This window comes from Lactobacillus kitasatonis DSM 16761 = JCM 1039, from assembly GCF_000615285.1.
GTDB classification, from domain to species: domain Bacteria; phylum Bacillota; class Bacilli; order Lactobacillales; family Lactobacillaceae; genus Lactobacillus; species Lactobacillus kitasatonis.
The window spans coordinates 115,343-173,013 of record NZ_BALU01000002.1 but is presented as its reverse complement, the minus strand read 5'-3'; the positions used below and the strand labels follow the sequence as shown (position 1 = coordinate 173,013).

Annotated in this window: 52 protein-coding genes, 2 tRNA genes, 1 other RNA gene and 10 pseudogenes (2 of these 65 running past the window's edge); 54 read left to right on the top strand and 11 right to left on the bottom strand. The window is 37.0% G+C overall.

Translation table 11 applies throughout. The features are described from left to right. From JCM1039_RS02110 to JCM1039_RS02070, 9 genes are all read left to right on the top strand, one after another. On the top strand, window positions 1–21 hold the 3' end of the coding sequence (locus tag JCM1039_RS02110; protein WP_025014459.1) for an ABC transporter permease. It extends 795 nt beyond the left edge of the window; 21 of the gene's 816 nt are visible here — the last part of the coding sequence; its start codon lies beyond the left edge, outside the window; its stop codon occupies window positions 19–21. Next, window positions 18–1,091, top strand: a complete 1,074-nt coding sequence (locus JCM1039_RS02105) for an ABC transporter substrate-binding protein (RefSeq protein ID WP_025014458.1) — start codon at window positions 18–20, stop codon at window positions 1,089–1,091. Before JCM1039_RS02110 ends, JCM1039_RS02105 begins: the two co-directional genes overlap by 4 nt. 38 nt (window positions 1,092–1,129) lie before the next feature. Then, window positions 1,130–1,972, top strand: coding sequence for a diadenylate cyclase CdaA (gene cdaA / locus JCM1039_RS02100; RefSeq protein WP_025014457.1), 843 nt, complete (start codon window positions 1,130–1,132; stop codon window positions 1,970–1,972). Further along, window positions 1,969–2,928: a CdaR family protein gene (locus tag JCM1039_RS02095; RefSeq protein WP_025014456.1), complete on the top strand. Its 960-nt coding sequence runs from the start codon at window positions 1,969–1,971 to the stop codon at window positions 2,926–2,928. The genes cdaA and JCM1039_RS02095 overlap by 4 nt, the downstream gene beginning before the upstream one ends. 28 nt (window positions 2,929–2,956) lie before the next feature. Beyond that, complete coding sequence (gene glmM / locus JCM1039_RS02090) at window positions 2,957–4,312, top strand: phosphoglucosamine mutase (RefSeq protein WP_025014455.1); 1,356 nt, start codon at window positions 2,957–2,959, stop codon at window positions 4,310–4,312. A 97-nt stretch (window positions 4,313–4,409) separates the two neighbouring features. Continuing rightward, complete coding sequence (locus JCM1039_RS02085) at window positions 4,410–5,225, top strand: Cof-type HAD-IIB family hydrolase (RefSeq protein ID WP_025014454.1); 816 nt, start codon at window positions 4,410–4,412, stop codon at window positions 5,223–5,225. 9 nt (window positions 5,226–5,234) lie between these two features. Continuing rightward, the gene (locus JCM1039_RS02080; RefSeq protein WP_025014453.1) at window positions 5,235–6,041 is read left to right on the top strand and encodes a Cof-type HAD-IIB family hydrolase; all 807 of its coding nucleotides are present in this window, start codon (window positions 5,235–5,237) and stop codon (window positions 6,039–6,041) included. Window positions 6,042–6,061: 20 nt separating this feature from the next. Continuing rightward, on the top strand, window positions 6,062–6,784 hold the full coding sequence (locus JCM1039_RS02075; RefSeq protein ID WP_025014452.1) for a hypothetical protein: 723 nt from the start codon (window positions 6,062–6,064) through the stop codon (window positions 6,782–6,784). Further along, window positions 6,781–7,248, top strand: coding sequence for a low molecular weight protein-tyrosine-phosphatase (locus JCM1039_RS02070; protein ID WP_025014451.1), 468 nt, complete (start codon window positions 6,781–6,783; stop codon window positions 7,246–7,248). Before JCM1039_RS02075 ends, JCM1039_RS02070 begins: the two co-directional genes overlap by 4 nt. A 23-nt stretch (window positions 7,249–7,271) precedes the next feature. On the opposite strand, the gene JCM1039_RS02065 is transcribed toward JCM1039_RS02070, so the two are convergent. After that, a complete protein-coding gene (locus JCM1039_RS02065) occupies window positions 7,272–8,405 on the bottom strand; it encodes a glycerate kinase family protein (RefSeq protein WP_025014450.1) in 1,134 nt (377 codons plus the stop codon). Between the two features lie 220 nt (window positions 8,406–8,625). Here JCM1039_RS02065 and JCM1039_RS10305 point away from each other — a divergent pair. From JCM1039_RS10305 to JCM1039_RS10300, 4 genes and pseudogenes are all read left to right on the top strand, one after another. After that, window positions 8,626–9,465 (top strand): annotated as a pseudogene (locus JCM1039_RS10305) (PRD domain-containing protein). Window positions 9,466–9,591: 126 nt separating this feature from the next. Next, entirely contained in the window at window positions 9,592–11,583 is a 1,992-nt protein-coding gene (locus JCM1039_RS02055; protein ID WP_025014449.1) for a beta-glucoside-specific PTS transporter subunit IIABC, read from the top strand. A gap of 82 nt (window positions 11,584–11,665) precedes the next feature. Next, window positions 11,666–13,141, top strand: coding sequence for a glycoside hydrolase family 1 protein (locus JCM1039_RS02050; RefSeq protein WP_025014448.1), 1,476 nt, complete (start codon window positions 11,666–11,668; stop codon window positions 13,139–13,141). Window positions 13,142–13,281: 140 nt separating this feature from the next. Continuing rightward, window positions 13,282–14,228, top strand: a pseudogene (locus JCM1039_RS10300) (alpha/beta hydrolase). Window positions 14,229–14,279: 51 nt separating this feature from the next. Here the strand turns inward: JCM1039_RS10300 and JCM1039_RS10295 are convergent. Continuing rightward, window positions 14,280–15,904 (bottom strand): annotated as a pseudogene (locus JCM1039_RS10295) (APC family permease). Between the two features lie 384 nt (window positions 15,905–16,288). On the opposite strand from JCM1039_RS10295, the gene JCM1039_RS11850 reads away from it, so the two are divergent. The 18 genes and pseudogenes from JCM1039_RS11850 to JCM1039_RS01955 all read left to right on the top strand — a co-directional run bounded on the left by JCM1039_RS11850 (window position 16,289) and on the right by JCM1039_RS01955 (window position 30,163). Further along, entirely contained in the window at window positions 16,289–16,444 is a 156-nt protein-coding gene (locus JCM1039_RS11850; protein ID WP_081775129.1) for a type Z 30S ribosomal protein S14, read from the top strand. A gap of 161 nt (window positions 16,445–16,605) precedes the next feature. After that, complete coding sequence (locus JCM1039_RS02030; RefSeq protein WP_025014447.1) at window positions 16,606–17,127, top strand: VanZ family protein; 522 nt, start codon at window positions 16,606–16,608, stop codon at window positions 17,125–17,127. Window positions 17,128–17,211: 84 nt separating this feature from the next. Further along, the gene (locus JCM1039_RS02025) at window positions 17,212–17,940 is read left to right on the top strand and encodes a YebC/PmpR family DNA-binding transcriptional regulator (protein ID WP_025014446.1); all 729 of its coding nucleotides are present in this window, start codon (window positions 17,212–17,214) and stop codon (window positions 17,938–17,940) included. 186 nt (window positions 17,941–18,126) lie between these two features. Then, the gene (comGA, locus tag JCM1039_RS02020) at window positions 18,127–19,101 is read left to right on the top strand and encodes a competence type IV pilus ATPase ComGA (RefSeq protein ID WP_025014445.1); all 975 of its coding nucleotides are present in this window, start codon (window positions 18,127–18,129) and stop codon (window positions 19,099–19,101) included. Beyond that, a pseudogene (locus tag JCM1039_RS10290) lies at window positions 19,070–20,070 on the top strand (type II secretion system F family protein). The gene comGA and the pseudogene JCM1039_RS10290 overlap by 32 nt, the downstream one beginning before the upstream one ends. A 10-nt stretch (window positions 20,071–20,080) precedes the next feature. Then, window positions 20,081–20,419 (top strand): competence type IV pilus major pilin ComGC, encoded by a 339-nt coding sequence (comGC, locus tag JCM1039_RS02010; protein ID WP_025014444.1) that lies wholly within the window; start codon window positions 20,081–20,083, stop codon window positions 20,417–20,419. Further along, window positions 20,400–20,819 carry a hypothetical protein gene (locus tag JCM1039_RS02005; protein WP_025014443.1) on the top strand — a complete coding sequence of 140 codons (420 nt, stop codon included), beginning with the start codon at window positions 20,400–20,402 and terminating at the stop codon, window positions 20,817–20,819. Before comGC ends, JCM1039_RS02005 begins: the two co-directional genes overlap by 20 nt. Next, the gene (locus tag JCM1039_RS02000) at window positions 20,816–21,085 is read left to right on the top strand and encodes a type II secretion system protein (RefSeq protein WP_025014442.1); all 270 of its coding nucleotides are present in this window, start codon (window positions 20,816–20,818) and stop codon (window positions 21,083–21,085) included. Before JCM1039_RS02005 ends, JCM1039_RS02000 begins: the two co-directional genes overlap by 4 nt. Next, the gene (locus JCM1039_RS01995) at window positions 21,075–21,599 is read left to right on the top strand and encodes a ComGF family competence protein (protein WP_034532881.1); all 525 of its coding nucleotides are present in this window, start codon (window positions 21,075–21,077) and stop codon (window positions 21,597–21,599) included. The genes JCM1039_RS02000 and JCM1039_RS01995 overlap by 11 nt, the downstream gene beginning before the upstream one ends. 172 nt (window positions 21,600–21,771) lie before the next feature. Further along, on the top strand, window positions 21,772–22,773 hold the full coding sequence (locus JCM1039_RS01990) for a class I SAM-dependent methyltransferase (RefSeq protein ID WP_025014440.1): 1,002 nt from the start codon (window positions 21,772–21,774) through the stop codon (window positions 22,771–22,773). Window positions 22,774–22,818: 45 nt separating this feature from the next. Continuing rightward, complete coding sequence (locus JCM1039_RS01985; protein ID WP_025014439.1) at window positions 22,819–24,003, top strand: acetate/propionate family kinase; 1,185 nt, start codon at window positions 22,819–22,821, stop codon at window positions 24,001–24,003. A gap of 51 nt (window positions 24,004–24,054) precedes the next feature. Further along, window positions 24,055–24,421, top strand: a transfer-messenger RNA (tmRNA) gene (ssrA, locus tag JCM1039_RS11845). 172 nt (window positions 24,422–24,593) lie between these two features. Beyond that, window positions 24,594–25,333: pseudogene (locus tag JCM1039_RS10285) on the top strand (DUF3737 family protein). 7 nt (window positions 25,334–25,340) lie between these two features. Next, window positions 25,341–26,504, top strand: a complete 1,164-nt coding sequence (locus JCM1039_RS01975; RefSeq protein ID WP_025014438.1) for a MalY/PatB family protein — start codon at window positions 25,341–25,343, stop codon at window positions 26,502–26,504. A gap of 92 nt (window positions 26,505–26,596) precedes the next feature. After that, on the top strand, window positions 26,597–27,562 hold the full coding sequence (gene manA / locus JCM1039_RS01970; RefSeq protein ID WP_025014437.1) for a mannose-6-phosphate isomerase, class I: 966 nt from the start codon (window positions 26,597–26,599) through the stop codon (window positions 27,560–27,562). A 35-nt stretch (window positions 27,563–27,597) separates the two neighbouring features. Further along, complete coding sequence (locus tag JCM1039_RS01965; protein ID WP_025014436.1) at window positions 27,598–27,990, top strand: SdpI family protein; 393 nt, start codon at window positions 27,598–27,600, stop codon at window positions 27,988–27,990. Further along, entirely contained in the window at window positions 27,990–28,712 is a 723-nt protein-coding gene (locus JCM1039_RS01960; RefSeq protein WP_025014435.1) for a response regulator transcription factor, read from the top strand. Before JCM1039_RS01965 ends, JCM1039_RS01960 begins: the two co-directional genes overlap by 1 nt. Next, complete coding sequence (locus tag JCM1039_RS01955) at window positions 28,712–30,163, top strand: sensor histidine kinase (RefSeq protein WP_025014434.1); 1,452 nt, start codon at window positions 28,712–28,714, stop codon at window positions 30,161–30,163. Before JCM1039_RS01960 ends, JCM1039_RS01955 begins: the two co-directional genes overlap by 1 nt. A gap of 34 nt (window positions 30,164–30,197) precedes the next feature. On the opposite strand, the gene JCM1039_RS01950 is transcribed toward JCM1039_RS01955, so the two are convergent. Next, entirely contained in the window at window positions 30,198–32,378 is a 2,181-nt protein-coding gene (locus tag JCM1039_RS01950) for an LTA synthase family protein (protein ID WP_025014433.1), read from the bottom strand. Between the two features lie 143 nt (window positions 32,379–32,521). Here JCM1039_RS01950 and JCM1039_RS01945 point away from each other — a divergent pair, with 143 nt between their 5' ends. From JCM1039_RS01945 to JCM1039_RS10280, 3 genes and pseudogenes are all read left to right on the top strand, one after another. Next, window positions 32,522–33,124 (top strand): VanZ family protein, encoded by a 603-nt coding sequence (locus JCM1039_RS01945; RefSeq protein WP_025014432.1) that lies wholly within the window; start codon window positions 32,522–32,524, stop codon window positions 33,122–33,124. An 87-nt stretch (window positions 33,125–33,211) separates the two neighbouring features. Beyond that, window positions 33,212–34,549: a glucose-6-phosphate isomerase gene (locus JCM1039_RS01940; protein ID WP_025014431.1), complete on the top strand. Its 1,338-nt coding sequence runs from the start codon at window positions 33,212–33,214 to the stop codon at window positions 34,547–34,549. Window positions 34,550–34,672: 123 nt separating this feature from the next. Further along, window positions 34,673–36,052: pseudogene (locus JCM1039_RS10280) on the top strand (MFS transporter). Between the two features lie 94 nt (window positions 36,053–36,146). On the opposite strand, the gene JCM1039_RS01930 reads toward JCM1039_RS10280, so the two are convergent. Then, window positions 36,147–37,160, bottom strand: coding sequence for a serine hydrolase domain-containing protein (locus JCM1039_RS01930; RefSeq protein ID WP_025014430.1), 1,014 nt, complete (start codon window positions 37,158–37,160; stop codon window positions 36,147–36,149). Between the two features lie 88 nt (window positions 37,161–37,248). On the opposite strand from JCM1039_RS01930, the gene JCM1039_RS01925 reads away from it, so the two are divergent. Next, window positions 37,249–37,320: transfer RNA gene (locus JCM1039_RS01925), tRNA-Glu, on the top strand. 6 nt (window positions 37,321–37,326) lie between these two features. Next, window positions 37,327–37,399 (top strand) — tRNA-Gln (locus JCM1039_RS01920). A gap of 88 nt (window positions 37,400–37,487) precedes the next feature. On the opposite strand, the gene JCM1039_RS01915 is transcribed toward JCM1039_RS01920, so the two are convergent. Beyond that, window positions 37,488–38,840 carry a Mur ligase family protein gene (locus tag JCM1039_RS01915; RefSeq protein ID WP_025014429.1) on the bottom strand — a complete coding sequence of 451 codons (1,353 nt, stop codon included), beginning with the start codon at window positions 38,838–38,840 and terminating at the stop codon, window positions 37,488–37,490. Window positions 38,841–38,976: 136 nt separating this feature from the next. Between JCM1039_RS01915 and JCM1039_RS01910 the strand changes: the two genes are divergently transcribed. From JCM1039_RS01910 to JCM1039_RS01830, 18 genes and pseudogenes are all read left to right on the top strand, one after another. Then, window positions 38,977–39,576, top strand: coding sequence for a thymidine kinase (locus tag JCM1039_RS01910; protein ID WP_025014428.1), 600 nt, complete (start codon window positions 38,977–38,979; stop codon window positions 39,574–39,576). A gap of 17 nt (window positions 39,577–39,593) precedes the next feature. Continuing rightward, window positions 39,594–40,681 (top strand): annotated as a pseudogene (prfA, locus tag JCM1039_RS10275) (peptide chain release factor 1). Then, on the top strand, window positions 40,674–41,519 hold the full coding sequence (gene prmC / locus JCM1039_RS01900; protein WP_025014427.1) for a peptide chain release factor N(5)-glutamine methyltransferase: 846 nt from the start codon (window positions 40,674–40,676) through the stop codon (window positions 41,517–41,519). The pseudogene prfA and the gene prmC overlap by 8 nt, the downstream one beginning before the upstream one ends. Window positions 41,520–41,521: 2 nt before the next feature. Next, a complete protein-coding gene (locus tag JCM1039_RS01895; RefSeq protein ID WP_025014426.1) occupies window positions 41,522–42,523 on the top strand; it encodes an L-threonylcarbamoyladenylate synthase in 1,002 nt (333 codons plus the stop codon). Window positions 42,524–42,610: 87 nt separating this feature from the next. Continuing rightward, window positions 42,611–43,240, top strand: a complete 630-nt coding sequence (gene upp / locus JCM1039_RS01890; RefSeq protein WP_013437582.1) for a uracil phosphoribosyltransferase — start codon at window positions 42,611–42,613, stop codon at window positions 43,238–43,240. A 123-nt stretch (window positions 43,241–43,363) separates the two neighbouring features. Next, window positions 43,364–44,077, top strand: coding sequence for a F0F1 ATP synthase subunit A (gene atpB, locus JCM1039_RS01885; protein ID WP_025014425.1), 714 nt, complete (start codon window positions 43,364–43,366; stop codon window positions 44,075–44,077). A 20-nt stretch (window positions 44,078–44,097) separates the two neighbouring features. Then, a complete protein-coding gene (gene atpE / locus JCM1039_RS01880; RefSeq protein WP_013437584.1) occupies window positions 44,098–44,322 on the top strand; it encodes a F0F1 ATP synthase subunit C in 225 nt (74 codons plus the stop codon). A 50-nt stretch (window positions 44,323–44,372) separates the two neighbouring features. Then, the gene (gene atpF, locus JCM1039_RS01875) at window positions 44,373–44,882 is read left to right on the top strand and encodes a F0F1 ATP synthase subunit B (RefSeq protein ID WP_025014424.1); all 510 of its coding nucleotides are present in this window, start codon (window positions 44,373–44,375) and stop codon (window positions 44,880–44,882) included. After that, window positions 44,882–45,429 (top strand): annotated as a pseudogene (atpH, locus tag JCM1039_RS10270) (ATP synthase F1 subunit delta). Before atpF ends, atpH begins: the two are co-directional and overlap by 1 nt. A gap of 14 nt (window positions 45,430–45,443) precedes the next feature. Next, a complete protein-coding gene (gene atpA, locus JCM1039_RS01865; protein WP_013437587.1) occupies window positions 45,444–46,955 on the top strand; it encodes a F0F1 ATP synthase subunit alpha in 1,512 nt (503 codons plus the stop codon). 10 nt (window positions 46,956–46,965) lie between these two features. Beyond that, complete coding sequence (locus tag JCM1039_RS01860) at window positions 46,966–47,928, top strand: F0F1 ATP synthase subunit gamma (protein ID WP_025014423.1); 963 nt, start codon at window positions 46,966–46,968, stop codon at window positions 47,926–47,928. 22 nt (window positions 47,929–47,950) lie between these two features. Beyond that, a pseudogene (gene atpD, locus JCM1039_RS10265) lies at window positions 47,951–49,389 on the top strand (F0F1 ATP synthase subunit beta). Window positions 49,390–49,400: 11 nt separating this feature from the next. Then, complete coding sequence (locus tag JCM1039_RS01850; RefSeq protein ID WP_025014422.1) at window positions 49,401–49,841, top strand: F0F1 ATP synthase subunit epsilon; 441 nt, start codon at window positions 49,401–49,403, stop codon at window positions 49,839–49,841. A 60-nt stretch (window positions 49,842–49,901) separates the two neighbouring features. Then, on the top strand, window positions 49,902–50,132 hold the full coding sequence (locus tag JCM1039_RS01845; protein WP_025014421.1) for a DUF1146 domain-containing protein: 231 nt from the start codon (window positions 49,902–49,904) through the stop codon (window positions 50,130–50,132). An 83-nt stretch (window positions 50,133–50,215) separates the two neighbouring features. Beyond that, window positions 50,216–51,205 carry a rod shape-determining protein gene (locus JCM1039_RS01840; protein WP_025014420.1) on the top strand — a complete coding sequence of 330 codons (990 nt, stop codon included), beginning with the start codon at window positions 50,216–50,218 and terminating at the stop codon, window positions 51,203–51,205. Between the two features lie 13 nt (window positions 51,206–51,218). Beyond that, window positions 51,219–51,512, top strand: a complete 294-nt coding sequence (gene yidD, locus JCM1039_RS10260) for a membrane protein insertion efficiency factor YidD (RefSeq protein WP_034532880.1) — start codon at window positions 51,219–51,221, stop codon at window positions 51,510–51,512. 8 nt (window positions 51,513–51,520) lie between these two features. Beyond that, complete coding sequence (locus JCM1039_RS01835; protein ID WP_025014419.1) at window positions 51,521–51,748, top strand: DUF2969 domain-containing protein; 228 nt, start codon at window positions 51,521–51,523, stop codon at window positions 51,746–51,748. Window positions 51,749–51,769: 21 nt separating this feature from the next. Further along, window positions 51,770–52,963: an FtsW/RodA/SpoVE family cell cycle protein gene (locus tag JCM1039_RS01830; protein WP_025014418.1), complete on the top strand. Its 1,194-nt coding sequence runs from the start codon at window positions 51,770–51,772 to the stop codon at window positions 52,961–52,963. Window positions 52,964–53,020: 57 nt separating this feature from the next. Here the strand turns inward: JCM1039_RS01830 and JCM1039_RS12955 are convergent. The 6 genes and pseudogenes from JCM1039_RS12955 to rpsD form a co-directional block, all read right to left on the bottom strand. Next, a pseudogene (locus tag JCM1039_RS12955) lies at window positions 53,021–53,943 on the bottom strand (glycoside hydrolase family 3 protein). Between the two features lie 350 nt (window positions 53,944–54,293). After that, a complete protein-coding gene (locus JCM1039_RS01820) occupies window positions 54,294–54,758 on the bottom strand; it encodes a universal stress protein (RefSeq protein WP_025014417.1) in 465 nt (154 codons plus the stop codon). A gap of 60 nt (window positions 54,759–54,818) precedes the next feature. Further along, the gene (locus JCM1039_RS01815) at window positions 54,819–55,100 is read right to left on the bottom strand and encodes a hypothetical protein (RefSeq protein WP_025014416.1); all 282 of its coding nucleotides are present in this window, start codon (window positions 55,098–55,100) and stop codon (window positions 54,819–54,821) included. A 319-nt stretch (window positions 55,101–55,419) separates the two neighbouring features. After that, window positions 55,420–56,727: a replication-associated recombination protein A gene (locus JCM1039_RS01810; protein ID WP_025014415.1), complete on the bottom strand. Its 1,308-nt coding sequence runs from the start codon at window positions 56,725–56,727 to the stop codon at window positions 55,420–55,422. Beyond that, window positions 56,727–57,197: a YueI family protein gene (locus JCM1039_RS01805; RefSeq protein ID WP_025014414.1), complete on the bottom strand. Its 471-nt coding sequence runs from the start codon at window positions 57,195–57,197 to the stop codon at window positions 56,727–56,729. The genes JCM1039_RS01810 and JCM1039_RS01805 overlap by 1 nt, the downstream gene beginning before the upstream one ends. An 89-nt stretch (window positions 57,198–57,286) precedes the next feature. Beyond that, a protein-coding gene (gene rpsD, locus JCM1039_RS01800; protein WP_025014413.1) for a 30S ribosomal protein S4 crosses the window boundary here: on the bottom strand, window positions 57,287–57,671 show its 3' portion. Its footprint extends 227 nt past the window's final position; only the last 385 of its 612 coding nucleotides appear in the window; its start codon lies off the right edge, out of view — the gene reads right to left on this strand; it ends in the stop codon at window positions 57,287–57,289.

Here is a 57,671-nt window from a genome sequence, read left to right as displayed (position 1 = left end):
ATAGGAGGATTGGTTAAATGAAAAAGATTTTCATTGCAATCATTTCAATTCTCTTAGTTTGTTTAGGTCTTGCTGGACTTGCTAACCATCTAGAAAAACCAACTGCTGAGGGTAAGAAACAAAGCTTGATCATTTATAACTGGGGTGATTATCTAGATCCTAAGTTGATTAAAAAATTTGAAAAGCAATCAGGCTATCACGTAGTTTATGAAACGTTTGATTCAAACGAAGCTATGTATACCAAGATCAAGCAGGGTGGCACTGCATATGATTTAACTATTCCGTCTGAATATATGGTTACCAAAATGCGTAAGGCACATTTGCTTGATCGATTGAATAAGCAAAAAATCCCTAATATGAAATATATTGGCAAGAGTTTTTTGCATAAGTCATTTGATGCGGAAAATGATTACTCAGTTCCTTATTTCTGGGGGACATTGGGCATCGTCTATAACGATAAATTTGTTAAAAAAGGCGCAATTAAAAACTGGAATGACCTTTGGTCAAAGAAATATCATCATCAAATCTTGTTAGTTGATTCGGCTAGGGATGCAATGGGGATGTCATTAGTATCATTAGGTTATTCAATGAACACGACCAGCAGCATGAAATTGCATTTAGCGCAAACTAAATTAGATGGTCTCGGTCCAAATATTAAGGCGATTATCTCAGATGAAATGAGAATGTATATGATTCAAAATGAAGCAGCTATTGGCGTTACCTGGTCAGGTGAAGCATACGAAATGATGGAAAGTAATTCTCATTTGCACTATGTAGTGCCAAAGGAAGGCTCAAACTTGTGGTTTGATAACTTTGTTGTACCTAAAACTGCTAAAAATAAGAAAGCAGCATTCGAGTTTATTAACTTCATGCTAGAACCTAAAAATGCAGCACAAAATGCACGATATGTTGGCTATGCCACACCAAATGTAGCTGCACAAAAGTTGTTGCCTAAATATATTAGAGAAGATCGTCAATTTTATCCTGATCAAACCACTTTACGGCATTTACAAGTCTTTAAAGATTTAGGTCCAAAAAAGACACAAGAATATAATGATTTATTTTTGGAATTTAAAATGTATGCACGATAAAAGAGGTTCGTTATAATTAAAGAAGAAAGGAGTTTTCAATGCATTTTGATGTTTCTAATCTATTTACCTGGAACAATTTATCAATAGCCTTAGATGTCTTAATCATTTGGTATTTAGTTTACCGCTTGATTATGATGATTCGTGGTACTAAAGCAGTTCAGCTAGCAAAAGGTATTGTCTTTATCTTCATCGTTAGAATTGTTGCTGGCCTGCTTCAATTGCATGCCGTAACCTATATCGTTGATCAAATTGTTTCGTGGGCAGTAATCGGAATTATTGTAATCTTTCAGCCTGAAATCCGTAGAGGGCTGGAGCGTTTAGGTCGAACCCCAATCTTTAACGGACGCGGTGAAAGTCCACATGATCAATCAGTAAAGATGGTAAAAGAATTGGATAAGGCCATTCAATACATGTCAAAAAGACGAATCGGTGCTTTGATCACGATTCAACAGGATACGGGATTGGATGATTATATTGAAACTGGTATCAAGCTGGATGCAGATATTACTGGAGAATTATTAATCAATATTTTCATTCCAAACACTCCTTTACACGATGGTGCGGTAATTATCAATAATAATCGCATCGCTGTAGCCGCTGCTTATTTGCCTCTGTCCGATAACAGCATGATTCCTAAGCGACTAGGGACAAGACACAGGGCTGCGGTCGGAATTTCCGAAGTAACGGATGCAGTTACCATTGTTGTTTCCGAAGAAACCGGTGGTGTAACAATTACTAAGAATGGACGTTTCCTTTTGGACCTTTCACGAGATGAATATTTGAAATATCTCAATGCTCAATTGGTTCCTAAAGAAGAAAAGAAAATTCCTTGGTATAAGCGTGTAATTAATAAAGTTTGGAAATGGGGTGCAGACCGATGAAAGATTTTTGGAATAAACGTTGGTTTATTAAAGTGGTCTCACTGTTATTTGCAATTTTATTAGTAATTTACATTGATTCAACTCAAACTGGTTTTGTGACACAGGGCGAGTCTAGAAAAACAAAGCAGACTGCTAATGAAACTCAAACAATCAGCGTACCTTTGCAGGTTTCAATCGATACTGACAAGTTTTATGTTGTTGGCTATCCAGAAAAGGTGAAGATCACTTTGGAAGGATCAAATGCATTGGTTACCTCAACGGTTAATACTCAGAGTTTCAGAGCTTATATTGATTTGACTCATAAAAAAATAGGTAAGCAGACCGTCCGAGTTCAAGTTACTGGACTTAATAGTCAGTTATCATATACGATTAATCCGGCAACGGTTAACGTGGATATTGAACGAAGAAAATCCCGTACCATGCCTGTTCAAATAGAGTATAATAAAAATGCTGTTGCAAATGGATATAATGTTGGAACAGCCACAGTTGACCCACAAAAAGTTGAAGTAACAGGTGCTAAGGGCGAAGTAAACCAGATTGATCAAATTGTTGCTAAGCTTCCGCTCCCTAATGGTATTAATCACTCTTATCAAAGACAAGTGATTCTGGTAGCTGAAGATAGTAAGGGTAGGCAATTGAATGCCGTTATTACTCCTTCAACTGCAAATGTAAGACTTCCTGTTTCACTATCAAAGAAAACTGTTAAGTTGAATTTAAGACCGAAGAATGAAAAGAATAATAAGGTTTATTCAGTGACAGCTAAAAATGATCAGGTAACTTTATATGGGAAGAAATCTGTTTTAGCAAAAATCAACCAATTAAATGTAGATGTAGATTTAAAGGGAATTGATTCATCAACTGTAAGGAATTATCCTTTAGTATTGCCTAAGGGAGTTGCAAGAGCTGATCCTGCGGAAGTACAAATTTCCATTAAGGTAAAGGACGCAAGCAATTAATAAGATAGCAAGAAAGGTTGTTTATTAGATGTTAAAATATTTTGGAACTGATGGTGTTCGTGGCGTAGCAAATCAAGGCTTAACTCCAGAAATGGCCTTTAAATTAGGTCGTGACGGTGGTTATGTTTTAACCAAGAATAAAAAAGATGGCGAACAAGCTAAAGTATTAGTTTCTCGTGATACTCGTATTTCTGGTCAAATGCTTGAATACGCACTTATTTCAGGTCTTCTTTCAGTTGGTATTGAAGTTCTTGAAGTTGGCGTAATTACTACCCCAGGTCTTTCATACTTAGTTCGTGCACAAGGTGCAGATGCAGGTGTACAAATTTCTGCTTCTCACAACCCAGTAGAAGACAACGGTATCAAGTTTTTTGGTAGCGATGGTTTGAAGCTTTCAGATGAAATGGAAGGCGAAATCGAAAAATTAATCGATGCTAAGGAAGACAAGCTTCCTCGTCCATCTGCAGAAGGTTTGGGTACTGTTACTGACTTCCACGAAGGTAGCGCTAAGTACTTACAATTTATCGAAAACACCATTCCAGAAGATTTAGGTGGCATTAAGGTTGTTATTGACGGTGCCAACGGTGCTTCAAGTGCTCTTATTTCAAGATTGTTTGCTGACTGTGGCGTTGACTTTACTACTATTTACACCCATCCAAATGGCTTAAACATTAACGACCACTGTGGTGCTACTCACACTGAAAACTTGCAAAAAGAAGTTGTTAAGCAAGGTGCTCAACTTGGTTTAGCATTTGACGGTGACGCTGACCGTTGTATCGCTGTTGACGAAAACGGTAACGAAGTTGACGGTGACCACATTATGTACGTAATTGGTTCATACTTAGCTGAACACGGTCGTCTTAAGAAGGACACTATTGTTACTACTGTAATGAGCAACCTTGGTTTCACTAAGGCTTTGGAAAAAGAAGGCCTTAAGAATGTTCGTACCCAAGTTGGTGACCGTTACGTTTCAGAAAAAATGCGTGCACACGGCTATAACCTTGGTGGTGAACAATCAGGCCACGTTATTATGAGCGACTACCACAACACTGGTGACGGTATGCTTACTGGTCTTCACTTGATGTTAGTTATGAAGAAGACTGGCAAGGCATTGAGCGAACTTTTGAAGGACTTCAAGGACTACCCACAATGCTTGGTTAACGTTCCAGTAGCAGATAAGAATAGCTGGAAGGAACACCAACCAATCCTTGATGTAATCGCTGAAGTAGAAAAGGACATGGACGGCAACGGTCGTGTACTTGTTCGTCCTTCAGGTACTCAAGCCCTTCTTAGAGTTATGGCAGAAGGCCCAACTCAAGAAGAAACTGACGAATACGTAAACCGTATCGTTAAGGTTGTTGAAAAAGAAATGGGTAACAAATAATTAAACAAAAATACCTATAAACAAAAAGTCGTGAGTTAGCTCACGGCTTTTTGTATAATTAAATATGTACGATTTTAAAGGTTGAGGGGGAATAAAAATGGCAATAAAAATAATTGCAGTTGATTTGGACGGAACTTTATTATCGAGTGGTAATGTTATTCTGCCTGAAACGGCACGAGTTTTGCGTGTTGCAGCTGAAAATGGCATAAAGGTTGTTTTGGCAACTGGTAGACCACTTTCAGGTACTTTGCCATTTACACGACAATTAGGTTTATCTGGTGATGATCAATATGCGATCGTGTTTAATGGTGCAGTAGTTCAAAGTCTTGCTGGTCGTGTATTGATGAGTCAGGAACTTAACTATCAAGATTTTAATAATATGCTTCGTTTCCAACGTTTAAGTCATGTTGATGTTCATTTTGAAACTACTAAGTACTTCTTAACCTGCGACCATGATCTATCTGTTCAAATGCAAATTAATGCAGCTTTGACTAACAACATAATCAAGGTTAGAGATCGTAAGGATATTCCGCAAGATTTTACTTTTAATAAAGTAGGTTTCACTTCTGTTGAAGGTGACGACCAAGTTGATAAGTTGTGGAACAGTTTCCCATCATGGGCATTTGATTCTTATGATATCGTACGTAGTTTTGATAGCATTATTGAGTTGAATGGCTTAGGTGCTTCAAAGGGTAATGCCTTGATGGATTTAGCATCACGTCTTAAAGTTAATCAAAAAGATGTGATGGTCTTCGGTGATCAAGGTAACGATTTATCAATGTTTGAAAATCCTAACTTTAAGAAAATTGCAATGGGCAATGCAATCAGTGATATTAAAGAAAGAGCCGATTATGTAACTGACGATAATGATCATAATGGTATTGCCAAGGCCGTTAAGAAGTTTGTTTTGTAGGAATAAAAAATGATTAAATTAATTGCAGTCGACATGGACGGTACTCTTTTACAATCAGATAATCAGATTGGCGAAGAAACTAAAAGAGCCTTAAAGAAAGCAGATGAAGCTGGAATAAAAATTGTACCAGCATCCGGCAGACCTTTACCTGGAGTTATTCCTTATATGGAAGAATTAGGAATTACTGGTGATGAGAACTATGCGGTACTTTATAACGGTGGTTTAGTTCAATCTATTTCTGGTAATGTCTTGATTAGTCATCAATTTAATTATGATGAGTTTAGAAAATTTATTCAGTTGCAGAAGCAGAATCCAGGAATTAATCTTCATTTTATGAAGGAACATGATTATTGGACTCTAGATAGAAGATTATCCGTTAGAATGGCAGCAATGTCTGCTGTTAGTGGAACACCTTTTGTAGTTAAGGATTTTGATGAAGTACCAGCTGATTTTCAATTTATTAAGACTGAATATACTGGCCCTAAAGATAAATTAGATCGCTTGGAAAAGAATATTCCTGAGTGGCTAAAAGTTTATAATGTTGCGCGTAGTGATCCGATGATTTTAGAAATAAATAAGCTTGAAGCTTCAAAGGGGAAAGGAATTCATCAATTAGCACAAAAATTAGGCATTAAAGATAATGAAGTCATGATTTTTGGCGACCAAGGCAATGATATGTCAATGTTCCAAAATACTGATTTTAAGAAAATTGCAATGGACAACGCTATTGATGAAATCAAAGATAAAGCTGATTTTGTTACCAAGACCAACGATGAAGCTGGTATAGCTTATGCAATTGATAAGTTTATTTTTTAAATTTTAGAAAAGAACATTAGATGAAAAATATGAAAAAGATTATTTTGCGTGTACTTATGATAATTTGTACGGCAGTTTCTTTTTTCTTGTTATTGACTAGCGTAATCAGTTTGAAAATTAATGATACGCAGGCAATGGGTAAGGAAGTTATTAATCGAGTTGTTTCTGATTCAGATAATCCCAATTTAAAAGAAGGGGTTAGATTTTTAGAAGCTTCTGGTTTAGAGCAAACTCTATTAAAGCAATTGCCTAAAAAGTACAAGATAGAAATGTCTTATGCGGATTTATATCAGGTATGCGAAAAATATAATGATAAAGGTAAATTAACGCCTAAAGATCTTAATTTATCTAGTAAAACTAGGCTAGAAGAAATTATTAATGAATATATGGTTAAGCAGATCAACCATAAGCTAAAGGAAAAATCTGATCAGGTTTACCATGCGATCTCTATTTATGAGTACTCGATCTTTGCGGTTGCTTTATTGTTCCTATTGGCCGCAATTTTGATAATTTTTGGCCGAGCATCAGCGTCGGTTCCGCTAGCAATTGCATCGGTTGGTTCATTTATGGCTTTATGGATTGCCGCAAATGATATTACTAATGTCTTGCAGACTAATGTATACAGCGGAATTAACGTAACACTATCTCAAGGCGTATGGATTGGTTTAATAGTTGGTCTAGCAACTACAGTATTATGGCCAATTCTTTTAAAATTAACGAAAGAAGTGAAGGATAAGAAATGAAAAAAATTCTCTTTGTTTGTCATGGTAATATTTGTCGCTCACCTATGGCAGAAGCAATTATGCAATATCTAATTAAGCAAAATGGCTTGGAAGATAAGTATGTTGCAGAATCCAAGGCTACGACTCAAGATGCATTAGGCATGGGAATTGATCCTCGTGCTCAACGAGAACTTGAAAAGAATAGAATGCCTTATGATCGCGGACATCGTGCAAGTCAAATGACATCTAAAGATTATGACCAATATGAATATTTAATTTGTATGGATGAAGAAAACTTCGCTGATATGAATCGCATTACCGGTGGGGATGCTCAAAGAAAAGAGCATAAGATATTGGAATTTGCTGGTTCATATAATGATGTAGATGATCCTTGGTACACTAATGATTTTGATACAGCATATCAAGAGATTTATAAGGGATGCGAAGGATTAATTAAGAAGTTAAAAGAAGACGAAGATAAATAAAAAAGATGAGCGTTAGCTCATCTTTATTTTTTTACAATCAAACGAACAATATTTTCAGTAGTTCGTTCCACATTTTGCGGTCCATCTTTTAAAGCCTGATCGATATTTTCGGCTTTAGCTAGAATACCAAAAATGGCCGTGAAGCCTTTATCATAAAGTTGATCAATGCCTTTACCAATATAACCAGCAAGTGAGATAACAGGCACATCATATTTTTTAGCTATTTGAGCTACTCCATATGGTGTTTTACCGAATTGAGTTTGAAAATCGGTTCCGCCTTCGCCTGTAAAGACATAGTCTGCATCTTTTATCTTTTCAGCTAAATGAACTTCATTTGCGACCAGTTTGACACCTGGATGAATTTTGGCATGAGTAAAAGCTAAAAGGCCTGCGCCTAGTCCGCCAGCTGCACCGCTACCAGGAATTTTAGCTATGTTTTTACCAATAATTGTAGCGTAGTGGGCTAAGTTTTCGTTTAATTCTTTAACTGTTGCTTGATCTGCGCCTTTTTGGGGACCAAAGACATAGGAAGCACCATTGGAGCCAGTAAGGGGATTGGTTACGTCACTAGCGAGTAAAAATTCAGTATTTTTAATTTTAGGATTAATACCTCTTGTGTCGACTCTGGTAATTTGTTTTAAATCGCCACCACCTAATTTTTGAGTGATTTCATGATCGTCATGATTCAAGAATTTAACACCGATTGCTTGAGCCATACCACTACCGCCATCATTGGTGCTACTACCGCCAAGACCAATAATAATTCTAGAAACGTTGTATTCTAAAGCAGCATTGATTAACTCGCCTGTACCAAAAGTAGTTGTCTTTTTGATCGTTTCTGGAGTTCTATTTTCTTTAGGTACATAGGAAAGGCCACTTGCTTCTGCCATTTCGATAATTGCAGTTTTTTGATCGCCTAAAATACCATAATGTGCTGTTACTTGTTTGCCTAGTGGACCAGTGACTTTAACCGCATATTTTTTACCATTAGTTGCGTCTACTAAAGAATCCATTGTACCTTCGCCACCATCAGCCATTGGTACAGAGATTATGTTTGTGTCGGGTAATACTTTTTTTATCCCTTTTTCCATTGCCTGACAAACTTCCTTAGCTGTCATGCTTTCTTTAAATGAATCAGGTGCTAATACGAATTTCATTATGTTCTCCTTGCTGTTTTTTCTCTATTTTAAAGCATTTTCATTTTTTATAAAATAATTATTGACACCGCTTACAAAACTAGCTATTATAACAACTGTAAGTGAGCGGATTACTGATTCGATCAGGTCTTAGCTACTACTAATAAGCTAGTATACGTTTAGTGTATAATCTTATTTGTAGTAGCTTTTTTTATAGCTCAGAGGATTAAGGTGATTCGTGGTGAAATTTCTTAAAGCATTTAACAATAGTGCTGTATTAGTAGAGGATGATGGCACAGAAAAGATAGTTCTAGATAAGGGAATTGGATTTGGCCTTAAAAAAGGCCAAGATGTTGATTAATCAAAAATTGAACGTTGTTTTGTGACAACTGAGCAGTCAGATGAAATAAAGCGAGTTAAAAGTTTTCGACCACAGACAATTGATGTAACTAATCAAATTGTGAAGATGGTTGAACCGCTTTTACAAACTAAGTTCTCAGATTATCAATACTTGGCTTTAGCCGATCACATTGATTTTGCTGTAACAAGAATTAATGATCATATTGATATTGACCCGGTAAATAATGACTGGGAAGTTAAGAATTAGTTTCCAAAGGAATATGCAATTTCTGAAAAAGTAATCGCGTTAATCAATAGAGAGTTAAACGTTAAATTACCAAAAAGTGAAACGACATTTATGACCTATCACTTAGTTAACGCAGCCTCTAATGATGCGCAAGTACAGGAAACAATGCAGATCACTAATTTGATCAGTGGCATTATTAGTATTATTCAATTTCAATATAATCTTACCTTAGATACGAGTTCCTTTAACTATAGCCGTTTTATCACTCACTTGCGGATATTATTAGTTAGATTGCTTAGAAAAGAAACTAATCAAAATCCCAAGCTTGATCCTTCATTATTATCGTCTATGAAGGTTAAATACAATAAAGCTTATGATACAGCGGAACGATTTGCGACTTACTTACATTCAAAGATGGGCTGGACATTAGATTCAGACGATAAATTTTATTTGGAGTTACATATTTTTAGAGTGACATCAAGACAAGAAAAATAATATCTATTAACTTAGGTATGTTACTAAGAGAATTAGGCATGAACCCTAGTTACTGAAAAACGTTGAGCGCTTTTGTGTTCTCTAGTTTTTGAGTAGCTTGGGTTTTTATTTTGAGAAGGAAGAATCATGGCCAAGAACTATGATCAATTAGCTAAGACCATCATTAAAGATTTTGGTGGCAAAGATAATGTTAACAGCGTTGTGCACTGTGCCACACGTTTACGTTTTAAGTTGAAAGATGAAAAGAAGGCTGACGATGATGCCTTAAAGAACACTGATGGTGTTGTAACAGTTGTTAAGGCTGGTGGACAATACCAAGTAGTTATCGGAAATGAAGTTGCCGATGTCTATGATGCGGTCTTAAAAGAAGGCGGCTTCTCAGGCGGTGGCGAAGTACCTGATGATTATGGTGAAGATGACAACTCTAGTTTTGTTGATAAAGCTGTAGCTTTGATTTCAGGAATCTTTACCGATATCTTGGCTCCACTTAGTGCCGGAGGTATTATCAAAGGTTTAGTTGTTTTAGCAGCCGCTATGGGCTGGCTTTCAACAAAATCCGGTGCATATCAAATCTTGTATGCAATTGGTGACAGTATTTTCTACTTCTTACCAATTTTCTTAGGTGTAACTGCCGCTAGAAGATTCCATATGAATCGATTCATTGGTTTGGCAATTGGTGCCACATTAACTTATCCAACGATGGTGCAATTAGCAGCAAGTAAGACTGTTTTAGGTACATTATTTGCTGGAACTCCATTTGCTTCACAAATTCACACCACTTTCTTTGGCATTCCAGTAATCACAATGAACTACACTTCAACTGTTTTGCCAGTATTGTTCGCAGTTTGGTTTGCCTCAATTATTGAACACTGGTCAAAGAAATGGATTCCATCCGTTGTTCAAATGTTCTTGGTACCAGTAGTTACCATGTTGATTACTTTACCAATTGCTTTTATTGTAATCGGTCCTGTAATGACTTGGGTTGGGGATGCAATTGGTGCTGTGATGTCAGGTATCTACCACTTTAGTCCAATTATTGCTGGTTTACTTCTTGGTGGACTTTGGCAAGTATTGGTTATCTTCGGTGTTCACTGGGGTATCGTTGCTGTAACTACAGCTGACTTAGCTGCTCTTGGTTACGATCCAATTTTAGGTATGACTTGCATGGTCTGCTACGCACAAATCGGTGTTGTTTTGGCAATTATTAAACAAACTAAAGATAAGAAGCTTAAGGAAACTGCTACTGGTGCCTTCTTCTCAGGATTCCTTGGTGTCACTGAACCAGCTATTTACGGTATTACCTTACCAAGAAAACGTCCATTTATCTTAAGTTGTATCGGTGGTGCCGTTTCTGGTGCAATCATCGGTGCTTTCCACTCAGTTTTATACATTTTGCCTTCAATGGGTTTCTTCGCAATTCCTGCTTACATTAACCCCAAGGGTGGTTCAATGACTCAAATTATCGGTGTTATCATTGCCGGTGTAGTTGCCTTCATCGTAGGTTTTGCATTACAAATGCTCTTTGGTAAAAAGTCAGTTGACGCAGAATACGATAAAAAGCAAAGCGAAAAAGCAGAAGTAAATGATGCTTTACAAGCAACTCCAGATGTTGCTACTGCTACTTTAGTTAGCCCAGAAAATGGTAAGATTATGTCACTTTCAGAAGTAAAAGATGACGTATTTTCAAGTGGTTCAATGGGCAAGGGTATTGCTATTGAACCAACTGACGGTGGCCTTCACGCACCTGCAGACGGCAAAATTATTATGACTTTTGAAACTGGTCACGCAATCGGTATGAAGACTAAAACTGGTGCAGAGATTTTGATGCACATCGGTATGGATACAGTTAACCTTCAAGGCAAGGGCTTTGATACTTTAGTTGAAAAAGATCAAGAAGTTAAAGCAGGTGATCCATTAGTTAAGTTTGATATCGATTTGATTAAAAAAGCTGGTTATCCTGTAACTACTCCTATGGTAGTAACTAATTCAAAAGACTTTGATGAGATTAAGCAAATTGCTCAAGGCAATGTAAAAGTCGGACAAGCTGTTCTTGAACTTGATGCTCCTGAAGCAAAGGATGCAGCTGTATCTGTAAATGGTCAAGTTCAATTAAATTAAAAAGCTTTTTGCAAAAGTAATCGCTTTCAGATAAGATAAGTATTGAGTAATGAAAAGATAAAGTATAGAAAAGAGTGTAAGTATGTCATTTCCAAAGAACTTTTTATGGGGCGGTGCAACAGCTGCCAACCAAATCGAAGGTGCCTATGATGTTGATGGTAAAGGTTTATCAGTAACAGATATTACTACTGCAGGTAGCCTTGATCATCCTAGAATGTTGACCTACAAGTTAAATGGTAAGCTGGGTAAGTCACCAACTATGCCAGGCGCTGGTCTTCCAGAAGGTGCCGTTGGTGCAATTGATCCTAACGAATATTACCCTAACCATGTAGCGATTGACTTCTATCACCACTACAAAGAAGACATTAAGATGTTTGCTGAAATGGGCTTTAAGACATTCCGTCTTTCAATTGCCTGGACTAGAATTTTCCCAAAGGGCGATGAAGAAAAGCCAAATCAAGCAGGCCTCGACTTCTATCGTCGCGTCTTTGAAGAATGTAAGAAGTACGATATTGAACCTTTAGTTACGATTTCTCACTATGAAGATCCACTTTACTTAAGTGAAAAGTACCATGACTGGCAAGACCGTAAGATGATTGATATGTACGTTAAGTATGCTAAGGTTTTGTTCAAGGAATACAAAGGCTTGGTAAAGTACTGGCTTACATTTAACGAAATTAACACTGCAGTTATGATGTTAGACATGTTTGGTAACAAGAATAACTCAGATGAAGCTTACCAACATGCATACCAAAAGCTTCACTACCAATTCGTCGCAAGTGCTCGTGCAGTTAAATTAGCTCATGAGATCGATCCAAACTATGTAGTAGGTAACATGATTTGTGGTATCGTTGATTACCCATTGACTCCAGATCCTAAGGATGTTTTGAAGTGTCGTCATGACTGGGAAAAGAACATCTTCTATTGTGGTGATGTTCAATGTAAAGGTAAGTATCCAACCTTTGCTAAGCGTTTGTGGGATGAACACAATGTTCACTTGGACATTACTGATCAGGATCGCAAGGATTTGGCAGAAGGTAAAGTTGACATGTACACCTTCTCATACTACATGTCTAACGTAGTAACTACTCATGAAGTAAAGGATAAGGTAGGCGGCAACTTTGCAGCTGGTGCCAAGAACCCATACTTGAACTACTCAGAATGGGGCTGGGCAACTGATCCAACTGGTTTGCAATACTACCTTGAAGTTATCTATGACCGTTATGAAATCCCAGTAATGGTAGTTGAAAACGGCTTAGGTGCTGTCGATAAGGTTACTGACGATGGCAAGATTCATGATGATTATCGTATTGACTACCTTCGTCAACACATCGAAGCAATGCAAAAGGCAATCGACGATGGCGTTGATTTGATTGGTTACACCACTTGGGGCTGTATCGATTTGGTATCTGCAGGTACTGGTCAAATGTCTAAGCGTTACGGATTCATTTATGTAGATCGTGACGATAATGGTGAAGGTTCACTTAAGAGAATTCCTAAGGATTCATTCTACTGGTACAAGAAAGTAATTGAATCTCACGGTGAAGATTTAGATTAATAAGATGACTCCAGTAAAAAGAGATGACGATTGTCATCTCTTTTTTGTATAGGCAATAATTGTTAAAAAATATCAATATACCATATGAAATTCAAAAGCGTATAATTAATTCTATATTATTTTATATAGGAGTTTACATTTTGAATAGAAAACACAAAAAAGTTTGGTGGACATTAGGGATAATTGTCGCAGTTTTAGTTGTCTTAATTGGAGTGGGAGAAGCATACTTTTTTAACGTTGCTTTTGTACCAGGTGAAAAAAGCGTGTTAAATAAATATTCAAGCAAGAAAAAGAAAGATCCATTAGCGCAGAATAAGAAATGGTATGCTAAGGCTAAAAAAGAGCATTGGCATATGCAGTCCGCTACATCGAATTACCGTCTTGATGCAAACTACATTCCAAAAAAGAATTCAAATAAAACTGCAGTATTGCTTCATGGATTCGGCAATAATAAAGACACTATGGCGCCATATGCAGCTATGTTTCATCAACTAGGCTATAATGTATTAATTCCAGATGCCCGTGCTCATGGTCAAAGTCAGGTAAGTACATTGGTTATGGCTGGCCTGAAAAATATGATGTTAGAAAATGGGTTAAAAAGGACATTGCTACCAAAGGTAAAAAACAGAAAATTGTGCTCTTTGGTGTAAGTATGGGTGGCGCAACCACAATGATGACTAGTGGAATTAAGATGCCTAAGCAGGTTAAGGCTTATGTTGAAGATTGTGGTTATTCTAGTGTTAAGTCGGAATTTTTGTATGAGGCAAAAGACTTATACAGTATGCCTAGTGCTGTTGCAAAGGGAGCAGTTAACCTTTTGAGTGGTGTAAGCAAAGCTAACCTTGGTTTTTACTTAGGGGATGCATCTGCAGTAAATCAACTCAAGAAGAATAAATTACCAATGATGTTTATTCATGGTGGTAAAGATAATTTTGTTCCAACCAAAATGGTTTATCAAAATTACAAAGCTACTAATGGTCCTAAAGAATTATGGATTGCTAAAAAAGCACCTCATGCACGTTCGTTTGAAACTTATCCGCATGAATATAAATATCGTGTAACCCAATTTTTAAATAAATATGTATAAAAATAAGCTAGATCATTAATTTGATCTAGCTTATTTTATAGATTGTTAATTTTATTTAGTAGCGTTTTGTGGTTTTCTGCGACCAACAAGCCAAGTAGCGATCAAAGCAATAATAGCTTCAACAATGATCATTGCAATTCTCATAGGAATCTTTGTACTACCAAGCCATACGTCAAGCACGATGGAACCGATAATTAAAATTCCCATCCAAATCCATTGAGATCTATCAAATGCGATACCGTATTCTTCTTCACGACGTCTAATACCTGGCAAAATTGCACCTAAACCGATTAATACGATTACGGCTACAATATTGATGATCAATTCGTACCACCAAAGGCCACTGCCTTGCTTAACATCTTGTGGTGCAAAACCAAGGATAGTTGCTACAGCAGTAACGACTAACAAGGCAAGACCAACGAGCCAAGCGAGTTTATCATTTTTAATGTAGACATATTTTGATGGGTACTTCTTTGAGTTCTTTCTTACTCTCATGAATGATAGAAGATCCAGCAGGTAACACCTGGTGAAACAATTGAGTTCAAGTTAAGCAACCAGTTGAAAATGTCGTTCATGTCAGGCAAGAAGATACCTAAGATCATGATGAATGATGAAAGGGCAACGGTTAAGATGTAACCGTTAATTGGCAAGCCGTTCTTATCTTTCTTACGTAAGAACTTAGGCATGTACTTGTCACCAGTGTCAGAGATAAGCATTCTAGTCATGGCATCAAGCAATACGGCAACCAAGGCACAGTTGAACAATAATGATGTCCAAGCCCAGAGGTAAAGCAAGAATTTACCCATACCAAATTGTTTACCAACCATGTCGAATACGTAGTAAGCACCGTTCATCTTCAAGTCGTTTGGAATGTGGTATGCGTCAAAGTAGATACCAAGTGCAAATGAACCAAGGATAGTTAAGAAAGCAGTCATGATAGCTAAAGTAATCATTGCCTTAGGGAAGTCTGACTTAGGTTTCTTCATCTTAGTTACATATGGTGCAACCAGTTCACACCCGTTCATGGCATAGATTAACATTCCGACGGTTGACCAGTAGTGCAAGTCGAATTTAGGAATGATTGTGTGCCAAGTAAATGGTTGGGTAGCCATGTGACCGCCTGATTTTGCCAAACCAACAAAGGCAAGGAAAACAAACAAGACAGTCATAATAACCATCAAACCACCACCAATACTGGAAAGGAATTCCATTGAGTTGGCAAAGTGGTGTTCAACGATAATGAAAACAATGAACACAACGAAAGTCAAAGCAGCAAACATGGTAGTAGGAATTTTATCTTGGAATCCCTTTGAACCGGTCAATGCCCAACCTAGATCGACAATGATTTCGTTAGCGGAGTCTACAGCATAAGGAATTGAGGCTGCCCAGTATGTCCAAGCAGTGAAGTAACCTAAAAATTCTCCGTCAGTACCGCGAACCCATGATGAAAGTCCACCACCTTCTTCACTAAACGTAGAACCTAATTGTCCTACCATTAATGAGTAAGGTGTTACATAAAGCAAACACATGATAATCCAAGAGGTGATAACTGGCATCCCTTGGTTTTGGAAGTTGTACATGATATCGTCCAAGCCGATAACAGTACAAAGTGCCATCAAGGTCAAAACAGGCCAAGTGATGGCTTTCATTTTATTTGTTGATGTTAAATCGTCCAAGTAATTTTCATCCTTCTCTATATCTAAATCTAAAAATTATTTACTCCCACTAGATAGACGAAAATACCGGCGATTTATTTTTAAATTTTTCGCGCATTCGGTCTCCTCTCTTGTTACAACTATAAATTTTACCTACAAATCACTATTAGGACCAGTGTAAAACGCTTTCCATTTTTGATTTAGAACTTTACTTATTTAATGTAAGTATGCATAATGAAACTAACAAAAGTAAGAAAAATAAAAATAAAAATGAAAACGAAAGGGGAGGATGCTAATGAACGCTCAATTTATTGCAATCGGTATTATTTTTGTAGGCTTGTATTTCTTAACTAAGGAGAAGAAGCTTGCTGTAGAAAGAGTTAGAAAGCATAGATAGAGTTTTTTATGGCAAAAACGTCACAAATTATTCGTAATAAAAAAGTAGCAAAATTTTCAACTAGAGAATACACTCGCTGTGAGCGCTGCGGTCGACCACATTCTGTTTACCGTAAATTTGGTCTTTGCAGAGAATGCATGAGAGAATTGGCTCACAAGGGTTAACTTCCTGGTGTTAAGAAAGCTAGTTGGTAAAATTTACAGCAGGCCTGAATGATGATTCGGGTCTTTTTTGTTAAGATTTATTTTTTTCTTATTAAATTAACAGCATTATTTTTGGTAAAGTAAAAACAAAACTGAATGAGATTGGATAGGGAAAGATTTTAATGAATGAATTTCACTTTACTAAATGGGAAAAAATATTCTTAGTGTTGGCTTTCTTAGTTATCTTGATGCTGTTTGTTTCAAGTTCAATGACGTATCAGCAACAAGAGCTTCATGAAGGAGTCATGAATAAACGATTTGGCTGGTTAGAAAATATTGTTGCCGGTTGGAATTTTACTTATGGCGGACGCGTGCATAATGTTCAAGTAGACGGCAGAGCTGGGCTTGCTCAATTCGTTTTACGGAAGATGGCACACTTTGGTTCTTATTTTTTGCTAGGTGGTTTCGGCTATTTAGGGATGCGTCGCATTTTTAAGATTAAATGGGTTGCCCCGATTTTAACTTGGTTTATCACGATTGCATTAGCTGCATTTGATGAATATCACCAATTTTTAACAGGTGATCGTACTCCTAGTGTGCACGACGTAATGCTTGATGGAGCAGGAGCTCTGTGTGCGATTCTTTTAGTAATGCTAATTCTCTTTATTTGGAATAAACATCTTGCCAAGAAAAAATCAGTTTAAATATTTGACACCATTGAATTTCTTAGTACTGTGAGTTAAGATAATAACGTTAATTAATATTAGAAAAAAGAAAGAAGGATCCTTATGTCAGGACATTCAAAATGGCACAATATTCAAGGCCGCAAGAATGCGCAAGACGCAAAGAGAGGTAAAATTTTCCAAAAGTTATCTCGTGAAATTTACATGGCTGCAAAGAGTGGTGGTCCTGATCCTGATGGGAATCCTACATTACGTATGGTAATTGATAAGGCACGTTCAAACAACATGCCTAAGGATAACATCAAGCGTGCGATCAAGAAGGCCGAAGGTGGATCAGAAGAACATTACGACGAAATCACTTACGAAGGCTACGCTCCAGGTGGTGTTGCTGTCTTTGTAGAAGCATTGACTGACAACAAGAACCGTACTGCTTCAGATGTTCGTGTTGCATTCACTCGTAATGGTGGATCACTTGGTGCTACTGGTTCAGTTGCATACATGTTTGACCGTAAAGGCTACATCGTAATTGACCGTTCAACTACTGATGCTGATGAAGATCAAATGTTGCTTGATGTTATGAATGCTGGTGGTGACGACTTACAAACCAGTGATGATGCATACGAAATCTACACTGATCCTAAGGAATTCGCAGCAGTTCGTGACGCTCTTATCAAGGACGGCTACAAGCTTGCTGATGCTGAATTAACTATGATTCCACAAAACACCACTCCTGTTCCAGCAGATAAGAAGGAACAATTTGAACATTTAGTTGATGCTTTGGAAGACAACGACGACGTTCAAAATGTTTACACTGCTGCAGCTGATGAAGACTAATTAAAATAAAAGATAGCTTAGTCCTAGTGACTGAGCTATTTTTTTGTGCTCAAATTTAATAATTACTTAATTTACAAACGGCTTTAAATTAACATTTTTAGCTGTTTGTAAATTTTTTTATTTTTCTCAGAAAAAAATCGCCTTTTTTTGCGTAATAAATAGTGTGGGGTGAAAAAGGAGGTTTTTATGAAGACTAAAGAGATTATCAATGGATTGCTCGTTTCTGCTGTTGCAGATAAAGTCAGTGATATTTTCTTTTTTCCGAAAAGAAAAGAAACTGTGGTGGAATTTAGAACTATTAAGGGCGTTGAAAGACAAAAATCTTTTCCGCTAAATGAGGGACAAGAGATCATCAATTTCTTTAAATATAGTGCTCAAATGGATATTGCAGAACACCGTCGTCCGCAAGTTGGGGCGATGATATTTAATGCAGATGAGCAAGAATACTACTTAAGGTTGTCTAGCTTGGGTGATTTTTCCGATCAGGAATCGTTGGTGGTCAGAATCATTTATGGCATTGACCACAGTCAGTATTTTATGGACAAGCAATTGGAAAATATAAAGAGTTTAGCTTCGCGCAGAGGTTTGATCATTACAAGCGGTCCTACTGGTTCTGGAAAGACTACTACGATGTACGAAGTTGTTAAAGAAATAGGCAAGAATAAAGTCGTGATGACAATTGAGGATCCAGTTGAAGTTCATGAAGCCACTTTTTTGCAATCACAAGTCAATATTGAAGCAGGAATTGACTATCAAAGTCTTTTGAAAGCAGCGCTGCGACATCGTCCGGATATTTTAATTATTGGTGAGATTCGCGATGCTGGAACGGCGCGACTAGCAGTAGATGCGGCTTTGAGTGGTCACTTGGTGTTTGCGACGGTACACGCTAAAAGTACATTGCAAACCATATCTAGATTAGAGGGCTTGGGCATTAGAAAAGATGAATTAGCCAATTGTTTAACTGCAGTTTCATATCAGCGTTTAATGCCTAGTCGTGGTCAGACTAAGTGTTTAATGGATATTGCAAGCGACGAAGTTTTGAAAAAGGCTATGGAACAAGATATTCGTGGTGAATTTATTGACTGGCAAAAGAATATGCAGTTGTTACGGGAAGGAGGAGAAATTAGTGATGAAGTATATTGGCAGTTCCAACAAGGATAAATTGAATGGTGAGGAACAGTTAGCTTTTTAGATTATTTGAAGCACAGTTTGGATAATGGTTTTTCATTGATTAATTCAATTGAACTGATGCCGGTTCTTTGGCCGAAGCGAAAAGGATTAATGGAAAAATTAGCATCGCGAATGAAAGAAGGAGCCAATTTTAGCAGTGAATTGGTCAAATTAGGCTTTTCTAAAACGACGGTTACTCAAGTTAATTTAGCTTTGCAGCAGGGTAATTTGACAGAATGCTTGAATCAGCTTGCTACCTTGAATCGGCTAAAGCAGGAACAGGTTAAGAAGTTGCGGTCGGAACTATCATATCCGTTTGTTTTGGCAATTATGATGGTAATTTTACTGGTATTTATGCAATCGTTTATTTCAACACAATTTAGCGATACTAGTGAACATTCCGGTGATTTGGTGATGCTTCTGTTAATTGGTGTAGTGTTAATCGGAATCTATTTCTTAGCACGGATTGTGACTTTGATGAATAAACAAGATTATGACTCGATGAAAAAGTTGGTGAAGTATCCGATTATTGGACCTGTTATTGGGTTATATGTGAATTATTTGCTTGTCTATGATATCGGGATGTTGCTGGCTAGCGGTTTTTCATTGCAGCGAATGTGTGAATATGCTTCAGAACAAGAAGAAGGATCTTTGCAGCAGACCTTGGGACAGAAGATAGGCAGCCAATTGGTCGAAGGGAAGAACTTGGAGGAGATCGTTAAGCAAGAGGAGTTCTTGCCTAATAGTTTATTGATACTGCTTCAAACAGGATCGGAAAGAAAAAGCTTGAGTCAGAGATGTCTGGTTCTGGGTCGCAGTTTGTTTATTGATTTAACGGGAAGAATTGAAAAACTAGTTGTGAATATACAGCCAATTTGTTTTATTTTGATTGGCATCTGCATTATTGGGATGTACTTGAAGCTGTTGCTGCCTATGTATTCGATGATGCAGGGGATTTAGGAGAGTAAAAATGAAGAAAAGATTGAAGCAATATTTGTTGAATATTTTGGCAAAAAGCCGTCGTCAAGAAGGTTTCACTTTGATTGAAATGGTTGTGGTAATTGCTATTATCGTGATTTTAATTTTGTTGATTGTACCGAACTTGCTTGGACAAAAACAGAAGGCGGATCAAAAGACAACTGATGCATTTAGAACTACAGTCGAAACGCAAATGATGCTTTATGAAAATGAATACGGAGACAAGCCTGGTTTAAAGGAATTAGAAAAAGAAAATTATTTAACGTCAGACCAAGTGAAAAAAGCAATCTCTAAAGGCTTTTTTAAAGATAATGTTTACCAACCGAAATAATCTACCAGCCTTTTCTCTAATCGAAACGATAATCACCCTAGGTATTTGTTGCGGTATATTGCTAATAGGAACTTTACAACTCAAAAGGTATCAAGAACGTCTAATTTTTGACAATACAGTTAAAGAGGTCACTACAGCAATCGATCAAGCTTCAAGGATCAGCACGATCACAGGAGAAAGCGTAGTGATTATTTTTTCAGAAAGTGGACACTACCTTAGATTAAACGGAAGAACAAGTAACAAAAAAGTCGATCTAGACGAAAAGATGAAAATATCTGGTTTAAATAAATTTCACTTTGATAAGCATGGTTATTCAGCACCTGGTACGGTAACTTTTTCAGGCTACGGTCTGGAGAAGAAAATAAAGTACCAAATGCTTTGGGGAAGGGTGCCAAAATGAGAAAAGCAAAAGGCTTTCTAATGGCTGAAAGTATTGTTGCGTTAATTATTGCGACTGTTGCGGTAAGTTGCCTATATTTGACAGTTGCCGAAAGTCAGAAAAACGGAAGAGAGATTGAGCTAAAAACGGATCGTGCATATGCCTACCATGTTTTAAAAGAAAGCAATCTAGATCAAGTAACGGTCCATGATCGAATTTATGAAAAGGTAGGGCATAACTATGTTTATGATCGGGATGCAAAACAAGAATTCGTCGTTGAAAACTAAGGGCTTTATGCTTGCTGAGGCAATCTTTTCTTTGTTTATAACGATGCTTGTCTTACTTATTTTGCAAAATCTATTATTAAGCGTTAAAAAAGCCAACCTAGGTGAAAACCAACATATCAATGAAGTTGCCTATGCATATGTTCAATTAGATCAGTATTTACATGATGAAGATACTAAAATGGTTTATCCATTAGTAAATGAAGGAAAAGGCAGAAGTGCAACCTTTGTTAAAGTAAATAAGGATAAAAGTGAAATCGAATATAAAATAGAATATTATTTACCCAAACGTGTTATAAAGGTTTCTAAATCTGATGGTGGTGGTTATATGCCATTAATTTTCAATGTTCAAAGTGCCAAATTTATTACCAGAAAAGATAAGATTATCATTCGGATTAATGAATACAACAAAGGAGAATCTGATTTAGTTTTTCAGCTTGACGAAGAACCAGATGAAGATAGAAATGTTAAAAGGAATAAAAAAGAAAACACAGGTAAAAGGAAGCGCGCTGTTTAGCAGTATCTTAGTATTAATCACGACATTATTGTTTATCAAAATGTATCAAGATATTTATCAATCTAGTATGGAAAACAATATATTGCTTATTAAATATTTATCGAATAAATGACTTTTCTTGCACCTCATCTTGCCTTTCTTTAAAATATTAAAGGTAATGGAGGGCTACTAGATGGAAAATTTCGAAAAACTTTTTAATCAATTTTTGGATTGCGTACAAACTTTACAAAAAGCATTGAATGTTTCATTTACAGAAACATTAGTTGAAACATTCGACAACTTGGAACAAGGCAAGATAAAGGTTGAAAATGGCGCACCAGATGAAAAAACTGTTGCAGAATTAAGCAAGAAATATCAAGCACTTGACTACGAAAATATTAGTCAAAAGGATAAAGCACAAGTATTTACTTTCTTGACCTTAAAAGCAGTTAACGATGATGGCTTAGATGCCAACCGAATGCCAACCCCACCAGCTATTTCCACTGTTGTAGCAATGTTGATGCACAAGTTGCTTAAAGACGAAAAAATGGAAGTTGTTGATCCAGCAATTGGTACAGGAAACTTGCTTTACTCAGTAATTTCTCAATTAAAGGCTTTGAACCATTCTAAAGATAATTACCAATTGGTTGGGATTGATAATGATGAGGAAATGTTAAACTTGGCAGATGTTGCGGCTCATTTGAACAACTTTGATATTGAACTTTACTGCCAAGATGCTTTGATGCCTTGGATGTGTCCTAATCCTGAGGCAATTGTTAGTGATTTACCAATTGGTTATTACCCAATTGATGAAAATGCTAAGAATTTTGAAAATCAAGCTAAGAAGGGACAATCATTTGCTCACTTATTATTAATTGAACAAATTATCAAAAACCTGAAGCCAGATGGCTATGCTTTCTTAGTCGCTCCTAAATCAATTTTATCCGGTAAGATTGGTGCAGACTTTATGCCATGGCTTACTAAAAAAGTATATTTGAAGGCCATCGTAGAATTGCCTGATGACATGTTTAGAAATAAATTTAATCAAAAGTCTATTCTTGTCTTTCAAAATCATGGTTCAGAAGCTAAACCTAGCGAAGTGTTGTTGACTAAGTTGGCTTCATTGAAGAAAGAACAATCATTGATTCAATTTAATGAGAAATTAAACGAGTGGTATACTAAAATCAATCATTAATTCGTAAAGCATGTAACTTTATTGAAAGTAGAGGAAATTATTTTTATGGAAAAAGTTTTGGCAATCAACTCTGGTAGTTCATCTTTCAAGTACAAGCTGTTTTCTTTGCCAGATGAAAAGGTAATTGCAAAAGGAATGGCTGACCGTGTAGGCCTAGACGATGCTTCATTTGAAATTAAATTGGCTGATGGAACAAAGCATGTTGAAAAAACAGAAATTCCTGATCAAGAAGCTGCAGTTAGTTTATTACTTAAATTCTTGAAGCAATTTAATGTTGTTGAAGATTTAAACGAAATTGTTGGTGTAGGTCACCGTGTTGTTAATGGTGGTGAATTCTTCAAGGATTCAACCATTATTACCAAGGAAAATCTTCATGAAATTTATGAATTGGAAGACTACGCTCCACTTCATAATCTAGCCGAAGGTCGTGGTATTGAAGCCTTTATGAACGTATTGCCAAATGTTCCTCAAGTTGCTGTTTTTGATACAACTTATCACCGTACTCTTGATCCAGTACATTACTTGTATTCTCTTCCATATGAATATTATGAAAAGTACGGTGTACGTAAATATGGTGCACATGGTACTTCTGTTCGTTATGTTGCTCCACGTGCAGCTGATATGATGGGCAACGATCTTAAAGACTTAAAATTGATTGTTTGCCACTTAGGTTCAGGTGCTTCAATTACTGCCGTTAAAGATGGAAAATCATATGATACTTCAATGGGCTTTAGTCCACTTGCAGGTATTACTATGGCTACACGCTCAGGTGATATCGATCCATCACTTATCCAACATTTAATGCATGTTGAACATAAATCAATGGATGAAATGATCTACATGTTGAACTATAAATCTGGTTTGTTGGGTCTTTCAGGTATTTCACCAGATATGCGTGATGTTAGAGAAAGCAATAGCGATCGTGCTAAGTTAGCAAGAAAGATCTTTATTAACCGCATTGTTCGCTATATTGGTTCATACATTGCCGAAATGGGCGGTGTAGATGGAATCATCTTTACTGCAGGTATTGGTGAACACGATATGGGCGTACGTAAAGCTGTAATGGATGCATTTAAGTACATGGGTGTAGATCCAGATTACGAAGCTAACGATAAAGTAAGTGAAGGATTCATTACTAAGCCAGATTCTAAGGTCAAAGTAATGGTTATCCCAACTAATGAAGAATTGATGATTGAGCGTGATGTTGTTCGCTTAACTCATATTAATTAAGCTTTTTGTTCGCACATTGTGTAGGTCTATGCTACAATAGTAGAGTCTCAAGGGGATGTTTTGGGATTCGACAGGCGTAGACCCGCATTGACTGCGGTTCGTAGGTTACGTCTACGTAAAAACGTTACAGTTAAATATAACTGCAAATAACAAAAATTCTTACGCATTAGCTGCTTAATTTAGCGCATGCGTTGCTCTTTGTCGGCTTACTCGTGACTGACACTGAGTATCAACTTAGCGAGTTACGTTTAACTACCTCACCTGAATAGTTGAAAAGAGTCTTAGCAGGTTAGCTAGTCCATACTAGCCCTGTTATATGGCGTTTTGGACTAGTGAAGTTCAAGTAATATAACTATGATCGTAGAGGTCAGTGACGAGATGCGTTTGGACAGGGGTTCAATTCCCCTCATCTCCATAGATATGAAGAAAGCCTTGTTAGGAAGCTATCCTAGCAAGGCTTTTTTTGCAATATCTTTTTATCTATAACTTTTAGCTATTTAGATGTGCTAATAATAAGTATTAAACATAGCTTGTACAATAAATATGGTTAAAAACGAAATTAATGATATTAAATACATGGGAAAATAATAATGAGAGAAATTAAGAATAGATATTTTGAAGAGAAAGATTCCTTTACGGTTTAAACGATGCAAATTTAGATGGTATAACTTTTGGCGAAGGTGAATCACCTTTAAAGGAAGCACAAAATACTACTTTTGAAACAATGTCTAGAAGCGGCATTTGGTACACAAAGAATATTTCAATTAAAAATAGTGTATTGCAAGCTCCAAAATTGTTTAGAAGAGCTAGTCATATTATTTTAGACAGTGTTCACTTTGCTGATGCCGAGGAAACAATGTGGACTTGTGATGATATTAAAATCACTAATTCTCAAATTAATGGTGATTATTTTGGTAAAGATAGTAAAAACATCTATCTTGATAATGTTAGCGTAGTAGGTAATTACGTTTTTGACGGTGCTGAAAATATTGAAGTTCACAATTCAACTTTTGTATCTAAGGATGCATTTTGGAATTGTAAGAACGTTACAATTTATAACTCAATTATTGATGGCGAATATTAGGCTTGGAATACTAACAATATTAAGTTTATTAATTGTAAAATTGAAAGTGACCAAGGATTAAACTACATTGATCAACTTGAAATGAAAAATAGCTCACTCATCCACACAGACTTAGTTTTTGAATATGTTTCAAACATGGATGTAGAACTTAATACTAAGATCGATCCTGCAAAGACAACAATCGATTGTCCAAAGATCGGTAAAAGAGTTGATCAGTCAGATATGAATCAAGAACCAAAGGACTAGTGATAATATACAATATGATTTTGTAAATGCTCCGGATAGAACACATACTAATTCAGTAAAGTGGGATGTAAAATCTGGCGAATTACCAATGTGGATTGCAGATATGGACTTTAAAACTGCTCCAGAAATAACTGCTGCAATGAAAGATAAGATTGCCTTAGGTGCATTTGGTTATGAATTTCCTAAAGATGATTACTTTAATGCAGTAGCAGATTGGTATGAAACTGAGCACAACCATCGTCCTGAAAATAAGTGGATGATCTTTACTACTGGTGTTGTACCTGCAATTTCATCAATTGTTCGTCGAATTTCACATATTGGTGATAATGTTTTAGTACAAGAACCAGTCTACAATATTTTTTATAATTCTATTTTGAATAATGGACGCCACGTATTATCTAGTGATTTACAATTTGATGGTGAAAAATACGAAGTTGATTGGCAAGATCTAGAACAAAAACTTGCAGAACCGTTAACTACTTTGATGATCTTTTGTAATCCTCATAATCCTGTAGGTAAAGTCTGGACAGCAGAAGAAGTACAAAGAATTGCAGATTTATGCCATAAACATCATGTAACCTTGCTTTCAGATGAAATTCACGGCGATTTGATTAGAAAAGGGCCAGATTATACGCCAGCATTTGCAGTTGAAGGTCCAGCTAAGCATAATGTAATTTCACTTGTTTCACCAAGTAAGACCTTTAATGTAGCAGCTCTTCATGCAGCAACTACAATTGTGCCAGATGATAATTTGCGTGACATGGTTAGTCGCGGATTGAATAGTGATGAAGTAGCAGAACCTAATTTATTAGCTATTCCAGCAACCATTGCCGCATATAAAAAGGGGCATGATTGGTTAAAAGACTTAAAAGCACAATTAAACGAGAACTTTGATTATGCAACCAAGTTTATCCAAGATAAGATTCCAGCCGTTAAAGTTATTCCAGGAACAGCCACTTATTTAATGTGGATTGATGTGCATGAAATTACTACTGATTCACAAAAGTTGGTTGATTTTATCAGACAAGAAACTGGCCTAATTGTTTCTGCTGGTAGTATCTATCGCAGCGATGGTCATGACTTTATCCGCATTAATTTGGCTTGCCCATTAGAAATGGTCAAAGATGGTTTAAGTCGTTTGGCTGAAGGAATTGGTAAGTATAGCAAATAGCTTTACATGTAAAGTAAAAAATAGATATATAATTAAGAAAGGGATTTCATTTTTATTACATTAAAGTATATACTTTATGTGAGGTGATTTAAATGGAACCATTATTTTTAACCCCATACTTTAGACCTAAGATTTGGGGCGGTCGTAAATTAAAAGATATTTTTAACTATGATATTCCAGATGGAAAAGTCGGTGAAGCTTGGATTATTTCAGGTTATAAAGATGATGCTTCAACTGTAACTGAAGGCCCGCTTAAGGGTATGTCACTTAGAGATGTTTATTTGAAGCACCCAGAACTTTTTGGTAATCCTAAAGCTAAGGAATTTCCACTTTTGGTAAAATTCTTGGACGCTAATGATAACTTATCAGTTCAAGTACACCCAGACGATGATTATGCTCGCAAGGTAGAAAACGATTCAGGTAAAACTGAAAGTTGGTATGTTATGCAAGCTGATCCAGGTGCCTACATTATTTATGGTCACCATGCTAGGACTCGTGAAGAATTAGCAGACATGATTCACAAGGGTGAATGGGACAAGTTGCTTAGAAAGGTTCCAGTAAAAGCTGGCGACTTCTTCTACGTTCCTGCAGGTACAATTCATGCTTTGACTAAGGGATGCTTGGTAATTGAAACTCAACAATCAAGTGACGTTACTTACCGTTTGTATGACTATGATCGTGTTGATAAGAAGACTGGCAAGAAGCGTGAACTTCACACCCAAAAATCAATTGATGTAACAACTGTGCCACACGTTGATCCCAAGCTTGATATAAAGACTAACAAGGATCAAGACGCAGAAATTAAGACTTTGGTAGAACCACCAATTTCACCACACTTTTACTTATGGCAAATCGATCTTGACGGTACTTGGAAGACCGTTTTGAAGAACCATCCATACTTGCTTGTATCAGTAATCAAGGGCAAAGGCAAACTTGAAGCTGACGGCAAGTCATATGATTTAAAGATGGGAACTAATTTAATTATTCCAAATGAGATGAAGAAATTCACATTCACTGGTAAAATGAGAATAGTTATGTCTGCACCTGGTGAGGAATAACCGTTTTAATTTATCAGAATTAGGAGTGAGAATTTGTGATCTATGTCGCTTGTGGCTTAATTATGATGGTGATTGGGATACTTTGGCTGATTTCACCAGCTAAAAAACCTAATCGAATTTATGGCTATTTATCTTATCTGGCGCAAGTCAGCAAGGAGAGTTTTAAATTTGCTCAAAGAAGGGCAAGTTTATATTGTATTCTCTTTGGTTTGATTCAAGTTGTGATTGGTTTAATTATTCACTTTTTGAATTGGGATCGCTATTTTCTTATTTGGCTATTAACTTTTTATTTATTTATCTTGTTGCCAATTGTTTATACAGAAAAAAGTTTGAAAAAGTTTCTGCTTAAACGGCATGAATTGCCACATGACTATGTTGATCCCGATCAAGTGAAACGTCAAAGAACAAAGGGATTCAGGGATCGATAATGAATTTGAAAATTTTAATGGTTGAAGATGACAATTCCGTCGCTGAAATGATAGGAATGTTTTTCAAAAAAGAAGGTTGGGAGCAAGATATTGCTGTCGACGGTGTCGAAGCCGTCGATATGTTTAAAAAAAATGCAGATAAGTATGATTTGATTACGCTTGATTTGAATCTGCCTAAGAAAGACGGTATTCAAGTGGCAAAGGAAGTAAGAGCGATTTCTCCTACTGTTCCAATTATCATGCTTACTGCTAGAGGCAGTGAATCAGATCAAGTACTTGGTCTGGGCATCGGAGCTGATGAGTATGTCACTAAGCCTTTTAGTCCAATTGCTTTAATTGCAAGAATCAAGGCTCTTCATCGTCGTGTAATGATGGAAGAAAAGCCTTCACTTCCGCAAGAAACAAAGCAAGACTATGAAATTGAAACTGAACACTTAAAAATTTCCAAGAGTAGGCGTGAAGTCCTATTCGATGGTCAGCCTGTGACTGATTTAACGCCTAAAGAATTTGACTTGCTTTATACAATGGCTCAAAAGCCTAAGCAAGTCTTTTCGCGTGATCAACTTTTGGAATTAGTATGGGGCTATGAATATTACGGTGAAGAAAGAACCGTTGATGCCCATATTAAGAAGTTGCGTCAGAAGCTCGAAAAGGTTGGAGCTAAGGTAATCCAAACCGTTTGGGGCGTAGGTTACAAATTTGATGATTCACAGGCAAAATAATGAAGTTAATTTATCAAAACATGCTAGGTTTTTTGTTGATAATTGTAACTACGATTTCAATTATCGGCTATTCTGAAATTGGCTATGCGCGCGATCAGGCGTATTTGCAAAATTATCAGCGAATGGAAGGCTATGCGGAGTCACTTGGTGAATTAGCTGAAGCTGATGGAAAGAACGGCACGGCACTTCTCAGTAATAATTTCTTGAATCAATTAGAATTTGTTTTACACGGTGAAGATGTTCATTTGCGTATTTTTAATGATAAGAATGAACAAATTTATCCTAAGGTTAATGCTAAGATTCAACTATCTAAGACTGTTTTTTCTACATTGAAGACCGGCCAAGAGATTCGCATTCAAAATAATCATAATGAAAAGTCGCCGATTAGATCGACTAAGGATGCATATACTGGTGTACTTGTTCCTTGGATAAATGGTAAAAACTTGGTAGGTGTAGCTTGGATTAGTTCGCGAGTTACACATGTTGAAAGACCAATTTATATGGCTAAGCGTAATTTGCTCAGGGCATTGCTGATGACTGTAGCGGTTGGTTTGATTTTAAGTTTTATTATTTCATATTATTCAACTAAACGAATTAAACGTTTGTCTCGGGCAACGCAAAAAGTTGCTTCAGGTAACTTCAATGTGCAGATCCAACATAAAGATAGCGACGAAATTGACCAGCTAGCCGAAAACTTTAATAAGATGGTTCAAGCTTTAAAGCAATCTAATGAAGAAGTTAAGGCACAGGAAAAACGGCGAGATCAATTTATGGCGGACGCGGCGCATGAAATGAGAACACCATTGACTACCATCAATGGTATTTTAGAAGGCCTTCAATATGATGCGATTCCAGAAGAATCTAAGCCAAAGTCAATTGCATTAATGCAAAGAGAAACTAAGCGTTTAATTCGATTAGTTAATGAAAATTTGGACTATGAAAAGATTCGCAATAATCAAATTAATTTGATCAAGACGAATTTCAATGCTACGCCGATTTTACAAGATTTGAAATCTCAGCTTAGTCAAAGTGCGGATAAGGCCAATGATGAACTGGAAGTAATAGCTCCTGATGATTTGCCAATCTATGCTGATCGTGATCGTTTCACTCAAGTAATGGTCAACTTGGTTCAAAATGCTATTCAGTTTACCCATGATGGCAAGATCGAAATTAAAGGAGAACGCATGGTACATGCGACTGTGCTGTCGGTTAAAGATAATGGTATTGGAATGAGCAAAGATCAAATTAAGTATATCTTTGAACGTTTCTTCAAGGCTGATCCGTCTAGAGCACGAATGGGCACGGGAGAATCCGGTCTAGGTTTAGCGATAGTATCATCTTTAATTAAGCAACATGGTGGTAAAGTAACTGTTGAGTCAGAACCTGGCAAAGGTTCGACATTTACCGTAGTTTTTTATGATAAAGGCTTTGAACGATTTGTTGAAAAATAAAAAAATAGTCTGGAAATATTTTTCCGGGCTATTTTTATTGGTCATCTTCACTGCTACTGCTTGTAGCGGAATTTTTACTGCTGTTGTTCTTTACCTCTTCAGAGACTCGATCAATTTCTTCTTGACGGCCTTTTAGTTCTGGTGCACTAGTGCGGTAAAGTCCAGTTGTTGAGCCGTGGTGTCTGCTATATAGAGAAGTAGAATGACCTCTGAGTTGTTGCCTAATTGTAATCATTCTCTGATAGTTTTCGGAATAATTAAATTGATCTGGATCAACTGGAATGAAACCTTTAGGCGTATAGAAGCGTAGCAAATTATGGTTGTTCAATAGATCTGAATAATGAAGCGAGTCTTTACCTTTTTTAGCCAGTTCGGCAATTTCTTTCTTTTCTTGAGGAGTAAAGTTGATAATCTGTTTACCATTTTTACGGTCATAGACAGTACCCTTAATTCCTTTGGCACCAACAATGACGTACTTAGAACTAACGATTGTGCCGTTTCTAAAGACTACCCAATTTTGTCTGTGAGGTGAAAGTAAGTCATTTCCGAATTGAACGTAGTCTTTTGTATTAACGCCAAGCAAATGAAGTAGAGTAGGTAGAACGTCAATTTCACCACCGACTTCATGATTGATTTGACCCCTAAGATTATTAGCATGAATCATGAATGGCACACGTTGCATTTGGACGTTGTTGTAAGTATTCCAAGTATCAGAACTTTCGCCGATAATTGGAGCTAAAGTTTCATTTTCCGAATTGCTTAAACCATAGTGGTCACCATAAATTACTACCATGGTATTCTTGTATAAACCAGAAGATTTAAGGTAATTGAAGAATTCATGAATTGCTTTATCAAGGTAGTGAGCCGTTACAAAATAATTATTGATGGTTTGATCCGTAGTATTTGTAGTCTTAAAGTTAGGATCTTGATCTTCTTTATCCAAATTGAACGGAATGTGGTTAGTAACCGTAATAAATTTAGTGTAGAACGGTTGCTGCATTTGTTCTAGGTATTTAATACTTTCGGCAAAGAACAGTTTATCTTTTAAACCATAGCCACTAGCGTCTTTGGGATGTGCAGAGTAATAGTTTTTGTCGAAAAAATAATTGTAGCCCATGTTTTTATAAACATCATTTCTGTTCCAAAAAGTACCTACGTTGCCATGGAAGACGGCTGAAGTGTAACCATCTTGGCGCAAAATTTGAGGTGCGGCTTGGAATGTATTTTCTGAACCCAATGAAGTAAAAAGCGAACCGTCTGAAATACCATATGTGCCAGTTTCAAGCATGTTTTCTGCATCACTGGTACGGCCTAGACCTACTTGATGGTAAAAGTTACTGAAGCTGATGGTATGTTTATTCTTGTATAACGAGTTTAAAAATGGGGTTACTTCTTTACCGTTAACCTTAAGATTGATCAAAAACTGTTGGAAACTTTCAAGGTGAATCACGATTACATTGCGATTTTTCTCAATGCCAAAATATGAAGAAGAAGGAGCGGCATAATTTTGCTTGGTGAAATTCAAAATATTGTTTAAATCTGAAGCGTTAGCATTTCTGGTTACCTGACCATTTTGTGCACTTTTAATTCCATCGTAAGCAGCAAAAGTGTCAACGCCTAAATACTTCACAACGTAAGAACGATCAAAGGTATTACGTAAAAGGCGAGGACGGGAAGTTTCTGCTAAGAAAATGTTCAAAGTGGTTAAAAGTGCGCCAATCGATGTGATAGCAAAAGGCATAGATAGACCGTATGATTTTTGATCAATTTTGATTTTATGAATGATTAAGAGAGTAATGATGATGATTAGGTCTATCCAAATAATAATGTCACTAGGATGAAGCAGTGCAACGGTGCTTTTGCCTAAACCTTGTGATACTTTGCCAGCGTTAGTCATTGTTTTAATGGTTAAAAAGTCTGTAAACTGCCGGTAGTAAATAATATTTGCGAACAATAAAGCGGTGTTGGCAAAATCCATCACCAGCATTGCAATATATGATACAAGTGGTTTAGGAAAATAAAAACCGATACTGATAAGGATGATCGCTGTTCCGATAGGACTGAGCCACATAATGATGTGCTGATAAGGATCAGACAGTCCTAAATTAAAATCGAAATATGCAGCAAAAATGTATTTTATCCAAAAGCACAAGACTAATAATGTTAAAAAGCCTGGTCGAGTTTGAATAAAAGCAATAATTTTCTTTTTCTTCATATAATTAACTCCTTAACAAACATTAATTTTAAAGGTTAAGCTGGGTTAAAACAACGTTTTGCTAATAGTTATCTCTTTTTTAATAATTTAGTTATTAAAAAGTGGGTATAATTTTATAGGAATAACTTGGAAAGAGGCAGAGCATGCTATTTTTTGGCCCAATATATAATTTTCTTGCAAAACAATATGCGACCAGTATCAATCATTTCGCTTTAGTTAAGTTGACTTTAATGGCATTAGATAAAACAGTTTTTTATTTTTTGATTTTTGCTGTTTTACGCTTAATCTGGCTTCTTTTTATTCGCAGAAGACGTTCACTTAAATCAGAAGCTAGTGTTTGGATATTTGCATTTTATATGATTCTGATTTTGATGTTAACGACTTTCCGAGATACGTATTTCCCTTGGCAGCTCATTTTTAATTTCAGCAGGCCACTTAGCGATGTTAATTTAGTCTTTATGAAAGAAACCTGGAAATTAGTGTACGCTCCTAGCAGGCTGGACTTCTTTTATAATTCATTCGGCAATATTCTTTGCCTTGTACCATTTGGTATCCTGTTTCCAATCGTCTTTTCAAAAAAGCAGTCGTTTTTAAAAACGGTACTGTTAGGGATGCTGTTATCAATTGGAATTGAGACTTTGCAATTCTTGTTAGAAACTGGCGTTAGCGATATTGACGATGTCTTCTTCAACACTTGTGGTGCTATTTTAGGCTATTTGATTTATCGCTTGTTTAGAAAAAAATGAATGCGCTTGTAATTTGAGACTGGTATTCGTTAAATAAGATTGTTAAAATAGGATTATACAAAATTTTTATAGTTAGGAAGCAGATTTATGAGTTTAATTAAATTTGATAGTAGTAAATTAACTCCATTTGTTCACGAAAATGAATTAAGTGAAATGCAAGCTATGGTAAATGCTGCTAACACTGAACTCCGTGAAGGTACCGGTGCTGGTAACGATTTCCGTGGTTGGCTTGACTTGCCAGTAGATTATGATAAGGATGAATTCGCTCGTATTAAGAAGGCTGCCAAGAAGATCCAAAACGATTCAGATGCTTTAATTTGTATCGGTATTGGTGGTTCATACCTTGGTGCACAAGCTGCAATTGAATTCTTGAACAGTAATTTCTATGGTAAGGCTGACAGCGATATGCCAACTGTTGTCTTCTGTGGTAACTCGCTTTCAGGTTCATACCTTTACGACTTAATTGAATGGTTAGGCGACAAGGACTTCAGCATTAACGTAATTTCTAAGTCAGGTACTACTACTGAACCATCGGTAGCATTTAGAATCTTTAAAGATAAGTTAATTAAGAAGTACGGTAAAGAAGAAGCTGCTAAGAGAATTTACGCAACTACTGACCGTCAAAAGGGTGCTTTGAAGACCGAAGCTGATGCTGAAGGTTATGAAGAATTTGTAGTTCCAGATGACATTGGTGGTCGTTACAGTGTTCTTACTGCTGTTGGTTTACTTCCAATTGCTGCAGCTGGTGCTGATATTGATGAATTGATGAAGGGTGCAGCAGACGCTCGTGCTGATTACACTGACACTGATTTGTCAAAGGCTACTCCATACCAATATGCAGCTTTACGTAATATTCTTTACCGTAAGGGTTACACTACTGAAATTGTTGAAAACTATGAACCAAGTCTTAGAATGTTTGGTGAATGGTGCAAACAATTGATGGGTGAATCAGAAGGTAAAGACAACAAGGGTATCTGGCCATCAAGCGCTAACTTTACTACTGACCTTCACTCACTTGGTCAATACATCCAAGAAGGTTTACGTAACTTATTCGAAACTGTTATCCGTGTTGAAAACCCTCGTCACGATGTTAAGATTCCAGGCGATGAAAAGAACCTTGACCAACTTAACTTCTTGGAAGGCAAGAGCTTGAACTACGTAAATGACCGTGCTTATGAAGGTGTTGTTTTAGCTCACACTGACGGTGGTGTTCCAGTTATGACTGTTAATATTCCAGATCAATCTGAACACACTTTAGGTTACATGATTTACTTCTTTGAATTAGCTATTGCTATTTCAGGTTACTTGAATGGCATTAACCCATTCAACCAACCAGGTGTTGAAGAATACAAACGTAACATGTTTGGTCTTCTTAACAAACCAGGTTACGAAGATTTACACGACGATTTAACTAAGCGTCTTTAATAAAAATACTCAGCATATTTGATAGTATGCGTTTTAATATAATTAGCTTTGCTAATTAAAGAAAGAGTAGAAACCCAAATAGTTTCTACTCTTTTTGTTTGATTATTTATGAAGGAAGAGATTATGAAGAAGAGCACAAAAAATATTTTGGCTGTTTTATCAGCAGCTTTTATTTCTTTTGTAGGAATTCTAACGGAAACAAGTTTAAATGTAACATTTCCAACTATGATGAAGGAATTTAATGTTACGCTGGATACCATTCAATGGACTACAACAGGCTATTTATTGATGATCGCTATTATTATGATTTGTTCATCATATTTGAATGACCGTTTTACTGCTAAGCAATTATTTATTACTGCCTGTGTTGGCTTTATGGTAGGTAGTGTTATTAGTGCAATCGCTCCTAACTTTCCAATTTTACTGCTAGGTCGATTAATTTCTGCATTAGGCGCTGGATTGAGTACGCCTTTGATCTTTAACTTAGTAACAGAAATTATGCCACGTTCTAAGTGGGGCGTTTATATGGGAATTGCCGGTTTAGTAGTAGCGATGGCTCCAACTTTAGGACCAGCTTTTGGTGGTATTACGACATATTACTTAAATTGGCGTTGGATTTTTGCTTTCGTTACCATTTTTGCTCTAATTGTTTTTGTGGCTGGAACACCAGTAATAGGTAAGTATCATGATCAAGTTAAGAGTAGTTTTGATTACCTCTCATTTATTACATTAGCCGCTGCTTTCATCACGTTAACTTTAGGCGTTAACCAAATTACTAATGGCTTGGCCAATCCATTATTGTAGATCCTGTTAGTAGTCACTGCTTTATTGATCTGGTCCTTTGTAAAATTATCACAAAAATCATCTAAGAAACTGCTTGATTTAGCAGTACTCAAACAAAAAGCCTTTGTCTTCGGAGCACTAGCATATTTTCTTTTGCAATTTAACAATATCGGTATCAGTTTTGTTTTGCCTAACTACATCCAAATTGTTGGCAAACAAAGCTCACTCATTGGTGGTTTGATATTACTACCAGGAAGTATCATTGCTGGATTACTTAATCCATATTTTGGTAGCTTGTATGATAAACGTGAGGCTAAATTACCATTGTATCTTGGTGGTCTTTTGATGGCTCTAGGATGTTTATTGTTTGCTGTTTTTGGTTTGAACTTGAGTACAATGATGATTGTAATCTTCTATGGCTTTATGATGCTAGGGCACAGAATGTCTTTCAGCAATACTATGGCAGAAGCTTTGAAAACAGAAAAAGGAAAACTGCGTGCCGATGCGACTGCTGTTTGTCAAACTAGTCAACAGTTGGCTGGTTCTGTTGGTACAACAATTCTTGCTTCAATCATGTCAGTATGGCAAAAACAAAGTCATGGCTCTTATGCAATGGCTACCGCTCAAGGCAGTCAAGTAGCATTTTGCTTTACTCTATTAATGAGTTTGATTATTTTATTTAGCTACTGGAGAATGTTTAAAGCAGAAAAAGCTAAATAAATTAGGCTAGATTGAGAAAATAAGTTATAATAATAGACGGATGATGAAATTTAGTGAGAGATAAAAAAACGGCTGACACACAGTCGTCTTTTTTCTATACTTTTGAGTTTTCTTCTAGGAAGCTGCGAATAATTTTTTCACGCATGGCTAAGAAAATGGTGTTGTGACCAGTAGGGTGCACACGGTTGGTTAATAAAATTAAGCCAGTTTGTTTTAATCGATCAAGTATGATGAGGGTGCCGGTAAAACCAGTATGCAGAATAATTGGATAATTGTGTTCTGGATCAAAGCGTAAATCCCACCCCCATGAACGTGGCTTAACGTTTTTAGGCGTTTTATCTTCAAATAATTTACTTACAGTATCTTGGCTATAAGGAAGAACATCTCGTTTTAAACCAAGATAAGCTTGACTAAAGGTAATTAGATCGCGCATGTTGGAGAAAAGTCCAGCTGAGCCACAGTCACTACCAAGTTGTCTAGCTTTAGGGTCGTGGGGGATGCCTTGCAGTACCGTTCCATCAACAATTGCAGTTGGTACACAATCTTCTTTTTTAGGAGAGAAGGTGGTGTTAACAAGTGGCATTTGTTTTAGTACTTCTTGAGTGGCTACTTCTTGCACTGGCTTGCCATAGATACTCTTGATAACCAAACCAAGTAAAATGAAATTAGTGTCGGCGTAGCGCATTTTATGCTCGAATTCACCCGTGACAGGTAAATTGATTAATGCTTTTAGAAGTTCATCGTGATTTAATTCGTCACGATGAGGAATCCAGCCACGAATACCACTCGTGTGTGTGAGTAAATGATAAAGGCGAATTCGTGGATCTTTGAATTCAGGAATGAATTGTTGCAGAGGTTCAGTAAAATTTAACTTGCCTTGGTCGTAAAGCTTAAGCAGTACGTTTTCTGTAGCTAGTACCTTGGTCAAGCTGGCAAGATCATATTCCGCGAATGGGCTAAGTTGTGTGACTTCAGGATAGATACTTGCAAAACCCGTTGTTGATGTGAAGATTTGTTTCTTATTAATAAAGGTATAATTTACCCCAGGAACAACACGATCGAAGACCATCGATTCGATTAAATTTTGCGTTTTATTGTAATTGATCATTTGTATTTTTCACCGTCCATTACTCCTAATTATAGACAAAATGACTTGACAAGCCTAGAAGAAAACAGCATAATTATGAGTGTTGATTCGCCCGTTGGTCAAATGGTTAAGACGCCACCCTCTCAAGGTGGAGTTATGAGTTCAATTCTCGTACGGGTGATTTCACTGGGATATAGCCAAATTGGTAAGGCACAGGATTCTGGTTCCTGGATGTTTGGGTTCGAGCCCCAATATCCCAATAAGAATGAATAATTTAAAACTGGATCAGTTTGATCCAGCTTTTTTGATACAAAAAAACGATCCATAATATTTATGGATCGTTCAATGTTACATACCAGCTTTAATAATTTTCCTTTCAGCCATAGTCTTACGTAAGGCAAGCATAGCAGTATAAGTTGAAAGAATGTAAACTTTCTTGGTTGGTAATTTTTTGATTTCTTCAATTAAACTGTCATCATCAGGATTGGTATCCATTGCGCCTGGATCAAATCCGGCGATTTCGAGTCTGAAGCCCATGTCGTGCCAGCGTTGACCACCGACAAGAACCTTCTTAATCTTGCTGCGATCTAATCCTTCGAAGTCTGCGTCCCAAATCCAAGAAGTATCAATACCATCCGCATGGTTTGCGTTAAGCAAAGCTACTAATGAATAATCATCTTTTTCGGTATTAAGCATATGCAAAACTTCGTCAAGACCAACAGGGTTTTTAACCAAAATCAAGTCGATATCTTTGCCACCATAATGGATTAATTCTTGACGACCAAAGATACGCTTGTTTTCTGCAAATGCTTGGGCAACTTCAGCTTCAGTCAAACCGAAATGACGAGCAACGGAGTAAGCAGCTAAAGCATTGTAAATGTTGTAGGTACCACCAATATTAATTGAGTAGTCCTTATTACCCATTTGGAACTTCAAGCTGTTAGGTGTTTGATCAATAATCTTGTTAACTGTAAAAGTTAAATCAGGACGATGGTAGCCACAGTTAGGGCAGAAGAAATCACCTAAGTTTGCGTAGACTCTTTCGTGGTAATGCAAGATATGATCACATTTAGGGCAAAGAACGCCGTCTGTATTAACGGGTGCCTTAAAATCATTCTCTGGCTTGTCATCAGTTAACTTGAAGCCATAAAAGATCTTTTTATTCGGCAATTCAACTGATGAAAAGATGCTGGCATCACCGTTAGCAATAATTGTTGCATCTGGTGCTAACTTAATCCCATTTACGATCTTTTCATAAGTAGTATAAATTTCACCATAACGGTCCATTTGATCACGGAAAATATTGGTCAAAACAAAGACGCTAGGGTGAAGCAGCTTGGTTACCATCTTAACGTTTGCTTCGTCTACTTCAAGCACAGCAATCTTGCGCTTAACGCGTTTGTGCTTATGTGCTAAAAATGCGGTGACAATTCCTTGTTGCATGTTGGAACCAGATGGGTTAGTTAAAACATCACCATATTTTTTCTTCAAGGCTTCAACGATCAAAGCTGTGGTCATGGTCTTGCCATTAGTACCAGTAACAATGACGGTTTCATAGCCTTTAGCTAAAGAATTCAGCACGTTTGGATCGATTTTCATCGCTAATTTTCCAGGAAAACTAGTACCGCCCTTCATGACGTTATGCAAAAACCAGTAACTAGATTTTCCGGCGACTTTAGCGACTCCTGATTTAAAACTCATGTACATCCCTCACTTTAAAACTACGTTTTAGTTTAGCATAGAAAACGAGTTTTACCATCTATTTGACTGCACAAATTTTATTTTTCCACTATACTATTAAAGCGAAGACTTTTTTTGAGCAAAGGGGAGGACAAAAGTGGCGCAATTATTTTTTCGTTATGGTGCAATGAGCAGTGGCAAGACGATTGAAATATTAAAGGTAGCGCATAATTATGAAGCACAAGGACGTAAGATTGCTTTAATGACTAGCGGCTTGGATAATCGTAGCGGCGTTGGTACGGTTGCTTCAAGAATTGGCCTTCATCGAAAAGCAATTCCAATCACCAGTGAAATGAATTTGTTCGAATATATAAAAAAGATGAACGATCATGACTTAGCTGATGGCGATGGGAAGCTAGCTTGCGTATTAATTGATGAAGCCCAGTTTTTAAAGAGACATCATGTCTTAGAATGCGCTAAAATTGTTGATGAGTTTAATATACCTGTGATGACTTTTGGTCTTAAAAATGATTTTCAAAATCATTTGTTCGAGGGTAGTGAGAATTTATTGATTTTTGCTGATAAAATAGAGGAAATGAAGACTATCTGTCATTATTGTGGTCATAAGGCAACAATGAATTTAAGAGTGAATAATGGCAAACCTGTATATGAAGGTGAACAAGTACAAATCGGTGGAGACGAAAGTTACTATCCCGTTTGTCGTTATCATTATTTTTACCCAGGTAATAAGAGATAGAGAGGATAATTAGTTTTATGGATAACGTTATGGCTCAATTAGAGGGTTTAGTAGCCCACTATGAAGAACTACAAGAAATGATGGCCGATCCTGAAGTTATTAACGATACTAAGCGTTACATGGAAATTTCTAAGGAAGAAGCCGACTTGCGTGAAGTTGTACAAAAATATAAGAAGTATAAGCAAGATAAAAAGGAATTAGAAGATAACAAGAAGATCATTGCAAATGAATCTGATGCTGATTTGATCGAAATGGCTAAAGAAGAAAACTTAGAAATTGAAAAAGAAATTCCTGAATTGGAAGATCAAATCAAGATTTTAATGCTTCCTAAAGACCCTAATGATGATAAAGACATCATCATGGAAATTCGTGGTGCAGCTGGTGGTGATGAAGCTTCATTATTTGCTGGTGACTTGCTCAGAATGTATGAAAAATACGCTGAAAGACAAGGCTGGAAGGTTTCATTAATTGATTCTGAACCAACTGAGGTGGGTGGTTACAAGCGTGTAGCCATTATGATTACTGGTGACAAAGTTTATTCAAAATTAAAGTATGAAAACGGTGCGCACCGTGTTCAACGCATCCCAGTAACTGAATCTCAAGGTCGTGTTCATACCTCACTGCTACTGTAGCTGTTATGCCTGAATATGAACAAGTAGATATTGACATCGATCCAAAGGATATTCGTGTCGATGTTTACCGTTCAAGTGGTGCCGGTGGTCAGCACATTAACAAGACCTCAAGTGCCGTTCGTATGACTCACCTTCCAACTGGTATTGTAGTTGCTATGCAGGATCAACGTAGTCAGCAACAAAACCGTGAAAAAGCTATGCAAATTTTGAAATCACGTGTTTACGACTACTATGAAAGTCAAAACCAAGCTAAATACGATGCTAAGCGTAAGAATGCTGTAGGTACTGGTGACCGTTCAGAAAGAATTAGAACTTACAACTACCCACAAAACAGAGTTACCGACCACCGTATTGGTTTGACTATTAATAAGCTTGACCGTATAATGAACGGTGAACTTGACGAAATTATTGATGCATTGATTCTTCACTACCAAACTAAGCAATTGGAGGAGTTGGCTGATAAAAATGCCTAAGTTGACTTTAAAGCAAATAAGAATTAAGGCAGGAGAGATTGCTGAAGGTATACGCCCAGAAGATATTGACTATGTTTTGGCTGAACGTCTTAATTTGACTCCTAGCGAGTTTGAATTAAAGCAAGATATGGTTTTGTCAGAAGATCAAGTCAAGCAGGCCAATAAAGACATTAAGAAGCTGGCTAGAGGCGTTTCACCACAATACATTTTGGGTTATGCTTGGTTTTTAGGCTACAAAATCATGGTGCAGCGTGGTGTATTAATTCCACGTTTTGAAACTGAAGAGTTGGTTGAATGGGCATTAAAGTCACTTAAAAGTGGTGATAAGGTGCTTGATTTAGGTACCGGCTCTGGTTGCATTACCGTTGCCCTTGCTAAAGAAGCAGAAAAGAAGGAAATCAATAATCTGACCCTTTATGCTAGTGACATTACCGATAGTGCTTTAAGAACAAGTGAAGAAAACTTTTTAAACTATGATCTTGACGTCACTACCCGCAAAGCCAATGTATTAATTGGTCTTGAAAAGTTCGACAAAATTATTTCTAATCCACCATATATCAAGACAAATGAGAAGCAAGACATGGATAAGAGTGTCTTGCAAAATGAGCCTAAAGAAGCTCTGTTTGCTGGTAAAGATGGATTGGACTTTTACAAGAAGTTTGCTAAACAAGTTCGTGACCACTTGAATAGTCACGGTGAATTTTTCTTAGAATTCGGCTTTAGTGAAGAAGAACAATTGAAAGAATTATTTGCCAAAGAATTGCCTGATTTTGAGATTGGATTTAGAAAAGATATGGCCGGCAAGCCACGCATGGTTCATGGAAGGTGGCAAAAATAGAAATGGAAACAAAGATTTTAAAAAAGGATCAACTTGATGAAGCCGTTAAGCTATTAGCCAAGGGTGAATTAGTTGCTTTCCCTACAGAAACTGTTTATGGCTTAGGTGCGATTGCAACTAATGAAAAGTCAGTTAAAGGCGTTTATGCAGCTAAGGGTCGTCCTAGCGATAATCCTTTGATTGTAACGGTTTCTGATGAAAAGATGATGGAACGCTACGCTAAAGAGGTTCCAGAACGGGCTAAAAAGCTAATTAAGCACTTCTGGCCAGGTCCTTTGACTCTTCTTTTGTTTGTAAAGCCAGGTACGCTTCCTGATGCTGTAACCGGCGGTCTTAAGACCGTTGCTTTTCGTTGCCCAGACGATCAATTGACTCACGATTTGATTGCTAAATTGGGTTACCCAATTGTAGGACCTTCTGCTAACACTTCAACTAAGCCAAGTCCTACTACGGCTGAACACGTATATCATGATTTAAAGGGTAAAATTGCCGGCATTATCGATGGCGGTCCTACTCGTGTTGGACTTGAATCAACAATTATCGATTTGTCTGTTAAAACACCAATAGTGCTTCGTCCTGGTGAAATTACGCCAGAAGAATTGAGCGAAGCTTTAGGTGAAAAAGTATTAATCAACACAGGCAAGGTTTCAGATAAAGACGTGCCAAAAGCACCAGGCATGAAGTATCGTCACTATGCTCCAAGTGAACCTGTAATCGTAGTTGATAATCCAGCTGATTTTGCCAAAATTGATTTTAACGAAAAAACAGGTGTAGCTGCTTTAGACTCAGTTTTAGCTAAAATCGATTTAAGCGATGACAATAAATTTGATTTAGGTAAAAACTTAGTTGACGCTGATCATAATTTATTTGGTGCATTGCGCTATTTCGATGACAAAGACAACATTGAAACCATTTATGTACAAGGCTTCAATGAAGGTGAAGAAAGTTTAGCTTACATGAACCGTCTTAACAAAGCAGCGGGCGGACATCATTTGAATAAATAAAAAAATAAAACGCAAAGGGCTTTAAACCCTTTGCGTTTTTGATTAAAATGTTTAGTGAATTATGTTATTTGTTAATAGGAGGCATATATGGGAAAGTTCGTAGTTTTGGATCACCCATTGATTCAACACAAATTGACAATTATTCGTCGCAAGGATACGGGTTCAAACGAATTCCGTAGAATTGTTGGTGAAATTGGTGGTCTGATGACCTATGAAATCACTAGAGACTTGCCACTTGAAGATGTCGAAATTGAGACACCAATGGGTAAGACAGTTCAAAAAGAAATCGCCGGTAAGAAATTGACAATTGTGCCAATTTTACGTGCTGGTATGGGGATGCTTAACGGTGTTCTTGAGATGGTTCCATCAGCTAAAATTGCGGTTATCGGTATGTACCGTGATGAAAAGACCTTGAAACCACATGAATACTTCTTCAAGGCTCCAAAGGACATCGCTGAACGTGAATGTTTAGTTGTTGATCCAATGCTTGCAACTGGTGGATCTGCTAATGACGCTATTGCTGCATTAAAGAAACGTGGCGTTAAAGAAATTAAGTTAGCAGTTTTAGTAGCAGCTCCAGAAGGTATCAAAGCTGTTCAAAAGGAAAACCCTGACGTTGATATCTATGCCGCAGCAGAAGACGAGAAGTTAATGGATAATGGTTATATCTTCCCAGGTTTGGGAGATGCCGGTGACAGACTCTTCGGTACTAAGTAATGTTCCTTTTCATAAAAAATATTCACTCTAATGCGCTTTCATGTTACACAAAGAAATGATTTGGTGTTAAGATGATTTACGTGTTCGAGTTTTATTCAACACGAGAAGGGAGGTCACGAAGTAATGGAGAAATCATTTGTTTTTAAATTCATGGGCTTGAATTTTGATCTTACTGGGATCATTGGTTCAACGCTAATGGCTTTGACAGTTTTCTTTATCTGCTTTTGGCTTGCGAGAAAAGTCGAAATGAAGCCAAACAAAAGACAAAATGTATTCGAGTACTTGCTTGAATTCACTAACGGTATCGTAAAAGACAACGTTAGCGATGTAGATGCTCAGAAGCACTTGTCCTTGTATGCTTTTGTTTTGTTCCTTTTCATCTGGTTCATGAACCAATTGGGTATGTTCCTAGAAGTCAAAGTTGATGATTGGGTGTTTGTAAAATCACCAACTGCCGATCCAGTAGCGACAATGTCGTTTGCAATGATGACCTTGCTTCTATCGTTCACATTCGGCGTACAAAGATTTGGTGTTGGCGGATATTTAAAAAATTATACGCAACCAGTTGGTTTTATGCTTCCAATTAATTTAATTGAAGAGTTCACCAACTTCTTAACCTTATCATTGCGTCTTTATGGGAATATATATGCTGGTGAAGTTTTGCTAACTTTAATTGGTAATGATCTAGCACATGCTGGCGGACCATTTACGTTGATTCTAGCAGCTCCATTAGCCATGATTTGGCAAGGTTTCTCTGTCTTCATTGGCTCTATCCAGGCATATGTTTTCGTAACTCTGTCAATGGTTTACATTGGTAAAAAAGTTACTACAGAATAATTTTTCGGAGGTATAAATTTATGGCAGAAGCTTTTAAATATCTCGCTGCTTCTATCGCAGCTGGTTTAGCAGCATTGGCTGCATCACTTGGTAACGGTAAAGTTATTTCAAAGACTCTTGAAGGTATGGCTCGCCAACCTGAAAGTGCAGGTAATTTAAGAGCAACAATGTTCATTGGTGTTGGTTTGATCGAAGCCGTTCCTATTTTGTCTATTGTTGTTGCCTTCTTAATTCTTTTCCTTTAATAAAGTTTTTCTGTTTGAAGGATTTAAGTTTAAAGAGAGAAGGGCAGTAAATGACTATTCAAACATTATTTGCAGCCTCACATCATATTTACCTAGGTAATGCTATTTGGTATTTAATTTGTTTTGCCATCTTGCTGTTATTGGTCAAGCATTACGCTTGGGATCCAGTATCAGATATGATGGAAAAGCGGCGGCAAAAAGTTATTAATGACTTGGATTCAGCTGCAAGTGATCGTAAAAAGGCTGAAACGCTTGCTAATGAGCGTGAAGCTGCCTTGAAGAACTCAAGACAAGAAGCAACACAGATTCTCTCTGACGCTAAAACAAATGCGCAAAACACAGGCAAGGAAATCGTAGCTAGTGCAAACGAAGACGCTGCAGCAATTCGTAAGAAAGCAAATGAAGAAGCTGCTAAGGCTAAATCAGCTGCTTTAAATGCCGCACGTGATCAAGTAGCTGATATTTCTGTAGCAATTGCCGAAAAAGTTATTGCTAAGAATTTATCTGCTGAAGACCAAAAAGATTTAGTCGACCAATTTATTAAGGGGTTGGATGATTAATGGCTTTAAGTAGAGAAGAAATAGCTGCACGTTACGGTACTGCTTTGTTCGATTATGCGCAAGATAATAAAGTACTGGATACTGTTTACGATGAAATGATGGAATTGAAAAAGGCAGCAGTTGCCAATCCTAAATTCATCAGTGTCCTTAGCGATCCTATTTTAAGTAGTAAAGATAAAAAGTCTCTTTTAACTGCAGTTGAAAAAGATTTTTCAGCTGAAGTACAAGGCTTTTTGAATTTGTTACTTGAATATAACCGCTTTGCTGATTTAATCGATATTATCGATGAATTTGCTTTACTTTATGACGATGAAAAGAAGATCGCAGCTGGTACTGCAACTACTGCAGTTAAACTGGATGATGATCAACTTAAGCGTTTAGGTGATAGTTATGCTAAAAAGTATGATTTAAACGCTGTGCGTCTTGAGAATAAAGTTGATCCAAGTATATTGGGCGGCGTAGTCTCCAAGTGAAGGACCGCGTGATTGATGGATCAGTTAAAAATAGACTGAAGAAGATCCGTGCGCAAATAATTGATAAAAATTAAAAGAGGTGAAACCATTGAGCATTAAAGCGGAAGAAATTAGCTCCTTGATCAAGCAACAACTTGAACATTACGATGATAAGCTCGACATTAACGAAGTTGGTGTTGTAACTTACGTTGGTGATGGTATCGCCCGGGCTCACGGACTTAACGATGTATTGGCCGGTGAATTGTTAAAATTTGATAACGGTTCATATGGTATCGCTCAAAACCTTGAATCCAACGATGTTGGTATCATTATTTTGGGTCAATTTGACAATATTCGTGAAGGTGACCGTGTTCAAAGAACTGGTCGAATCATGGAAGTTCCTGTTGGTGACGCCTTAATTGGTAGAGTAGTTAACCCATTAGGTCAACCTGTTGACGGTGAGGGTGAAATCAAAGCTGATAAGACTCGTCCTATCGAAGCTAAAGCTCCAGGTGTTATGGACCGTCAATCAGTTAAGCAACCACTTCAAACTGGTATTAAAGCTATCGATGCCTTAGTTCCAATTGGTCGTGGTCAGCGTGAATTGATTATCGGTGACCGTAAGACTGGTAAGACTAGTTTGGCTATTGATACTATTCTTAACCAAAAGGGACAAGACGTAATTTGTATTTACGTTGCTATTGGTCAAAAGGAATCAACCGTTAGAACTCAAGTAGAAACTTTAAAGCGTTTTGGCGCAATGGATTACACTATTGTTGTTGAAGCGGGCCCAAGTGAACCAGCACCTATGCTTTATATTGCACCATATGCTGGTACTGCTATGGGTGAGGAATTTATGTACAATGGCAAGGACGTATTAATCGTATTTGACGACCTATCCAAACAAGCCGTCGCTTACCGTGAACTTTCCTTGCTTCTCCGTCGTCCGCCTGGTCGTGAAGCCTACCCAGGTGACGTCTTCTACTTACACTCACGTCTTCTTGAACGTAGTGCTAAGTTGAGTGACAAACTTGGTGGTGGGTCATTGACAGCTTTGCCAATTATTCAAACTGAAGCCGGAGACATTTCTGCATATATTCCAACCAACGTAATTTCTATTACTGACGGTCAGATCTTCTTGCAAAGTGACCTGTTCTTTGCCGGTACTCGTCCAGCTATCGATGCTGGTAACTCAGTTTCTCGTGTTGGTGGTAACGCTCAGATTAAGGCAATGAAGAAAGTTGCTGGTACTTTACGTACTGACCTTGCAGCTTACCGTGAACTTGAAAGTTTCGCTCAATTTGGTAGTGATCTTGATCAAGCAACTCAAGCTAAGTTGAACAGAGGCCAAAGAACTGTTGAAGTATTAAAGCAACCACTTCATGATCCGATCCCTGTTGAAAAGCAAGTATTGATTCTTTATGCTTTGACTCACGGTTACCTTGATGCTGTTCCAGTAGAAGACATTGGACGCTTCCAAAATGAATTGTTCGACAACTTTGATAGCAGTCATGCTGATTTGCTTAAGACAATTCGTGAAACTGGTGAATTACCTGATGATAAGAAATTATCAGCAGCCGTTGAGGAATTCAGTGAAAGCTTTACACCAAGTGAAAAATAGGAGGTAGATTATGCCTGCATCTTTACTTGAGTTAAAGAAAAAGATTGCTTCAGTAAAACAAACCGGTAAGATCACAGAAGCCATGCGAATGGTTTCAGCATCAAAATTGAATCAAACTGAAAATCGTGATAAAGGATATACCGTTTATAACGACTATGTTCGTAAAACGATTTCTCGTTTAATTAGTTCCCAAGTCGTAGATAATCTACGTGAAAAGAACATCTCTATCGATAAGAACAATGTTGCGAAGATCGATTATACTGATGTGTTTGGTTTAGGTATTACTGCTGATATGATTCAAACCCGCAAAAAAGTTAAGACTACAGGTTTCTTAGTAATTAGCGGTGATCGTGGTCTTGTAGGTTCTTACAACAGCAATGTCATCAAAAACATGATGAGCATTTTTGGAGATGAACGTGCACAAGGACATGAAGTTAAAGTTTTAGCCGTTGGTTCTGTCGGCGCTCGATTCTTTAAGAAAAACAACGTTAATGTTGTTTACGAAAAAGATGGCGTTTCGGATGTGCCAACCTTTGATGAAGCTTTACCAATTGTTTCAACTGCAATTAAGATGTATTTAAATGGTGTCTATGACCAACTTTACGTATGTTATACTCACCACGTAAACTCATTATCATCTGCTTTTCGTGTTGAAAAGATGTTGCCAATCGTTGATTTGGATATCGGCGTAAAAGAAGCTGAAGCACATAAAGAATTAGAATATGATATCGAACCAGACGTTAACAGTGTACTTACAAAGTTGTTGCCACAGTATGCTCGTTCAACAATTTATGGTGCCATTCTAGATGCCAAGACTGCAGAACATGCTAGTTCAATGACAGCTATGCAAAGTGCGACTGATAATGCCAATGATTTGGTATCAAGTTTAACTACAAAATTAAACCGTGCTAGACAGGCACAAATTACTACTGAAATTACCGAAATTATCAGTGGTGCAAATGCCTTAGAGTAATAAAGAAAAGGAGGTAGATGTTTTGAGTGAAGGTGAAATCGTTCAAGTAATCGGCCCAGTTGTCGATGTTAAATTCCCAATCGATAAGAATTTACCTGATATTAACAATGCCTTGCGCGTAATCAAATCAGAGGATGAAAGCATCGTCCTTGAAGTTACGCTTGAACTCGGTGATGGTGTCTTAAGAACGATCGCCATGGAATCTACCGATGGTCTTCGCCGTGGTATGAAGGTTGAAGATACTGGTGCTCCAATTTCAGTTCCAGTTGGGGAAGATACTTTAGGTCGTGTGTTCAACGTTTTGGGTCAACCAATTGATGGTGGTCCAGAATTTTCAAAAGATCACCCTCGTGAAGGTATCCACAAAGAAGCACCTAAATATGAAGATTTAACTACCAGTAGAGAAATCCTTGAAACTGGTATTAAAGTTATCGACTTGCTTGAACCATATGTACGTGGTGGTAAAGTTGGTTTGTTCGGTGGTGCCGGTGTTGGTAAAACAACTATCATTCAGGAATTAATTCACAACATCGCTCAAGAACACGGTGGTATTTCCGTATTTACTGGTGTTGGTGAAAGAACTCGTGAAGGTAATGACCTTTACTTCGAAATGAAAGCTTCGGGCGTTTTAAGTAAAACTGCCATGGTATTTGGTCAAATGAACGAGCACCTGGTGCCAGAATGCGTGTTGCATTAACTGGTTTGACTCTTGCTGAATACTTCAGAGATGTTGAAGGTCAAGACGTATTGCTCTTTATCGACAATATCTTTAGATTCACTCAGGCTGGTTCAGAAGTTTCCGCTTTGCTTGGTCGTATGCCAAGTGCCGTTGGTTACCAGCCAACTTTAGCAACAGAAATGGGTCAATTGCAGGAAAGAATTACTTCAACTAAGAAGGGTTCAATTACTTCAATTCAAGCCGTTTATGTTCCTGCCGATGACTATACTGACCCAGCTCCATCAACCACATTCGCACACTTGGACGCTACTACTAACTTGGAACGTAGCTTGGTAGAACAAGGTATTTACCCAGCCGTTGACCCACTTGAATCATCTTCAAGTGCCCTTGACCCAGAAGTTGTTGGTCAAGCACACTACGAAGTTGCTACTCGTGTTCAACATGTTTTGCAACGTTACCACGAATTGCAAGATATTATTTCTGTTTTGGGTATGGATGAATTGTCTGATGAAGAAAAATTGATCGTTGCACGTGCACGTAAAGTTCAATTTTTCTTGTCACAGAACTTCTTCGTTGCTGAACAATTTACTGGTGTACCTGGTTCATATGTTCCAATTAAGGAAACCATTAAAGGCTTTAAACTTATTTTGGATGGTCACCTTGATGACTTACCAGAAGATGCCTTCCGTGGTGTTGGCCCAATCGAAGATGTTTTGAAGAAAGCGCAATCTATGGGTGTAACTCCAAGTGATCCAGAAGCTAAAGCATTGCTAGAAAAGTAGGGTGATGTCAAATGGCAGATCCAGAAAAGCTTTTTAGAGTAAATGTTGTAACTCCTAATGGAATGATTTATTCCCATCGTGGAAGCATCGTTGATGTACGCGCTGTTGATGGTGAACGTTCTATATTGTACAATCACACCCCGCTTTTGACTCCATTAGTTATTAGTGAAGTTAAAGTAAAACGTAGCAAAGAAATGGGTTCAAGAATCGATCACATCGCTATTAGTGGTGGTTATATCGATTTTTCAGAAAACGTAGCTACGATTATTGCAGATAGTGCTGAACGTGCTAGAAATATCGATGTTTCTCGTGCTCAAGCCGCTAAGGAAAGAGCTGAGAAGCGTCTTAAGGAAGCACGTGAGAAGCATGACGAACGTACTGTAGAACGTGCTCAAGTTGCTTTGAGACGAGCAATGAACAGAATCAGTGTTTACAATACTAGAGGTCACTAAAGAAAGTGAAAAAGACGAATGCAAATTGCATCCGTCTTTTTTTATTAAAGGGAAAATTATATGTTTCAATTAGGTGTTCATGCAATAATAAGTATCATAATTTATTTAATTGCTATAGGTTTAGCTTTTCAGGCAATGAAAGCTGTCCAGCTAGAAAAAATAGTTCGTAAAGGAAGAATTTTCGAAACACAACTTTTATATTTGTTTGGTGCAATTGCATTAGGCTTTTTAGTTGGCAATTTTGTAATAACATTTATTGATACTTCGATGCAGCTTAGCAATTTGTTTTAAAGATTGTGTTAAAACAAGGACAGTAAAGGAAACTCTTAGTTATTTATGGTAAAATGGACGATGAATAATTATGGAGGGTTATCGTGGCACGAGATATAGGAATTGATTTGGGGACAGCTAATGTATTAATTAATGTCTCTGGAAAAGGTATTGTTTTAAACGAACCTTCTGTCGTAGCCGTAAATACTGATACTAACAAAGTAGTTGCGGTTGGCTCAGAGGCATATGAGATGGTAGGTAGAACCCCTGGTAATATTCGAGTAATTCGTCCGCTTAAGAACGGGGTAATTGCAGATTTCGATATTACCGAAGAAATGCTGTCTTACTTTATTGAAAAATTAAATGTTAAAGGCTTCATGTCTAAGCCAAATATTTTGATTTGTGCTCCTACTGGAGTTACTTCAATTGAACAAAAAGCCATTATTCAAGCAGCTGAAAAATCTGGTGGCGGCAAGGTATATCTTGATTTTGAACCTAAGGTTGCAGCTGTTGGGGCTGGATTAGACATTTTCAAGCCACAAGGCAATATGGTTATTGATATCGGTGGTGGTACTACTGATGTAGCAATTTTATCAATGGGTGAAATTGTAACTTCACAATCACTTCGTTATGCCGGTGATAGAATGAACCAAGCTGTTATTAGCTACATTAAGAATAAGCATAACTTACTTATTGGTTCTAGAACCGCAGAACAAATCAAGATTGAAATTGGTAGTGCATTTGAGCCTGATGAAGATCAACAAGTTACTGTTCGTGGTCGTGATGTAGTTGATGGTTTGCCAAAACAAACTACAGTTACTGCACCAGAAATCCAAAAAGCATTGGAACCAGGTTTGATGTCAATTATCGCTGCCGCTAAGGAAGTTCTTGAAACTACCCCACCAGAACTTTCAGCAGATATTATTGATCGTGGAATTATGCTTACTGGTGGTGGAGCATTATTGAAGAATATTGATAAGCTTATTTCACATTACTTGCAAGTTCCTGTTTTAACAGCTGATCATCCATTGGAAGCTGTTGCTTTAGGTACAGGTACTTTGCTTAAGAATATTGAAAAGCATCAACGACACTAAGTGAGGAGATTACTTGCGTAAGATTTTGATAGGTTTTGTGCGTATTTATCAGACACTAATTTCACCGCTTTTTCCACCAAGTTGCAGATATTATCCAACATGCTCTAACTATATGATTGATGCCCTGAAAAAACATGGACCAATTTTAGGACTAATTATGGGTATTTGTCGTATACTAAGATGTAACCCATTTATTCGTGGTGGGGTGGATCCAGTTCCTGATAATTTTACTATTTTTCGAAATCCACATCCGGAAAGGTATGAAGACGAGATTATCGCTTCTAAGTTTCATCCGGATAGCAAGTAGGAGGATTTATGTCTAAAAAGTTAGAAAATATTGATATTGAAGTTAATGAACTTAAAGGTAAAAATTTACCAACTTGGGAAGTTGTAATTCCTAACAAGAAGTCCATTGGTTTAATTGAAAAAGTTGAAGGTCGCTATCGTGCTACTACAACGAAGACTAGCAATATTTTATTTGCTAATAGTCTTGAAAGTAGTATTAACGATTTGCTTTCATACTTCACATTACATGAAAAATAAAATTTAAGTAGTGATTATTTAATGGCAAAAGTTAAAAATAAAACGAGTCTGATAGACCGATTGGCCTGGAATATTATTATTCCGGTTGCAATCCTGGCCTTAATCAGTTTGTACTGTATTTACGTTGCAGCACTAGGAGATCCATCTCATATTGGGTCACCTGTTAAAGCTGTTGTAATGCAGGCTCTGTGGTATTTGATTTCGATTGCAATTGTTGTCGTCGTGATGCAGTTCGATGCAGAGCAGCTCTTTAAAATTGCGCCGATCTTCTTTGGTATTGGCATATTTTTATTGATAGCAGTTTTATTCCTGTATAACCGTAGCGTAGCTGCTGATACGGGTGCAAAAAGTTGGTTTAAGTTAGGACCAATTACTTTTCAGCCATCTGAATTGATGAAGCCGGCGTTTATCTTAATGTTGGCTCGTGTAATCAAAGATCATAATGATAAATATGGACATACCATTAAAACAGATTGGCTATTACTTGGTAAGATTATTGCTTGGTTAGCACCAGTTGCAATTTTGTTAAAATTACAAAATGACTTTGGTACTATGTTAGTTTTCATCGCCATTGTTGGTGGTGTGGTATTGGTATCAGGAATATCGTGGAAGATTATTATTCCACTATATGGGATCGTCATTGTTGGTGCCATTGCGGTTATTTTGTTGGTGGTTACACCGGGAGGCCAATCATTCCTGAGTCACTTCTTCCAAGCATATCAGTTTGAAAGAATTAAGTCATGGCTTGATCCATCAGGAGACACTTCATCTGGTGCTTACCAGTTGTGGCAAAGTATGAAAGCTATTGGTTCAGGTCAATTGTTTGGTAATGGCTTCGGCAAGGCTAGTGTTTATGTTCCAGTTCGTGGATCTGACATGGTTTTCTCAGTTATTGGTGAAAACTTCGGTTTTGTCGGCTGTGTGGCTTTGATTTTGATTTATTTATACTTAATTGTTCAAATGGTTAAAATCTCTTTTGACACTAGAAATGTATTTTACTCATACATTGCTACTGGTGTTATTATGATGATTTTATTCCACGTATTTGAAAACATTGGCATGAATATTGATTTATTGCCATTAACCGGTATTCCATTGCCGTTTGTTTCGCAAGGTGGTTCTGCCTTGGTAGGTAACATGATTGGTATTGGTCTGATTTTATCAATGAAATTCCATAATCGTGATTACATGTTCAGTACGGCTGGCGATTTTTAAAGACAATAAAAAGGATTCAAGTGAAAACTTGGATCCTTTTTCGTTTACTTTTTGATTCTATTTTAGAATGCCTAATTTTTCTTTTAATTTCAGAATTCTTCTAACTGAGTTATTAATTTGTTTTTGACTAATTGAACCATGCTTTATAGCACGTTTGATAGCTGGGATACCTGTTTGATAGTTGCCACCAAGAAGCATGTCGTTACCAGCTTTTAGAGCAAGAACATCAGCATTAGTGTGATGTAATTTGGCATACTGAGTGATTGCACCCATTTGTAGGTCATCGGTGATCATTAAGCCTTGATACTTTAAAGTTCTACGAAGTAACTTGTGTACTGCAGGAGAGAGGGATGCAGGCAATTTATTATCAATATCTTTAATCACAATGTGTGAAATCATTATGCCATCTGCACCGGCTTTTATTCCTGCTTTAAAAGGTAATAGATCTTCTTTTTCGTATTTGGATAAAGGCTTACTTATTTGGGCAAAGCTGTATGAGTGTCAGCAGCGTCACCATAGCCAGGGAAGTGCTTGAGACAACTTACTACCTTTTGGCTTTGAATGCTTTTAACTGCAACTGGAATATATTTTGCGGTTGTTGCATAATCTTGCCCTAAGGTCCGGTCGTAGATAAAACTATTTTTATCTTTGGCTACATCTGCCACAGGAGCGAAGTTCATGTTAATGCCATTTTGATGAAGAATATGTGCTACTTCACGATTTTCTTTTTTAATACCATCTAGACCAGATGTATTATAGATTTCTTGTGGACTAGGATATTTTCTTTGTGAAATATTAGGATTGGTATCAATTCTGGAAACTGTTCCACCTTCTTGGTCTGTAGCAATTAATAGGCCATGATTGCTGATTTTTTGATAATCACGCATTTCTTGATCAAATTGGGCTTTACTTTTGTTTTGGTAATCTGGTGCAAATAGAGTAGTACCACCTAAATGGTATTTTTTAACGTCTGGCTTCATTTGCTGTGTATTGCCAGTGCTATGAGCAAAATATAATTGGCCTATTTTTTCATCTAAAGTCATATGTTTGATAATTCGATCAATTTTATTTGGCTTTTTTGTTTTCTTTTTGATGCTTGTAGATTTTACAATAGTTTTACCACTTTCGTTTACTTGATACTGACAGCCAGTAATTAATAATAATGTAGTGGCAGCTAATGCGGTCAAGATTAATGCGTTCTTTTTCATGATGAATCCTTTATTTTCTTTTTTACGTTTATTTTAGTTGAAATAGGGAAGATGTTAAATAAAGAGCTGTAATAAAAAAGAACCGAATTACTCGGTTCTTTTAGAATATTTAAAATAATAATTTAGTTTTCTAAAGCGTTAGCAATTTCTTCGGTACGGCATACCAAAACATCACACTTTGAAGTTCTAGTAACGTATTCGGTAACGCTACCGATAAGCAAACGTTCAACAGCGTTTAAACCAGTTGCACCAACAACGATTAAGTCAATATTGTGCTTCTTTGGGAAGTCATGACCAATGATTGTCTTAGGCGACCCGAACTCAATTGAGTAATGAGAATCCTTAACACCAGCCTTAACAGCACGTGCTTGGTAATCCTTCATTCTCTTTTCAGCATCTTTAGAAACTTGTTCGACCATTGCAGAATCAAAACTTGAAACGTTTTGGAAAGAACGGGTATCGATTACGTGTAAAATTTCCAAAGTTGCATTATTACGCTTAGCGATGGTTACAGCCTTGCTAAAAGCTAAATCGGCTTCTTTTGAACCATCTACAGAAACTTGAATATTTTTGTATTGTGAAAGCATTTTCTAACACCTCTTCCTAATATATATTCTACCAAAAATTGGGTTATTATTAGGAATATATTATTCCTTATTTGCAGTAATTGATAATCCAAACGCTAAGATAGTTAGGGACGCAAGGAATAGCGTAATTAAGTTAAGATATTTGTTTCCCATAAATAAAATAATAATTCCAATTACGCTTTCAACTAATAGTGCAATTGAGGTCCATTTTAAAATATTGGACATGCGAGGATCGCCACCAACATCAAAAATTAAGAAATGACCATTTCTTCTATGCCACATGTACCAAGAGGTAAGCAACAAAAGAAAGATAAAAATGATCATCACAATTTTTATTACCATAAAAAATATCTCCAATTATAGAAAAAGACGGTCACTTAAGACCGTCTCGTTTAATATTCTAAAGAAATCCGAGTTGACTAAACATAGCATAATGACGCTTGTTGAACCCGCAGTGTTCAAAATTTGAGTTGACGTCGCAGCGAATATGGATCCTGTGCAAAGGCAGTATTCCGATTCGGTAGTTATTCGCCAACTCCCACGTCTTATAGTTTGATCGGTCAACTTTATACATTTAAGCTTGTCGATCAACTCAGATCACTTATTATGATAAGGGATCAGGCTATATTTGTCAATAATATCAATTGCTTAAATACATGCTCTAGTGGTGCTTGGACAGATCATCGGCCTGCATTTGTTTTAACTTTTGATAGACTGTTTCATAGCGTTGTTCAACCTTGGAATTTCCTTTTGGTTGAAAATAACTTGCCTTGGTTAAATTGTCAGGTAAATATTGCTGAGCTACCCAATCGTTTTGATAGTCGTGAGGATAAAGATAATTGACTCCGTGTCCCAACTTTTTAGCACCAGAATAGTGGGCATCTTTTAAATTTGTAGGAATGGAACCAATTTTTTTGTTTCGAATATCACTGAGTGCATTATCGATTGCGGTAATGGCGCTATTACTTTTAGGCGACAATGCGAGTTCGATTACTGCATTAGCAAGTGGAATTCGTGCTTCTGGCAAACCAACCATTTGAGCCGCTTGAATGGCGGTCATTGCACGCTCTGCGGCTGCAGGATTTGCTAAGCCAATATCTTCATAAGCAATAACTGCTAAGCGACGACAAATAGAGATCAAATCACCAGACTCGATTAATCTAGCTAAATAATGCAAAGCAGCGTCAGTGTCAGAGCCACGAATGGATTTTTGAAAAGCAGAAATTAGATCATAGTGACCATCACTAGAAGCATCAAAGTTTTGAATCTTCATTTGGATAGAATCGGCCATTTCTTTTTGAGTAATCAAGATAGTCGAATCATCTTTATTTTCATTTCTTAGCTCTTGCTTAGTAGAAAGTACGGCTAATTCTAAGCTATTTAAAGTTGCTCTTAAGTCACCATTGCCTTTTTCAATTAAAAGCTGGCGAGCATCGCCAGTTAAATTAACATTGTATTTGCCCAAACCATTTTCTTTATCAGTAAGTGCTCGATCAATTGCTTTAGATGCATCTTCACTTGATAATGGCTTTAATTCAAAAATCTGACACCGTGAACGAATGGCAGGGGAGATTGAAATATAGGGATTTTCAGTTGTGGCACCAATTAGGATGACTTGTCCTGATTCAAGAAGTGGTAAAAGAAAATCCTGTTTTGTTTTATCCAGGCGATGAATTTCATCTAGCAATAATACAACAGTGCCACTCATTTTGCCTTCTTCGGCGACTTGTTGTAACTGCTTTTTACCGTCAGTTGCTGCATTGAGCTTTCTAAAAGCATATTTAGTTGAACCTGCAATAGCACTAGCAATACTGGTTTTACCAATGCCAGGAGGACCATAAAGTATCATAGAGGAAAGCAAGCGAGCTTCAACCATTCGACGAATAATTTTGCCAGGACCAATTAGATGTTGCTGGCCAACAACTTCGTCTAAATTCTTAGGACGCATACGATATGCTAATGGTTTCATTACTTGTCCCCATGAAATAGATGATGCCAGAAGCCTTCATGTTTCTTGGCCGGTGCATTAAGTTCGGTCTTAGGCATTTCAGATGGGTAGACTTGGTTAATCTTGATCCTTGGGCGATTAATTGCAGTTTTAGCTACTACTAAAACTGCAGTATCTTTAGGACCAGTTTGAGCAGTTTCATTGTTAACTAAAGTAAAAGGAATATCTTTTTTACTGCACTCTGCTTCAACATCACCTAAAAAGCCGTCATCTTCAATATTCCCATTAATCAAGATGGTGTATCCTTTAAAATCATCAATATGTTTTAAAAATAAAGCAGTTAATTTAAGGTCTTTCACTTCCGTATTATCTAAACGGACTAGAACACGTTCACGTAGGGAACCCAAAAAGCGTCTGCGTTCATCAGGCTTGGTTTGAGGAGTAATACCTTGAGCTGCCTGTTCAACACGTTTGTTTAAGTCTTCAGTCATGTGATTCATCCTTTCTGTTAGTATCAATTGTAACAAAAAAAGCCTTTCCCACAATGGGGAAAGACTTTCGACAAAATAAAATGTAAAAATTAAAGTAACTTGTTGTAGTATTCAACAACGAGTGATTCATCAATTTCTGGTTCCATTTCGTCACGTTCTGGTAAACGTACAAGAGAACCTTCCATCTTGTTGTCATCAAATGAAACAAATGATGGACGTGCAGTAACTGCATCTAAGGCATCTTTAATTTGTTGCAAGTTCTTTGACTTTTCTTTCAAACCGATAGTTTGACCAACTGAAACTTCGTATGAAGGGATGTCAACGCGCTTGCCATCAACAGTGATGTGACCGTGGTTTACTAATTGTCTAGCTTGTTCTCTAGTAGTTGCTAAACCAAGACGGTAAACAATGTTGTCCAAACGACGTTCAAGCAAGATCATGAAGTTAACACCGTGTTGACCTTCACGAATCTTA

What these genes read in the sequence shown, in the direction of transcription:
- upp (WP_013437582.1), top strand. Translation starts at nt 42,611, where the DNA reads ATGGGAAAGTTCGTAGTTTTGGATCACCCATTGATTCAACACAAATTG.
- JCM1039_RS01960 (WP_025014435.1), top strand. Translation starts at nt 27,990, where the DNA reads ATGAATTTGAAAATTTTAATGGTTGAAGATGACAATTCCGTCGCTGAA.
- JCM1039_RS01805 (WP_025014414.1), bottom strand. Translation starts at nt 57,197, where the DNA reads ATGACTGAAGACTTAAACAAACGTGTTGAACAGGCAGCTCAAGGTATT.
- JCM1039_RS01915 (WP_025014429.1), bottom strand. Translation starts at nt 38,840, where the DNA reads ATGAGTTTTAAATCAGGAGTCGCTAAAGTCGCCGGAAAATCTAGTTAC.
- JCM1039_RS02070 (WP_025014451.1), top strand. Translation starts at nt 6,781, where the DNA reads ATGAAAAAAATTCTCTTTGTTTGTCATGGTAATATTTGTCGCTCACCT.
- prmC (WP_025014427.1), top strand. Translation starts at nt 40,674, where the DNA reads ATGCCTAAGTTGACTTTAAAGCAAATAAGAATTAAGGCAGGAGAGATT.
- JCM1039_RS11850 (WP_081775129.1), top strand. Translation starts at nt 16,289, where the DNA reads ATGGCAAAAACGTCACAAATTATTCGTAATAAAAAAGTAGCAAAATTT.
- JCM1039_RS01985 (WP_025014439.1), top strand. Translation starts at nt 22,819, where the DNA reads ATGGAAAAAGTTTTGGCAATCAACTCTGGTAGTTCATCTTTCAAGTAC.
- JCM1039_RS01820 (WP_025014417.1), bottom strand. Translation starts at nt 54,758, where the DNA reads ATGCTTTCACAATACAAAAATATTCAAGTTTCTGTAGATGGTTCAAAA.
- JCM1039_RS01810 (WP_025014415.1), bottom strand. Translation starts at nt 56,727, where the DNA reads ATGAAACCATTAGCATATCGTATGCGTCCTAAGAATTTAGACGAAGTT.
- comGA (WP_025014445.1), top strand. Translation starts at nt 18,127, where the DNA reads ATGAAGACTAAAGAGATTATCAATGGATTGCTCGTTTCTGCTGTTGCA.
- JCM1039_RS01990 (WP_025014440.1), top strand. Translation starts at nt 21,772, where the DNA reads ATGGAAAATTTCGAAAAACTTTTTAATCAATTTTTGGATTGCGTACAA.
- JCM1039_RS02065 (WP_025014450.1), bottom strand. Translation starts at nt 8,405, where the DNA reads ATGAAATTCGTATTAGCACCTGATTCATTTAAAGAAAGCATGACAGCT.
- JCM1039_RS02105 (WP_025014458.1), top strand. Translation starts at nt 18, where the DNA reads ATGAAAAAGATTTTCATTGCAATCATTTCAATTCTCTTAGTTTGTTTA.
- atpB (WP_025014425.1), top strand. Translation starts at nt 43,364, where the DNA reads ATGGAGAAATCATTTGTTTTTAAATTCATGGGCTTGAATTTTGATCTT.
- JCM1039_RS02005 (WP_025014443.1), top strand. Translation starts at nt 20,400, where the DNA reads ATGTTTACCAACCGAAATAATCTACCAGCCTTTTCTCTAATCGAAACG.
- JCM1039_RS01845 (WP_025014421.1), top strand. Translation starts at nt 49,902, where the DNA reads ATGTTTCAATTAGGTGTTCATGCAATAATAAGTATCATAATTTATTTA.
- JCM1039_RS02000 (WP_025014442.1), top strand. Translation starts at nt 20,816, where the DNA reads ATGAGAAAAGCAAAAGGCTTTCTAATGGCTGAAAGTATTGTTGCGTTA.
- JCM1039_RS01950 (WP_025014433.1), bottom strand. Translation starts at nt 32,378, where the DNA reads ATGAAGAAAAAGAAAATTATTGCTTTTATTCAAACTCGACCAGGCTTT.
- JCM1039_RS02030 (WP_025014447.1), top strand. Translation starts at nt 16,606, where the DNA reads ATGAATGAATTTCACTTTACTAAATGGGAAAAAATATTCTTAGTGTTG.
- JCM1039_RS02080 (WP_025014453.1), top strand. Translation starts at nt 5,235, where the DNA reads ATGATTAAATTAATTGCAGTCGACATGGACGGTACTCTTTTACAATCA.
- JCM1039_RS01860 (WP_025014423.1), top strand. Translation starts at nt 46,966, where the DNA reads ATGCCTGCATCTTTACTTGAGTTAAAGAAAAAGATTGCTTCAGTAAAA.
- JCM1039_RS02085 (WP_025014454.1), top strand. Translation starts at nt 4,410, where the DNA reads ATGGCAATAAAAATAATTGCAGTTGATTTGGACGGAACTTTATTATCG.
- cdaA (WP_025014457.1), top strand. Translation starts at nt 1,130, where the DNA reads ATGCATTTTGATGTTTCTAATCTATTTACCTGGAACAATTTATCAATA.
- JCM1039_RS01895 (WP_025014426.1), top strand. Translation starts at nt 41,522, where the DNA reads ATGGAAACAAAGATTTTAAAAAAGGATCAACTTGATGAAGCCGTTAAG.
- JCM1039_RS01815 (WP_025014416.1), bottom strand. Translation starts at nt 55,100, where the DNA reads ATGGTAATAAAAATTGTGATGATCATTTTTATCTTTCTTTTGTTGCTT.
- JCM1039_RS01940 (WP_025014431.1), top strand. Translation starts at nt 33,212, where the DNA reads ATGAGTTTAATTAAATTTGATAGTAGTAAATTAACTCCATTTGTTCAC.
- JCM1039_RS02075 (WP_025014452.1), top strand. Translation starts at nt 6,062, where the DNA reads ATGAAAAATATGAAAAAGATTATTTTGCGTGTACTTATGATAATTTGT.
- JCM1039_RS02095 (WP_025014456.1), top strand. Translation starts at nt 1,969, where the DNA reads ATGAAAGATTTTTGGAATAAACGTTGGTTTATTAAAGTGGTCTCACTG.
- atpE (WP_013437584.1), top strand. Translation starts at nt 44,098, where the DNA reads ATGGCAGAAGCTTTTAAATATCTCGCTGCTTCTATCGCAGCTGGTTTA.
- JCM1039_RS01835 (WP_025014419.1), top strand. Translation starts at nt 51,521, where the DNA reads ATGTCTAAAAAGTTAGAAAATATTGATATTGAAGTTAATGAACTTAAA.
- JCM1039_RS01930 (WP_025014430.1), bottom strand. Translation starts at nt 37,160, where the DNA reads ATGATCAATTACAATAAAACGCAAAATTTAATCGAATCGATGGTCTTC.
- JCM1039_RS02055 (WP_025014449.1), top strand. Translation starts at nt 9,592, where the DNA reads ATGGCCAAGAACTATGATCAATTAGCTAAGACCATCATTAAAGATTTT.
- glmM (WP_025014455.1), top strand. Translation starts at nt 2,957, where the DNA reads ATGTTAAAATATTTTGGAACTGATGGTGTTCGTGGCGTAGCAAATCAA.
- atpF (WP_025014424.1), top strand. Translation starts at nt 44,373, where the DNA reads ATGACTATTCAAACATTATTTGCAGCCTCACATCATATTTACCTAGGT.
- comGC (WP_025014444.1), top strand. Translation starts at nt 20,081, where the DNA reads ATGAAGAAAAGATTGAAGCAATATTTGTTGAATATTTTGGCAAAAAGC.
- manA (WP_025014437.1), top strand. Translation starts at nt 26,597, where the DNA reads ATGGAACCATTATTTTTAACCCCATACTTTAGACCTAAGATTTGGGGC.
- JCM1039_RS02025 (WP_025014446.1), top strand. Translation starts at nt 17,212, where the DNA reads ATGTCAGGACATTCAAAATGGCACAATATTCAAGGCCGCAAGAATGCG.
- JCM1039_RS01830 (WP_025014418.1), top strand. Translation starts at nt 51,770, where the DNA reads ATGGCAAAAGTTAAAAATAAAACGAGTCTGATAGACCGATTGGCCTGG.
- JCM1039_RS01850 (WP_025014422.1), top strand. Translation starts at nt 49,401, where the DNA reads ATGGCAGATCCAGAAAAGCTTTTTAGAGTAAATGTTGTAACTCCTAAT.
- JCM1039_RS01945 (WP_025014432.1), top strand. Translation starts at nt 32,522, where the DNA reads ATGCTATTTTTTGGCCCAATATATAATTTTCTTGCAAAACAATATGCG.
- JCM1039_RS01955 (WP_025014434.1), top strand. Translation starts at nt 28,712, where the DNA reads ATGAAGTTAATTTATCAAAACATGCTAGGTTTTTTGTTGATAATTGTA.
- JCM1039_RS02050 (WP_025014448.1), top strand. Translation starts at nt 11,666, where the DNA reads ATGTCATTTCCAAAGAACTTTTTATGGGGCGGTGCAACAGCTGCCAAC.